The organism is Photobacterium aquae (assembly GCF_001029445.1).
GTDB classification, from domain to species: Bacteria; Pseudomonadota; Gammaproteobacteria; order Enterobacterales; family Vibrionaceae; genus Photobacterium; species Photobacterium aquae.
On record NZ_LDOT01000051.1, the window covers coordinates 1 to 44103 of the forward strand.

34 protein-coding genes and 1 tRNA gene are annotated in these 44103 nt (G+C 51.7%); 19 read left to right on the forward strand and 16 right to left on the reverse strand.

What is annotated here, in order from left to right; all coding sequences use genetic code 11:
* The first annotated feature begins 61 nt into the window (after nucleotides 1-61).
* A tRNA-Asp gene (locus ABT56_RS21835) sits at nucleotides 62-138 on the forward strand.
* Between the two features lie 331 nt (nucleotides 139-469).
* Here the strand turns inward: ABT56_RS21835 and ABT56_RS21840 are convergent.
* The 3 genes from ABT56_RS21840 to ABT56_RS21850 all read right to left on the reverse strand — a co-directional run bounded on the left by ABT56_RS21840 (nucleotide 470) and on the right by ABT56_RS21850 (nucleotide 5218).
* Nucleotides 470-1894, reverse strand: a complete 1425-nt coding sequence (locus ABT56_RS21840; RefSeq protein WP_047881040.1) for an amino acid permease — start codon at nucleotides 1892-1894, stop codon at nucleotides 470-472.
* Between the two features lie 59 nt (nucleotides 1895-1953).
* Entirely contained in the window at nucleotides 1954-3396 is a 1443-nt protein-coding gene (gene gadC, locus ABT56_RS21845) for a glutamine/gamma-aminobutyrate antiporter GadC (RefSeq protein ID WP_047881041.1), read from the reverse strand.
* Between the two features lie 79 nt (nucleotides 3397-3475).
* Nucleotides 3476-5218 carry a pyridoxal phosphate-dependent decarboxylase family protein gene (locus ABT56_RS21850; protein ID WP_047881042.1) on the reverse strand — a complete coding sequence of 581 codons (1743 nt, stop codon included), beginning with the start codon at nucleotides 5216-5218 and terminating at the stop codon, nucleotides 3476-3478.
* A gap of 379 nt (nucleotides 5219-5597) precedes the next feature.
* On the opposite strand from ABT56_RS21850, the gene ABT56_RS21855 reads away from it, so the two are divergent.
* The 3 genes from ABT56_RS21855 to ABT56_RS21865 all read left to right on the forward strand — a co-directional run bounded on the left by ABT56_RS21855 (nucleotide 5598) and on the right by ABT56_RS21865 (nucleotide 7580).
* Entirely contained in the window at nucleotides 5598-5897 is a 300-nt protein-coding gene (locus ABT56_RS21855; protein ID WP_047881043.1) for a hypothetical protein, read from the forward strand.
* A gap of 100 nt (nucleotides 5898-5997) precedes the next feature.
* Entirely contained in the window at nucleotides 5998-7197 is a 1200-nt protein-coding gene (locus tag ABT56_RS21860) for a multidrug effflux MFS transporter (RefSeq protein ID WP_047881044.1), read from the forward strand.
* 41 nt (nucleotides 7198-7238) lie between these two features.
* Nucleotides 7239-7580 carry a DUF2799 domain-containing protein gene (locus tag ABT56_RS21865; protein WP_047881045.1) on the forward strand — a complete coding sequence of 114 codons (342 nt, stop codon included), beginning with the start codon at nucleotides 7239-7241 and terminating at the stop codon, nucleotides 7578-7580.
* 74 nt (nucleotides 7581-7654) lie between these two features.
* On the opposite strand, the gene dapD is transcribed toward ABT56_RS21865, so the two are convergent.
* Complete coding sequence (dapD, locus tag ABT56_RS21870) at nucleotides 7655-8686, reverse strand: 2,3,4,5-tetrahydropyridine-2,6-dicarboxylate N-succinyltransferase (protein ID WP_047881046.1); 1032 nt, start codon at nucleotides 8684-8686, stop codon at nucleotides 7655-7657.
* 341 nt (nucleotides 8687-9027) lie between these two features.
* Nucleotides 9028-9321 carry a YebG family protein gene (locus tag ABT56_RS21875; RefSeq protein WP_047881047.1) on the reverse strand — a complete coding sequence of 98 codons (294 nt, stop codon included), beginning with the start codon at nucleotides 9319-9321 and terminating at the stop codon, nucleotides 9028-9030.
* An 82-nt stretch (nucleotides 9322-9403) separates the two neighbouring features.
* Here ABT56_RS21875 and ABT56_RS21880 point away from each other — a divergent pair, with 82 nt between their 5' ends.
* A complete protein-coding gene (locus ABT56_RS21880) occupies nucleotides 9404-10087 on the forward strand; it encodes a DNA-3-methyladenine glycosylase I (RefSeq protein WP_047881048.1) in 684 nt (227 codons plus the stop codon).
* A gap of 23 nt (nucleotides 10088-10110) precedes the next feature.
* Here the strand turns inward: ABT56_RS21880 and ABT56_RS21885 are convergent, their stop codons facing one another.
* Nucleotides 10111-11001 (reverse strand): LysR substrate-binding domain-containing protein, encoded by an 891-nt coding sequence (locus ABT56_RS21885; RefSeq protein ID WP_047881049.1) that lies wholly within the window; start codon nucleotides 10999-11001, stop codon nucleotides 10111-10113.
* 121 nt (nucleotides 11002-11122) lie between these two features.
* Between ABT56_RS21885 and ABT56_RS21890 the strand changes: the two genes are divergently transcribed.
* From ABT56_RS21890 to recD, 4 genes are all read left to right on the forward strand, one after another.
* Nucleotides 11123-12094 (forward strand): TDT family transporter, encoded by a 972-nt coding sequence (locus tag ABT56_RS21890; RefSeq protein WP_047881050.1) that lies wholly within the window; start codon nucleotides 11123-11125, stop codon nucleotides 12092-12094.
* 152 nt (nucleotides 12095-12246) lie between these two features.
* Nucleotides 12247-15690: an exodeoxyribonuclease V subunit gamma gene (recC, locus tag ABT56_RS21895; RefSeq protein WP_047881051.1), complete on the forward strand. Its 3444-nt coding sequence runs from the start codon at nucleotides 12247-12249 to the stop codon at nucleotides 15688-15690.
* 285 nt (nucleotides 15691-15975) lie between these two features.
* Entirely contained in the window at nucleotides 15976-19602 is a 3627-nt protein-coding gene (gene recB / locus ABT56_RS21900) for an exodeoxyribonuclease V subunit beta (protein ID WP_420835136.1), read from the forward strand.
* Nucleotides 19595-21706, forward strand: a complete 2112-nt coding sequence (gene recD, locus ABT56_RS21905) for an exodeoxyribonuclease V subunit alpha (RefSeq protein ID WP_047881053.1) — start codon at nucleotides 19595-19597, stop codon at nucleotides 21704-21706. Before recB ends, recD begins: the two co-directional genes overlap by 8 nt.
* A gap of 69 nt (nucleotides 21707-21775) precedes the next feature.
* On the opposite strand, the gene argA is transcribed toward recD, so the two are convergent.
* Nucleotides 21776-23110, reverse strand: a complete 1335-nt coding sequence (gene argA, locus ABT56_RS21910) for an amino-acid N-acetyltransferase (protein ID WP_047881054.1) — start codon at nucleotides 23108-23110, stop codon at nucleotides 21776-21778.
* A 211-nt stretch (nucleotides 23111-23321) separates the two neighbouring features.
* Here argA and ABT56_RS21915 point away from each other — a divergent pair, with 211 nt between their 5' ends.
* The 3 genes from ABT56_RS21915 to tcdA all read left to right on the forward strand — a co-directional run bounded on the left by ABT56_RS21915 (nucleotide 23322) and on the right by tcdA (nucleotide 25957).
* Entirely contained in the window at nucleotides 23322-23738 is a 417-nt protein-coding gene (locus ABT56_RS21915; RefSeq protein WP_047881055.1) for a DUF2850 domain-containing protein, read from the forward strand.
* A gap of 245 nt (nucleotides 23739-23983) precedes the next feature.
* Nucleotides 23984-25060 carry a murein transglycosylase A gene (gene mltA, locus ABT56_RS21920; RefSeq protein ID WP_084722466.1) on the forward strand — a complete coding sequence of 359 codons (1077 nt, stop codon included), beginning with the start codon at nucleotides 23984-23986 and terminating at the stop codon, nucleotides 25058-25060.
* 87 nt (nucleotides 25061-25147) lie between these two features.
* On the forward strand, nucleotides 25148-25957 hold the full coding sequence (gene tcdA, locus ABT56_RS21925) for a tRNA cyclic N6-threonylcarbamoyladenosine(37) synthase TcdA (RefSeq protein ID WP_047881072.1): 810 nt from the start codon (nucleotides 25148-25150) through the stop codon (nucleotides 25955-25957).
* 68 nt (nucleotides 25958-26025) lie between these two features.
* Here tcdA and csdE read toward each other — a convergent pair whose 3' ends face one another.
* Nucleotides 26026-26454, reverse strand: a complete 429-nt coding sequence (csdE, locus tag ABT56_RS21930) for a cysteine desulfurase sulfur acceptor subunit CsdE (RefSeq protein ID WP_047881056.1) — start codon at nucleotides 26452-26454, stop codon at nucleotides 26026-26028.
* An 8-nt stretch (nucleotides 26455-26462) separates the two neighbouring features.
* Complete coding sequence (gene csdA, locus ABT56_RS21935) at nucleotides 26463-27683, reverse strand: cysteine desulfurase CsdA (RefSeq protein ID WP_047881057.1); 1221 nt, start codon at nucleotides 27681-27683, stop codon at nucleotides 26463-26465.
* A gap of 377 nt (nucleotides 27684-28060) precedes the next feature.
* Here csdA and ABT56_RS21940 point away from each other — a divergent pair, with 377 nt between their 5' ends.
* The 5 genes from ABT56_RS21940 (at nucleotide 28061) to ABT56_RS21960 (ending at nucleotide 34050) form a co-directional block, all read left to right on the forward strand.
* Nucleotides 28061-28996 carry a transcriptional regulator GcvA gene (locus tag ABT56_RS21940; RefSeq protein WP_047881058.1) on the forward strand — a complete coding sequence of 312 codons (936 nt, stop codon included), beginning with the start codon at nucleotides 28061-28063 and terminating at the stop codon, nucleotides 28994-28996.
* 30 nt (nucleotides 28997-29026) lie between these two features.
* Nucleotides 29027-29695: an alpha/beta family hydrolase gene (locus ABT56_RS21945; RefSeq protein WP_047881059.1), complete on the forward strand. Its 669-nt coding sequence runs from the start codon at nucleotides 29027-29029 to the stop codon at nucleotides 29693-29695.
* Nucleotides 29688-30101: a DUF423 domain-containing protein gene (locus ABT56_RS21950; protein WP_047881060.1), complete on the forward strand. Its 414-nt coding sequence runs from the start codon at nucleotides 29688-29690 to the stop codon at nucleotides 30099-30101. Before ABT56_RS21945 ends, ABT56_RS21950 begins: the two co-directional genes overlap by 8 nt.
* Before the next feature lie 9 nt (nucleotides 30102-30110).
* A complete protein-coding gene (rlmM, locus tag ABT56_RS21955; RefSeq protein ID WP_047881061.1) occupies nucleotides 30111-31193 on the forward strand; it encodes a 23S rRNA (cytidine(2498)-2'-O)-methyltransferase RlmM in 1083 nt (360 codons plus the stop codon).
* Nucleotides 31194-31638: 445 nt separating this feature from the next.
* Nucleotides 31639-34050: a hypothetical protein gene (locus ABT56_RS21960; protein ID WP_047881062.1), complete on the forward strand. Its 2412-nt coding sequence runs from the start codon at nucleotides 31639-31641 to the stop codon at nucleotides 34048-34050.
* Between the two features lie 126 nt (nucleotides 34051-34176).
* Here the strand turns inward: ABT56_RS21960 and xni are convergent, their stop codons facing one another.
* From xni to queF, 5 genes are all read right to left on the reverse strand, one after another.
* A complete protein-coding gene (xni, locus tag ABT56_RS21965) occupies nucleotides 34177-34956 on the reverse strand; it encodes a flap endonuclease Xni (RefSeq protein ID WP_157037947.1) in 780 nt (259 codons plus the stop codon).
* Nucleotides 34957-35082: 126 nt separating this feature from the next.
* Nucleotides 35083-36459, reverse strand: a complete 1377-nt coding sequence (ppnN, locus tag ABT56_RS21970; RefSeq protein WP_047881064.1) for a nucleotide 5'-monophosphate nucleosidase PpnN — start codon at nucleotides 36457-36459, stop codon at nucleotides 35083-35085.
* Between the two features lie 254 nt (nucleotides 36460-36713).
* Entirely contained in the window at nucleotides 36714-38270 is a 1557-nt protein-coding gene (locus ABT56_RS21975; protein WP_047881065.1) for a GGDEF domain-containing protein, read from the reverse strand.
* A gap of 133 nt (nucleotides 38271-38403) precedes the next feature.
* Nucleotides 38404-40680 carry a tetratricopeptide repeat protein gene (locus tag ABT56_RS21980; RefSeq protein WP_047881073.1) on the reverse strand — a complete coding sequence of 759 codons (2277 nt, stop codon included), beginning with the start codon at nucleotides 40678-40680 and terminating at the stop codon, nucleotides 38404-38406.
* A 102-nt stretch (nucleotides 40681-40782) separates the two neighbouring features.
* On the reverse strand, nucleotides 40783-41628 hold the full coding sequence (gene queF, locus ABT56_RS21985) for an NADPH-dependent 7-cyano-7-deazaguanine reductase QueF (protein ID WP_047881066.1): 846 nt from the start codon (nucleotides 41626-41628) through the stop codon (nucleotides 40783-40785).
* A 63-nt stretch (nucleotides 41629-41691) separates the two neighbouring features.
* Between queF and syd the strand changes: the two genes are divergently transcribed.
* Nucleotides 41692-42258: a SecY-interacting protein gene (gene syd / locus ABT56_RS21990; RefSeq protein ID WP_047881067.1), complete on the forward strand. Its 567-nt coding sequence runs from the start codon at nucleotides 41692-41694 to the stop codon at nucleotides 42256-42258.
* A 3-nt stretch (nucleotides 42259-42261) separates the two neighbouring features.
* Nucleotides 42262-43038 carry a Zn-ribbon-containing protein gene (locus tag ABT56_RS21995; protein ID WP_047881068.1) on the forward strand — a complete coding sequence of 259 codons (777 nt, stop codon included), beginning with the start codon at nucleotides 42262-42264 and terminating at the stop codon, nucleotides 43036-43038.
* Between the two features lie 48 nt (nucleotides 43039-43086).
* Here ABT56_RS21995 and ABT56_RS22000 read toward each other — a convergent pair whose 3' ends face one another.
* Together ABT56_RS22000 and ABT56_RS22005 are read right to left on the reverse strand one after the other, a co-directional pair.
* Nucleotides 43087-43362 carry a hypothetical protein gene (locus tag ABT56_RS22000; RefSeq protein WP_047881069.1) on the reverse strand — a complete coding sequence of 92 codons (276 nt, stop codon included), beginning with the start codon at nucleotides 43360-43362 and terminating at the stop codon, nucleotides 43087-43089.
* A gap of 95 nt (nucleotides 43363-43457) precedes the next feature.
* Nucleotides 43458-43688, reverse strand: coding sequence for a DUF2789 domain-containing protein (locus ABT56_RS22005; RefSeq protein WP_047881070.1), 231 nt, complete (start codon nucleotides 43686-43688; stop codon nucleotides 43458-43460).
* Between the last annotated feature and the right edge of the window lie 415 nt (nucleotides 43689-44103).

Here is a 44103-nt window from a genome sequence, read left to right on the forward strand (position 1 = left end):
CCCATGTGAGAGTAGGACATTGCTAAGTTCTCAATTGCGTTAAGCTGAATAGACACGCTGCGGAGCGGTAGTTCAGTTGGTTAGAATACCGGCCTGTCACGCCGGGGGTCGCGGGTTCGAGTCCCGTCCGCTCCGCCACTTCTTCGAAAGCCCCGCTAGAAATAGCGGGGCTTTTTCGTATTTGAATAATTTTGAATGTCCGTCCTTCGGCCGGATAGCCCCAGACTAGGCGTCCCCGACGAAAGACAGGGGCTTTTTTACATCTATAGACTATGTTCGCCTTACAGGCGAATGAGTCCCGCTGGTGCGCCAGCCCGGACTAGGCGTCCCCGCCGTTCCGCCACTTCTTCGAATGCCCCGCTAGAAATAGCGGGGCTTTTTTACGTTTGTGCGTTGCCGATGATGGGTAGGCCTATTTATTGGAGATCTTGCTGGCCTATCGGAAGAGGTTCTAAGTTATTAAATAGTATTATTTTGATAACCAAGATGGTTTACGATTCTGATAAATAAGAATAGGGACAAGTAAGAATATTATGGTTAATGCAATAAGAATTGCGATATATGAAAATGAATTTCCAGTATTAATCTGAGACGGTGGAATAAAACTTAAGCTTAATGCAATAAAACTTGAAATGAACCCAAGCGAACCGACAATCCAAATACCTATATTACCAAAAGGTATTTTATAGGGGCGGTTTACTTCCGGCGACTTATAGCGTAAATATATAGCACTAGAGAATAATAGCATGTACATAATTAAATAGAGTATAGATGCAAGCTGTCCTAATATTTGGAATGTGGATTGGACTGATGGCAAAATAACTAGCATCATTGATAGTATGGTTACAATTACGCCTTGCACATAAAGTATTGGCATCTGTACACCATTACGATTACTTCCTTGTAATATTGTCGGTAGATAACCTTCTTGGCCTACTTGGTATAAACCCGTTGATGGGCCAGCAACGATAACAGTTATTTGACCAAAGACACCAATAGCTATAGCTGCCGTTATAACTTGGCCCATCCATCCAATATGGAAATATTTGAAAATAGAATCGTATGTGATAAATAAGCTTTCAACAAGATTAATTTTATCATGTGGAACAACAGCACTGATAATTAATGTGCCTATAACTAAAAATAATACCGTCATGCCTGATGCAATAGCAATTGCAATAGGGTAGTTTTTGGATGGGTTTTCCATGTTTTGCACATGGACTGCATTTATTTCCATTCCTGAGTAAAAAAGGAAAACACTTGATGCTAATACAAGATTATGAAATTGATGAAAGTCTGGGAGTAAATCATTGCTTGATACTATAAATTCAACACTTCCCTTTGAGAAAATATAACAAATACCGCTAATAAATAAAATCATCAATGGGATAATTGTCCCTATTATACCGGATGCAGCACTTATTCTAGCTGCTGACTTTATTCCTTTTGATGTTGTAAATGTTGAGAACCAATAAATACCCAATACAATAGCGAGTACAAATTCTTTATTTGCAGCAATTTCCTTAGCATGGTTTGTGTCAATGAATGCGATTGATACTGCAATAAAAATTAGCATGGTAGGAAAACAAATAGTTGTTGCTAGCCATTGTAAGTAGATGGCGACAAATCCTATTCTTTTTCCATATGCAGCGCTAATCCAATTAAACACACCTCCTTTTTGTGGCCAGCCTGTCGCTAATTCAGCTGCGACTAATGAGACTGGGATAAGAAAGCAAATAGCAGCAAATAAATAATAAAAAATTGAAGTGAGACCATATTCAGCTTCAGGCGCTAACCCTCTTGTACTTAATACTGTTGTTATATTCATAACGGCAAAAGTAAGTACACTGATTTTTATTATTTTCTGTTTGTTGTTTTTAGCTATTACATTCATACAAACTCACTTAAATATAGTAGGCGAATATATGAAATCGCCTACTATATGTTACCTAATTAATCATTAGTTGTTGTTGCCCAGCTTGGTTTTCGGCATGCATAGATGATGAAAGGTATAATAGTAAAAGCAATTGTACCTACAACAAGAATACCAATATAGGTTGATGGTGAACCAATAGATATTTGTGATGGTGGAATAAAGCTTAGAACAAAAGCTAATATAGAACCAAATAAACCGACCCCTGCAATAATCCATAACCCGAACATTCCACCCGGTAATTTATATGGTCGAGGAGTATCAGGTTCTTTATAACGTAAATAAATAACAGAAAGGAAAAGCATAATATACATGGCTAAATATAGAATAACAGCCAATTGACTGATCATTTGATATGCAGCTTGTACAGACGGCAGTAATGTCATAATAATGACAAGTGCAGTTACAATTGCTCCTTGGCACATAAGTATATTTTTTTGTACGCCATTTTTGTTTGTTTCTTGTAATATAAGCGGTAAATATCCTTTTCGTCCAACTTGTAATATCCCTGCTGATGGACCAGAAATTATAGCGATTATCTGGCCAAGAACACCTAACGAAATTGCAGCAGCAGTCAAGTTACCGAGCCATCCTAGCCCGAAGTGAGCAAATAGTTTATCGTAAGCAACTAACAAGCTTTGAACTAAGTTAATATCATCTTTGGGGATGATTGTTGCAATGGATAAGGTCCCGAAAATAAATATAATAACGGTAAATATGGTGGCGTAAATAATAGCTAGAGGATAGCCTTTTGATGGGTTTTCAACTTCTGTTACGTGTACCGCATTAATTTCCATACCTGCGAAAAACAGAAATATGCTGGCAGCAAGAACCAGATTATTGAAATTGCTAAAGTCAGGTAAAAATCCTTTCATCGAAAGATCAAAATGAATTGGATTACCATTTGCAATATAAATAATAGCTAGAGTAACTAAAATTATCCCAGGGATAATGGTACCAATTAATCCAGCGAGGGAGCTAATTTTTGATGCTGTTTTTAAGCCCTTCAGGCTGATAAATGTTGCAAGCCAATAAACAACCAGTACGACGATACCACTATAGAAACGGTTAGCAGCTAAAGCTTGGTCAAAAGTTTGATCTGGGCCTATGAACGCTAAAGCCACACCGGCAAAAATAAGCACTGTTGGGAACCAAATTGTTGTCGCTAGCCATTGAAGATAAATGGCTAAAAAACCTAACCTATGACCAAAGGCTTTACTTACCCAGTTAAAGACCCCTCCTTTTTGTGGCCAGCCTGTTGCCAATTCTGCTGCGCATAAGGCTACTGGAATGAGAAAAACAACGGCGGCAAAAATATAATAGAAAGCAGCAGTTGTACCGTATTCAGCTTCAGATGATAAACCTCTTAAACTAACCACTGTCGTTATATTCATTATTGCTAATGTAGCAACAGTTAATTTTGTTTTTGATGCGCCTTTATTCGCCAATATACTATCAGACATGTGTCAACCCCATAGATAACAAATCATGGTCATGAAAAACACCGGTGTTAGTCACCGGTGTTTTTGTAAGATGATGGAATTAAATTTCAGATAAAACTTCATCTCTTGCTAGCAGAACACAATCAATCGCATAGCGCATTATTTCTGGAGTAATATGGACATTCATTGGAAATATTTTCAATGCAAAAATATACGCATCAGGGTCACTGTCATTGCCATTATATTCAGCAACTCGGAAACCTGTACTGAAGCTTATATAAGGCGTATATCGACCATTGATTTTCTTACCATCACGGAACCAGTGATACAATTTGTCACCGATAGCTTTTGTTAACATATTATTTTTGACTAGTTGCTCTTTATAAGCAGGGTCAGTAAGCTCTTTTCGGTATTGCTCATCAGCCATTACGCCATCAGGGTATGCACGGAATAATGTCACTAAGCCATGATCTTCTGAGTTTACACATACTGTTTCTGTATGAGAGGCAATAACATTTCGTAGAAAATGTTGATTTTCTAAAATACCGCCGAGGATCGCTTGGAACCCCTCGTAGCCAAAGTATTTCATTGTTGCCCAACCAGCCAGTGAACCTGTTGCAGCTCGAGAGACTTCAAGCGTGTAGTCGAGTGGGTTATATGGTGAACGAGGTTGTAAATAGGCAGAACCTGGGCGTTTTAGTAATGTTTCAAATTCTTCACTATTTTTATAAACAAAACAGCTGCTTGCGTATGGAGACCAGCCTACTTTATGGAAGTCCACCCCAATGGCGTCAGCGTATTGCACGCCAGACAATGCTTTCGCATTAGCTTTTAGTGATGGGATAATTTCTTTGGAGAATTGAAGTGGGTTAGCATCAAAGTCATATTCTTTAAACGTAGCCCAAGCCCAACCAACAACTGAATCACAATACAGTAATGCTTTACCATATTTTTCAGTGTTATTGGGGTATTGGTCTAGCAGCTTGCGGACACCTTCAACTGGATCAAACGCGTTAGCATCTGTTGTGCCCATAGTACAAACGACAGAAGCAACAGGAATATCTTTTTCATGGCAATCTTTAAGAATTTCTTCTAAATGTGCCAAATCCATTGCATTTGTATGAACATCAGTACGAACCTTAATAATATTATCCATACCAAGGCCCATCCAGTCAGTGCTATTGAGCATAGTATAGTGAGCTTGGTGAGAACAAATTACTTTTGCATCAGTACGAACACCTTTTTGACGAGAGTCTTTCAGTACACGACTTAGTGCATATTTTACATGGTAGGTCCAACAGCCAGAACCACCGTATGTATATAGACACCCAGTGTTTTCAGGATTCCATCCAAATAAATTACCTAACATACCTGCACTTTCTAATTCAGCACGGTGTACGTTCCATGAATATTCGCCTTCAAGGATGTTAGGTGAAAATATCTCTGACAAAACTGCAGCAACAATAGATGCTGTGTTTGCCTGTGGAATAACATTACACATTGTTAAAGGGTGGCCCCAATTTGGTAATCCCTCAAACAATGCAACAGTATCATCAATAACTTTGTCAGTAGTGCTCATTTTGCTTGGCATACTGATATGTTTAATATGATCAAAATCTATTGTTAATTTGGGATTTTTGCCTAAGTAAGCGGGACCTTCAGAGTCTGGACGAAGTTGATCTATGGCTTTTACTGCTTTGTCGATTGCAGTAACGAGCGGGTCTGATTCTTCAGTTTGGTAAGCAGGAAAGGCACTGAGCATATCTTTACGATACTTCGCCCAATTGTTTGCATCATTTGTAATGTTATTTTCTTTATCCCAGTTTTGCTCATATGTTTTCATTTCTTAAGTCCTAAAGTGATCATTACACCTAGTCACCAAAGAAATAGTCTATGTTTGATTAAAATCGTAGGCTATTACAATGATAATTTGCAGCATACCTCATAGCGGTAATTTGCTGTCGTTCATTAAAATAACAGTGTTTTCGTTTAAAGAAATGCACCAATGTAATATGTTAATTTGCAATATTGGTTGTTTAAAGAAAATGCACATTGTGTATTTATTGAGTATGTCATGCGCAAAAAGTATTGATTTGGCCGTTTATAATTCAGTGTGTTTCCTTTGGTGATGTTGATAGGAGCTAGAATAGGGGGGCTTGCGTTGCTCTGATTGACTGTGAGAGGCTAAGTGTTACTGAGCGTTTAGGTAAAGGGCCTTTTAGATGACGTATTTTTTTGAACGTACCGAAACGGCGAACACGATTAGCATCGTGCTGCGTCCGCATTCTTTGTATTTGATGTTGGGGATGTTGGCATTTTGGCTGTTCAATGATCTGGTATTGAAGTCCGCCTCGGCAGCCAACATCGTGATCCCGGTCTTTCTTGTTTTTATGGTAGTACGCTTCTTTTCTCTGATCCGAGTTCAAAAAGAGGTGATTATTGCGATGAAGCAAGGTCGGGTGACAACTCAGGGAAGCAAGTTCTCTTTTGCTAACCCGTTCACTTATATTATAAAAAAGTAATTACTTTCCCATAGGGAAAGAATCCATTGTGCGCCCGTCGCTTCTCGCTACCTTGGTCGTTGTGCATAATTAATCACTTGCACAGTATTAAGGGGATAGAATGGGCGCGTTTAACTGGAGGCCACTGCTGCTGGCTTGCTTGATCGTCAGTATTGGCCAGCTGAGCCTTGGGTTGATCTTTCCGTCACTGCCGTGGATCGCCAAGGATCTCTCCTTGTCTACCGGCCAGGTACAATGGCTGGTCTCTGGCTATTTGCTGGGTTTTGGCCCGTCACAGCTTGTTTATGGCCCCCTTTCAGATGTCTTCGGCCGACGACCCGTGTTGCTTTCGGGGCTGCTGATTGCAATGGCCGGGCTGTTGCTTGCGGTAATTTGGGCTGATTCATTTACCTTGTTATTGGCCGGCCGCATGATCCAAGGATTGGGGGCCGGCAGTGTCGCGGTACTGGCAAGGGCGAGCATCAGGGATAGTTACCAGAGCCATGATTTGGTCAAAGCGATGACCTGGGTTGCTATTGTTGCAGCGTTTACGCCAATTATGGCCCCGGTGGTTGGCGGGATGGTCAACCATTATGCCGGATGGCTGGCTGTGTTTTGCGTGTTGTTGGGTTATATCGCGGTGGTGTGGCTGTTGTTGGTGGTCTGTTTCAGGGAGACCTTGCCCGGTCAAGCGCGGCCGCAGTCTGTGGCGGTATTGGTGCGATCCTATGCCGCACTGATTCGTGACCGGCATTTTATCTCTTTTGCCGGTATAGGCTGGATCAATTTTTCCCTGGTCGTGTTATCAATATCGCTGATGCCGTTCATTATGCAGGTTCAGATCGGCATGTCGTCTGAGGAATATGCATGGTGGGCGATGATCCCTGCTGTCGGTTTGTTGTGCGGGGGGCTGTTTTGTCAGCGATTGCGGCCGCTTATTGGTACGCGGACCATGCTCTTCCTCGCTCCGGCCTGTCAGATTTTCGCCGGGTGCCTGTTGATACTGGCTCCGGTCGAACCAGCCTGGATGATTGCCGGGCATTTCTTCCTGGCAATGGCCAATGGCATGGTTTTCCCCTGTGCCCAGTCGTTATTGCTGATCCCTTACAGCCAAAAAGCCGGGACTGTGGCTGCGCTGGCAGGGGCGTGCCAGATGGTATTTGCCTCGTTGTGCAGTAATGGGTTGCTGAAACTTGGTATTCAGTACCCGTGGCATCTTGGTACTGTCATGTTGTTCGGTGCGCTTGGTGGTGTCGTGCTGGTGATTTGTGGGACACGCAGCGAAACGGGACAGCAGGCAGTGGCAGCCCTCAATGGTTAAACCATACTTATCTGTGAATACATATAACAGAGAGGATGGTCATGGCGAGAGGAGCAGTGGCTGGCATACTTGGGCTAGGCGTTTTCATGTTGTCGGCGTGTGTGAGCCAATATGAGCAGCAGTTAACGGGCAGTGGACAGTGGGATCAGCTGGGACATTACCACGGCGAGCAGGGATACCGGCAATGGGATCAGGGGGAACTGCATAAAAAGGGGGCGATGACCGAAACGGACTATGAGGAATACCGGGCTGGGTATTTGCAGGGGCGTTTCGATTACTGTACCGACAAGACAACCGTGGGGACACTGTTTAGCTCGGGCTATCCTGATGATTGCAAGGACGATCGTTCCGCGTCCTATGATCTGGGTGACAGGGGGTACTGATCCCGCCTTTATTGTTGAATGGAAAAAGGCTGCCACTGGGCAGCCTTTTTATTGCCATATCGTACAATGTGGACTTAGTTGTTTTTGTGCAATTCGCTGTTTAGCTCAACGGCGGCCTTGTTGGTCAAACATTCGATGACACCGGTCATTGAGTTACGGCGGAATAGTAGGTCTGGCTTGCCAGCGAGATCACGGGCTTTGGCAAAACCGGCTTCTTGACCGTTGTTGTCAAGCAGACGTACTTTAGAACCGGCAGTCACATACAGGCCTGATTCGATGGTACAGCGGTCGCCCATCGGGAAACCAAGACCGGCATTCGCGCCAAGCAGGCTGTTCTCGCCGATTGATACGACAACCTTGCCGCCGCCAGATAGTGTACCCATGATGGATGCACCGCCGCCGATGTCTGAGCCATTGCCGACCACAACGCCTGCAGAAATACGGCCTTCAACCATGCTCACGCCTGTTGTACCTGCATTGAAGTTGATGAAACCTTCGTGCATAACCGTGGTGCCTTCGCCGACATGCGCGCCAAGGCGAACACGGGAAGTATCAGCAATACGTACGCCAGTCGGTACAATGTAATCCACCATTTTCGGGAATTTGTCGACGCAATCTACCGTCAGGGTTTCACCGTTCAGGCGGGCTTCGATTTGGCGATCAGCCAGTTCAGGCAGGTCGATAGCACCTTGGTTGGTCCAGGCAATGTTGTGCAGCAGACCGAAGATACCGTCCAGCACGAGACCGTGTGGCTTCACCAGGCGGTGGGAGATCAGCTGCAGTTTAAGGAAGCCTTCCGCAACAGATGTTGGCGCTTCGTCGCTGGCCAGAATAACCAATACCAACGGTTGGCTCGAAGCCGCTGCCTTGGTTGCAAATGCGGCGCTGGCTTGCTCGCCGGTCGCTGTGAAGGCCGCGGCAAGATCAGCACACTGAGCTGCAGTGACTTCAATGGCTTGGTTGCCATCTTTGTAATCAACAATAGCAGCAAGGGCGCTAACTAGCTCATCGGAAGGATTCAGAATTGGCGTTGGGAAGAACGCTTCGATGATTTTGCCGTCGCGGTTTTTGGTCGCAGTACCAAGGGCTAGTGAAAAGCTGGCCATTATTGTTCATTCTCCATGTTAAATCATAAAGCGTTGCCTTCAGCGGCAGCGCATATAGAAATATCTAATGAACCCATCATAAAGAGAGTTGCCCGGAGTTTGAAGGGGCAAAGGGAAATAGCGAAGATTATTCTGGAATTGGGACGTTGTGGTAGCAGGGGGGTGGGATTGTTTTGGGCGTGGCGGCAAAATACGGCGCTAAAAAAACCAAAGCATTTTCTACGCTGATTCGAAAACCCAGACTGGGTTTGACGAAGGTTTTGCTCAGGGAGCAAAGAGTAGAAAAAACTTTGGTTGATCGTGTTGCTATCCGTTAGGAGCCCGAGCGGATAGTCTGCTGTTTAAGCGGCTTCTTCGTCTGATGCGTCTGCAACGACTTCAGGTTTTGCTGCTTTTTTCTTAGGGGCTTTTTTCGCGCCCAGTGCTACCAGTACTTCTTCCCGATTTTGGGCAAGGAACATAGATAGCTCTTCTTGCATCGATTCTTCTTCGATTAGATTGCTCTCGTTTAGTAAAACGAACAGCTCGTCAGCCATATCTAGCATTTTGTCGTATGCGTCGGCTTCGGACTTAGAGGTGAAAGTCATCTTTTCTTCTCCGTTGCGCTCAACTACATATTTGACGATAACAGCCATGGTCACCCTCTCCGAAATTGATTAACTGGCTGTTTATACAGTAGTATGGGCGGCAATGTCCAGTGGTTAGCATGGGAATGTGATGACTCGAGAGAAATTTGACCAAATTTATGCCCGAGCGGCGGAACGCAAAGGGGGGAGCCAGTCGCTTGAGGCGATGCTGGCCAATCCGTTGCCGGCTGACGCGCTGGCGCAGGTTGGCGATGACCGTTGGTTGTCCGCCCTGTCACAAAAAGTGTTTCAGTCCGGCATGAGCTGGCAGGTCGTCAGGAATAAATGGCCCAACTTCGAAGAGGTCTTTTTCGGCTTTGATATCGAAAAAATGCTGCTGATCCCCAATGAAATGTGGGAGCGCAAGGCGGCAGATCCCGCGATTATCCGCCATCTCGGCAAGGTGATGACTATTCCGGCCAATGCCCAGATGATCCACGGCGCGACCCGTGAGTTTGGTTCTTTTTCCGAGATGGTGGCCGACTGGCCATCGAATGACATTGTCGGCCTGTGGCGCTACCTGAAAAAGCATGGCCAGCGGTTAGGCGGCAATACCGGCCCGTATACGTTGCGGATCATGGGCAAGGATACCTTCATTCTCAGCCGGGACGTTGAAGCCTACCTACGCCATACCGGGATCATCGACGGTGGCCGAGATACCCAGAAATCACTGGCGGCGGCACAAGCGGCATTTAATGCCTGGCAGCGCGAATCTGGCCGTCCGCTGTGCCAGATCAGCCAGGTGATTGCGTTCAGCGTGGGGGATAATTATTAGGGTGTCCCGTTGACGGCTGGGGTTCAGCGCTCAAGCTGCCATTGTTGGCAGAACGAGACGAACAACTTGAGCAACGGGCTCTGGTATTTTTCCTGATGGAGCAGGAGCCAGTATTGGCGCTGCATGTCGAGCGGCAGCTCAAGGATCACCAGCCGCCCGTCCATCACGGCATGGTCGACGGCCCGGCGTGACAGGCAGGTGATCCCCAGCCCTGCGGCAGCACAGTTGATGATTGCCTCGGTATTGTTGAGCTCGAATGCCTGCCGCCAATGTTCGAGTCGCGGTGCCAGCCTACTTAGGAAGAATTCGCGAGTCCCTGAACCGGGCTCCCGGAGGATCCATTGGCTGTGCTCCAGTTCGGCGAGAGTCAGTGTGTGGTGCTGGGCCAGAGGGTGCTCCGGATGGCAAGCAACGACCATCTCATCGCCGAGCCAGGGAATGACCGTTAGGTTATCGGTTTGGACCTTGCCTTCTACCAAGCCGATGTCGAGTTCGAACTCGGCCAGCATATGACAAATTTGGGCGGTATTGGCGATGAACAGGGATTGGTCGCAGTGGCCTGATTCCTGACGGAAGTCACGGAGCAGAAATGGCGTTACCTGATTGCCGACCGTATCGCTTGATCCTATTTTCAGTTTGCCGGTGATCGGCCCTTCCTGATTGAACAATTGCTCGATATCTTGGCTGCGGGCAAGTAGCTCGTCGGCCAGCGGCAGCAGTCGTTTGCCTTGTTCGTTGATGAGCAAGCGGTTGTTGTTGCGGTCAAACAGCTTGTGGCCGAGTTGTTTTTCCAGCTCTGACAGCGCCATACTGACAGCCGGTTTGGAGAGAAACAGCTTCTCTGCGGCGGCGGTGATGGTGAGTTCCTGGGCGACGGTAACGAAGACTTTCAGCTGGCGTAGGGCAATATTCATACTGTAACTTCAATGTTCAGTAAAATTTAACTTGGCTTTAAATATATTCAAGTATTCTAAATCAAGCAACCCCGTTACACTATCCCGGTATTCAGCAACATGGTTTACCTTGGGAGTCCTCATGATTAAGGCAACAAAGAAAAAAGTATTGGGCGCACCAACCCCGATGGCCGGGTTGGCTCTTGGTATCGCCAGCCTTGGCTGGTGTTGGGAGAACGGCGCTGAGCTGCATGGCTATGGCCAGATTGGCGGTGCCGCCATCGCCAGCGTGCTGCTGTTGGTGTTGCTGGCCAAGTTTCTCTTTCATCCTAAGGCGTTGTGGAACGATTTGAGCCACCCGGTAGTGGGCAGTGTGGTACCGACATTCGCGATGGCGACCATGGTGGTATCGAAGGCGCTGGGCATGTATTTCCCGCTGGCGGGGCAGGTGCTGTGGCTGGTGGCTGTCGTATTGCATTTGGGGTTCCTGACCCTGTTTACCATCCATCGTGTCCGCGAGTTCGAACTGCATCATATGGTGCCTAGCTGGTTTGTTCCGCCTATTGGGATCATTGTTGCTGACGTTGCTTTTCCCGGTGGGGTATTCCGCCCGCTGGCCGAGGGCTTGTTGATGTTCGGCATGGCGGTGTATGCCGTGATGCTGCCGGTGATGATTTACCGCTTGATCTTCAGTCATGAAATTCCGGATGCGGCCAAGCCGACTATTGCGATCCTTGCGGCGCCGGCCAGCCTGTCGCTGGCAGGCTACCTGACCGTCAGCCAAGTGCCATCACCGGTTGTTATCGGTTTGCTTGGTGGGATTGCTGTTCTGATGACGTTTATTATCTACGTGGCTTTCTTCCGCTTGCTGCGTTTGGAATTCTCACCGGGCTATGCAGCCTTCACCTTCCCAATGGTGATCGGCGCGACAGCCTTGTTCAAAACAGCGGCCTGGATGGCGAGCCAGGGCTATGCCCAGCACTATGTCGGACAGGTTGCTGCATTGGCACAGTTTGAACTGGTTGTTGCAACACTGGTTGTTGGCTACGTGGCACTACGCTACTTGGCATTCTACCGCCCAATCTCGACCTTGTTGAAACCAGCGGTGTGCTAAAGGGAATTCTATAAAGGACTCCAATGTAAGATGATCTTTGCCCGGCAGTGATGCTGGGCTTTTTTGTGGGACAAAGCACGGGAATACCGTTTGCAGCGCTTTGGCAGATAGAGGAAAATCGTTGCATTGCCCCTTGTTAGCGAGATACCCGCGTGTTTACCGTCTATCACTCCAATCAACTGGACCTGCTCAAATCCTTGCTGGTCGAGCTTATTCGTCTTGAGCCCTTGGACAACCCGTTCGTGCAGGAGCAGATCCTCGTTCAGAGCCCGGGGATGTCGCAATGGCTGAAGATGGAGCTGGCAAAGTCCTTCGGTGTCGCGGCAAATATCGAGTTTCCGCTGCCGGCGACGTTTATCTGGAAAATGTTTACCAAGGTGCTCAATGATGTGCCTGAGCGAAGTGCCTTCAACAAAGAATCGATGGCCTGGAAACTGATGCAGGTATTGCCGCAGCAGTTGGATCTGCCGGAATTCGAGCCGCTCAAGCGCTATTTGGAAAACGATGACGAAAGCCTGAAGCTTTACCAGCTTGCCGAGAAGATCGCGGATATCTTCGACCAGTACTTGGTATACCGTCCCGAGTGGATCCAGCAATGGGAGGCCGGTGAGGTCGTTGCCGATTTGGAGGGTGAGCATCCTTGGCAGCCTATACTGTGGCAAGCGCTGTATGACCATACCCTGGCTCTGGGCCAGTCGCCGTATCACCGTGCTAACTTGTACGAGCATTTCATCGAAACCCTCGAGAACTACGCGACTACCGGCGTGTTGCCGGCCAATCTTCCCAAGCGACTGTTTGTGTTTGGCATCTCATCGTTGCCGCCGCGCTATCTCGATGCCTTGGCCGCTTTGGGGCAGCATATTGACGTGCATCTGATGTTCACCAACCCTTGCCGCTATTACTGGGGGGATATCCGGGATCGCAAGCATTTGGCCCGTCTTGCCGCCAATAAGCGCATAGCCTTGCGCTCGGTGCAGAGTCAGCTTGATGTGCAGGAGCATATCGAGCAGCTCAAAGACAGTGACGAAACGCATTATGATCTCGATATGCATAACAATGTGGTCGGCAACAGCCTGCTGGCCTCGATGGGAAAACTGGGGCGTGACAACCTTTACTTGTTGTCTGAAATGCAAGTCAATGAAGTCGATGCCGGTTTTGTTGATATCGAACCGGATTCGTTGCTCCATGCCATCCAGGCTGATATCTTGAATTTGGAAGATCGTCAGAACGACGAAATCCTTGATAACAGCTACCACAAGTTCCCGATCCGCAAGGATGACCACTCGCTGTCTATTCATGCCTGCCATAGCCCGATGCGGGAAGTGGAGGTGCTGCATGACAGGCTGCTGGCAATGTTCGAGGCCGAACCAACCCTGAAGCCGCGTGATGTGATCGTCATGGTGGCAGACATTAATGCCTACAGCCCGGCGATTCAGGCCGTGTTCGGCAATGCGCCGGGCCAGCGTTATATCCCGTTCTCTATTTCCGACCGTACCGCCGAGCAGGAAAACCCAATTCTGCTGGCCTTCCTCCGTTTGCTGTCGCTCCCTGAGAGTCGCTGCCATGCATCCGAGATCCTTGAGTTGCTTGAGGTTCCGGCCGTGATGGCCAAGTTTGGCTTTGATGGTGACAGCTTCGAGAAAATAAAGCGCTGGATTGAAGAGGCCGGTGTTCGCTGGGGGCTTGATGGCAAAACCGCGAGCCAGTTTGATTTGCCAGAACAAAGCCAGAATACCTGGCTGTTTGGTATTCAGCGAATGTTGCTTGGTTATGCCATGCCGCATGATGCCGGGCTGTTTGACGGGATATCAGCCTATGAGCAGGTGCAGGGGCTGGATGCAGAGCTGGCGGGCCATCTGGCTGGGTTTATCGACTGCCTTATTGAATACCGGGAAAGTCTGGCGCAGCCGCATTCGGTCCATGAGTGGACCGCGATCCTCAATACCCTGTTGGATGACTTTCTGGCGGTGGAGCTGGAAGGCGAGTTGGTGCTGAAGTCGATCCGTGATCTTCTCCACCGCTTGGACGAGCAGTTGGACGATGCGGGTTTTGCCACCGATATTTCCCCAGCCGTGCTGAACCAATACCTGCAAGACAAGCTATCGGGTGAGCGGGTAAGCCAGCGTTTTCTCGCCGGACAGGTGAACTTCTGTACCCTGATGCCAATGCGCTCGATCCCGTTCCGGGTGGTGTGCCTGCTGGGGATGAACGACGGGGCTTACCCTCGTAACATTGCCCCAGAAGGGTTTGATTTGATGAATGGCCGCACTCGGGCAGGGGATCGCTCGCGCCGGGATGACGACCGTTACCTGTTCCTCGAGGCTATTCAGTCAGCACAGGAAACCTTGTATATCAGCTATGTCGGACGTTCAATTCAGGACAATGCCGAGCGGATGCCAAGTGTACTGGTTAGCGAGCTGGTGGAGTACTGTCAGCAAGGCTATTGCCTTGACGGCGATGAGGCGTTGCCGGTCGACCAGTCAGCTGACTTGCTCAAAGATAAGCTGATCCGTCACCATCCGCTTGTCCCATTCAGCCCGCAGGCATTTAGCGGTGAGCATGCCAGCTTTGCGGCCGAGTGGCTTCCTGCCGCTACCCGCAGTGGCAGTGCCAGCCCTGCATTTCAAATCGCAGCCCTCAATGCAGATCCGCTCAAGGACGGGCAGATAAAACCTCTCGAGCTGGCAGAATTGCAGCGCTTCTGGCGTTTGCCGGTACGCTATTTCTTCAACCGTCGACTCAAGGTGTATTTTGAGCCGCCGATGGGCGTGATGGTTGATGATGAACCATTTGAGCTCAATGGCTTGGAAAGCTACGTGCTGCGTGATGAGCTACTGTCGTTGCTGCTTGATGCTCGTGCGCAGGGACGTGATGAGGAACCGGTGTACCGAGATTTTGCCGCTGAGCAAAAAGCGGTGGGTAACCTGCCAATCGCCGCGTTTGGCGAGCTCGACTTGGAAGTCACACGTCTGGAAACAATGGCGCTGGTTAATTTGATCGCCCCGTTGGCGAGCAAGCCACTTGATGATCATGAGGTTGATATTGCCTTTGAGATCAACGGCGAAACGGTGCAGTTGCAAGGGTGGTTGAAACAGCGTTATCAGTCCGGTTTGTTGCGCTACCGCAGCGGGAAGATCCGTCCGCAGGATATGCTGGCGGCTTGGTTTGATCACCTCTGCCTTGCGGCCGGTGGCAAGGGACTGGAAACGCATGTGATCGGTACTGACCGGCATGTGAAGCTGCTCCAAGTGGAGGCCGGTGATGCGAAAGCATATCTACAAGAGGTTATTGAGTTGTATTTCCAAGGGCTAAACCAGCCGTTGGCGTATTTCCCGAAAACGGCGCAGGCCGGCATCATGGCCTGTATCGATAAGAACGGTAACTGGAGCGACAGTGACGAGAATCGTGAGAAGGCCCTGGCAAAAATGGCAGATGCTTTCAACGGCGGTTACATGTTTACCGGCGAGGGGGTTGATACTTATGTCGCTCGAGTCTGGCCGCAGTGGAGTGACGAACTGGCTCAGGAGATATCGCAACTGGCTGCCCGAGTACTGCAGGGTCCGATTATGGGCTGTGAGGATGTGGAGCAGGAGTAGTGGAAAAAGCCAGAAAGGAAGTAGTGTGGTCGCCAGCAAATCATTGTTAGTTGTAGGGTGTTCGCTGTACGACCACTGGTGCAGAGGTAGACCACGTTTCTGGCGCAGATACTAACGAATGGCCTCGGGGTAAACTGTGAGAAACGTCTCACAATGGTTTGTGGCCAGTGTGTTTTAGGTACGTAATAAGTGCTTGATCACATTGATGATGTGGCCGAAGCCCCTTGCTGCAACTGATGATGCGATGACATCCGATGACGGGTGGATCAACCAACAAAACAATATTTGGAAAGACAATCCATGGATAACGTGAACGTTGCCAATAAATTACAACCGATGGCCTTCCCGTTGTACGGCGCTAGGCTCATCGAAGCCTCGGCTGGTACGGGGAAGACCTTTACCATTGTGAGTTTGTATCTGCGGCTTTTGCTGGGACATGGCAGTGATCAAACGCGCCATGCAAAGCCGTTGGATGTGGACGAAATTCTGGTGGTGACCTTCACTGAAGCCGCAACCGCAGAGCTGAGAGATCGTATCCGCACGGGGATCAAAGATGCTTATGTCTCTTTTTGCCGTGGTAAGAGCACCGGCTCGTACAAGCAGACTGTCGACACGTTGTTACAAGAGATCCCCGATCACCATATCGCCAAGCAAATATTGCTGGATGCCGAGCGGCGTATGGACGAGGCGGCGATTTATACCATTCATGGTTTCTGCCAGCGGATGCTAACCCAGAATGCTTTCGAGTCAGGCAGTCGCTTCAATAATGAGTTCGTGACCGATGAGAGCCAGCTAAAGAGTTTGGTGGTTGCGGATTACTGGCGGCGGAATTTCTACCATTTGCCTTTTGGTCTGGCGAATGAGGTCAGGCAGCTCTGGTCATCGCCGGCGGCATTGCTGCGCGAATTGGGCAGCAGCCTGACCGGGGCGCCGCTGAAGCTTTCGGTGCCGCCAATGTCGGACTCGCTTGATACGCTTCATCAGGAAAATATGCAGCGGATCGACAGCGTCAAGGTCTTGTGGCGAGAACATGAGGCGGATCTTGAAGCTCTGATTGCCAATTCGGGGATCAACAAGCGCAGCTATACCAAAAAGAGCCTGCCAGCATGGTTGGCTCAGGTCAGCGCGTGGGCGGCCAAGCCAACGCAGGACTACTCCCTGCCTGACAAGCTTGACCGCTTTCATCAGCAGACCCTGATCGAGAAAACGGCCAAGGGCGAGCCGCCCGAGCATCCGGTATTTGTTGCGATTGCTGAATTGCTTGATAGCCCTGCGAACTTACATGATCCGCTGCTGGCGCACGCGATTGAGCAGTGTCGGAGTTTGCTGGCACAGGCCAAGGCCCGTAAAGGCTGGTTGTCGTTTGATGATTTGCTGACTCAATTGTCGGCGGCCATTGATAACGATAGCGATGACCTGCTGGCCGGGCGTATCCGGACACAGTATCCGGTGGCGATGATCGATGAATTCCAGGATACCGATCCGCTGCAGTACAGTATTTTTAGTACGATTTACCGTGATCATGCCGATTGCGGCCTGTTCATGATCGGCGACCCCAAGCAGGCGATCTATGCCTTTCGCGGGGCGGATATTTTCACCTATATCCAAGCACGCCGGCAGGTGACCGATCATTACACCCTTGATACCAACTGGCGCTCGACAGCCGAGATGGTCGGGGCGGTCAATGCGGTCTTTGCCCGCCCAGAGAGCCCGTTTATCTATGATCAGGATATCCAGTTCACGGCGGTTAACCATAGTCCGAAAGCCTCGGAACGCCGTTGGCGGCTGGACAACCAAGATCAACCGGCTTTGACATTCTGGCTGCAGGACAGCGATGACGGTAAACCGATAACCAAAGGGAGTTATCAGGAAACCATGGCTGCTGCGACAGCGGCTCAGATCCAGCATATCCTGACCCAGTCACAGCAGCAATCGGCCTATTTTTGTGATGGCGAGCAGCGCCATATGATCGAAGCGGGTGATATCGCGGTGCTGGTGCGTACCGGCAGTGAAGGCAAGCTGGTTAAGAAGGCCTTGGCCGAACAAGGGATAGCCAGTGTGTATTTGTCTAACCGCGATAGCGTGTTTGCGAGTGCCGAAGCCGGGGATATCCAGCGCTTGCTGCAGGCCGTGCTGACGCCTGAAGACGAACGCGCGCTGCGTGCTGCGCTGGCCTCGAGCCTGTTTGCGCTGACGGCGGTGGAGTTGGATGAGCTGAATAACAGCGAGTCGGCATGGGAAGTGGCGATCAACAGCTTTAAGGGATACCGCAAGCTTTGGTTGTCTCGCGGGGTGATGCCGATGCTGCGCACCGTGATGGCCCAGAACAAAATTGCCGAGCGGCTATTGGCTGACGAAGGGGGCGAGCGCAGGCTGACTGATTTGCTGCATATCGGCGAATTATTGCAGGCGGCAAGCCAGACCCTTGATAGTGATTACGGCCTGCTGCGCTGGTTGGCCGAGAATGTGGCTGAGCCGAACGGCAACGCCGATGATCAGATCCTACGCTTGGAGTCCGAGCGCAATCTGGTCCAGATTGTCACCATCCATAAATCAAAAGGTCTGGAATACGATTTGGTCTTTATGCCTTTTGTCTGCAGTTACCGCGAGGTCGACAGCCGGGTCGAGGTGAAATACCACGATCAGGATGACCACTCGACGGTGCTTGATATTGCCAAGCAGGAAAAGGCCATTGCGTTGGCAGAGCAAGAGCGGCTGGCAGAAGACCTGCGCCTTATTTACGTAGCGCTAACTCGAGCGGTATATGGCTGTTTTGTCGGTATGGCTCCGATTCGTAATGGCCGGAGTACCAAAGAGCCAACCGGTTTGCATCGATCAGCCATTGGCCACTTGGTGCAGGATGGCAAAGAGGGAACCGTCGGCGAACTGACATTGGCCTTGGCCAAATTGGCTGACGAGCAGGCATCGGTAGCGGTTGTTGCGCCGCCAGTGTTACCCGAGTCACCTTGGCAGCCGGTAGATGCGGTAATGCCGGAGCTGGCTCCGTCGATGTTTACCGCTTCTCTGGAGCGTAATTGGTGGATGACCAGCTATTCTAGCTTGGTCAAGCAGGGGCATCAGGCCCACCACGATAGCAGTATGGATCTGCCTGGCTTTGATATTGAGTCGGCTGCTGAAGCCGTGGCTGGCAGTGAGGGGGACTTGGAAGCGCTTGAGCCTGCCCGTTCGATCTACACCTTCCCGCGCGGGGCCCGTCCGGGTACATTCCTGCATACGGTTTTTGAAGAAATTGAATTTACTGCGCCGGTCGATGGTGAGGCAACGACGGCGATACTGACCGACTTGCTGCAAAAAGAGCATTACGATTTGGAGTGGCTGCCGGTGTTGCAGCAGCTGATCCATAATGTGCTGCACTGTGAGCTTGATGGCAAGGGCATGCGGCTGGTGGACAAGACCCCCGCCCAGCGTTTGACCGAAATGGAATTCCTGCTGCCGATCGAGTTGCTGCAGTCGTCGATGCTCAACAAGGTGATTGCCAAGCATGATCCCGTCTCGGCAAAAGCGGGTGAGCTGGGCTTTGCCACGGTCAGCGGCATGCTCAAGGGCTTTATTGACCTGGTTTTCGAGCACGAGGGGAAATATTACGTGCTGGATTGGAAATCCAACCATCTCGGTGATGATCCAGCGGTGTACCGTGGCGAGCAATTGGTTGCCGCCATGCGCGATCACCGCTATGACCTGCAGTACCAAATTTATGCATTGGCCTTGCAGCGTTTCTTGCGTAGCCGTATTCCCGATTATGACTATGAGCGCCATTTTGGCGGTGTTTACTATCTGTTCTTGCGTGGAATGGAAGCCAGTGGCGATAGCGGTATTTTCCATGCACGTCCAACGGCCGAGTTATTGGCAAGTCTAGAACAATTGATTGATGGGGATCCGGTTGATGCTTAAGCGACTACAGAGTCTGGTCAAGCAAGGGGGGCTGCGCCAGCTTGATTATCAATTTGCCAAATTTGTTGCCCAGCGCAGTCCGGGTGAGGATGCGCCGTTGGTTGCACTGGTTGCGGCCTTGGCGAGCCATGAGTTGGGTAAGGGGCATGTCTGCCTGAAGCTGGATCGGGTCAGGGCTGATTCGCTGTTTGGCCTGCCTCCATCGTTATCGGTTGCGCTGCTGGATGGCATGAGTGATCCAACACAGTGGTTGGCGCGGTTGCGTCATGTCGCGGTTGTGAGTGATATGTCGGGGGCTGGGCGTCAGGCAAGGCCACAGGCGACACCGCTTATTCTGCAGGATGGGCGGCTGTACCTTCACCGCTATTGGCATTTTGAACAGTTGGTGGCAGGAAAACTTCAGTCAGCCGCGTTGGCCAATGAAGCCTTTTCGGCCGGGGGCGATATCATGCCGGCGGTGCTCGATATGTTGTTCCCACGAACCTATACCTATTTGTATCAGGCTCTCCGCCAGTTGGACAAAGAGCCGCTATCGGCAGAGCAGGCCCAGCAACAGCGCCAGCGTGAGGTGTGTGACAAGCTTGATGTGGTTTATCCCCAAACGCTTGATTGGGGTTGCATCGATAGAGTGTTGACATCAGCAAGCCGGGCGGAGGAGCTGAAAGAGCTTGATACATTGGTACCAGCTGCGGCCTGCCTGAATTGGCAGAAGGTCGCGGCGGCTGTGGCAATCACCCGCCAGTTCGCGGTGATTTCCGGCGGTCCGGGTACCGGTAAGACCACTACGGTAGCTAAGCTCTTGGCGGCGTTGGTGATGCAGGCTGATCACCGTTCTCAGGGTGACGAGGAGGCAATACCGACGATTAAGCTGGTCGCTCCGACCGGTAAGGCGGCGGCACGTCTGACGGAGTCTATTGGCTTGGCGGTGCAGTCGTTGCCGGTCGACCCCCGTATTCGTGCCTTGATCCCGACCCAGTCCAGTACCTTGCATAGATTATTGGGTGCGGTACCCAATCAGGTTGATTTTCGCCACAACAAGGATAACCCGTTGCACTTGGACGTGCTGGTGGTGGACGAGGCGTCGATGGTGGATTTGTCGATGATGGCACGGTTGCTCGATGCCATGCCGCCGCATGCCAAACTGATCTTGCTCGGCGATAAGGATCAGCTCTCCTCGGTTGAGGCGGGGGCGGTATTGGGGGACATCTGTGCGTTCTCCAAGCAAGGCTACAGCGCCGAGCATGCCCAGCAGTTGAGCCGCCTTACGGGCTACCAGCTAGCCGGTGGCAATGATAGTGGTGTGCTAGTTAGTGCTATCGCTGATAGCCTGTGCATGCTCAGAAAGAGCTATCGTTTCCATGCCGAATCGGGTATCGGGCAGTTGGCAAAAGCCATCAATATGGGTGAGCCGGCCTTGGTCGATCAGGTCTGCACGCGAGGGTACAAAGATATCAAGGTTGCCTCTCTCAGTGCCGACAGCTACAAGGATATGATCCACAAGACGGTGACATTCTACCGAGACTACCTAGATGCCATCGAGCACAAGAAGTCACCGAAAGAGGTACTCGATGCGTTTGCGGCGGTACGCTTGCTGTGTGCGTTGCGCGAGGGGGACTTCGGCGTATCGGGGCTGAACCAGCGGATTGAGCGGGAGCTGGGTCAGATCGGCAAGATCAGCCAGACCGAAGATACGTGGTATGTCGGCCGCCCGGTGATGATCACCCGTAACGATCATGGTCTGGGGCTTTATAATGGCGATATCGGCATTGCGATGATGGATGAAACGGTTGATCCGGCCAAACCTCATATGCGGGTGTTTTTTGATATGCCAGACGGCACGATTCGTAGTGTACTGCCAAGCCGCCTCCCTGAACACGAGACGGTCTATGCGATGACGATCCACAAATCTCAGGGCTCGGAATTTGCCGATACGCTAATGGTTCTCCCTGCGGACTTCTCGCCGATCCTGACCCGTGAGCTGGTTTATACCGGGGTGACCCGTGCCAAGGCCCGCCTGTATCTCTATGCGCAGCCAGAGGTGATTCAGCGCTCGGTCAAGCGGCGCACCGAGCGTGCGAGCGGTCTGGCCGATCTCTTGGGCTGATTGGCTTTTTAGGATGAGAAAACACCAGCTTTGCGGCTGGTGTTTTTGTTTTGGCGGTTGCCGACGAGACTATTTGCCGGCTAGGTTGGTCACGAGGATTTTGGAGCGGCGCTGGAAGTTGTAGAGGGCCTGCTTGGCCATCGGCAGATCATCGACACACGATTCGCAGAAGCCTTGCTCGCGGAACCAGTGCAGGCTGCGGGTGGTGAGGACAAAGAGTTTGTCGAGTCCCATCAACCTTGCTTGTTGCTTGACTTGTTTGAGCAAGATCAGGCCCCGCTCGGCATCGCGGTAGTCGGGGTGGATCGCGACGCAGGCCATCTCCGCCATCTTGTCATCAGGGAACGGGTAGAGGGCGGCGCAGCCGATGATTAACCCGTCACGTTCGATAATGGTAAATTGCTCGACTTCCTGCTCGAGCTGCTCGCGAGAGCGGCGGACCAAGATCCCCTCCTGTTCCAAGGGGCGGATAAGCGCGAGGATCCCGCCGATATCGTCAATGGTTGCACGGCGGACCTGTTCAGCGCTTTCCATGACGATTTGGGTGCCGATGCCATCAAAGGAGAATAGTTCTTGGATTAGGGTGCCGTCACCCTGATAACTGATGAGGTGGCTCCTTGGCACTCCTGCCCGGCAGGCGGTGATAGCCCCGCGTAGGAATCGGCCCGTACCGCAGTCATCGAGTTGCTGGTCGATAAGCTGTTGCAAGGCATGTTCGGCGTCAGACGGGTGCATTTCAGAAATGACCTCCCCGGTGCTGTCCAGTACACCTTGGGCGGAGCAAAAACCGATCAGCTTGTCGGCCTTGAGGCGGATAGCAAGCTGGGTGGCTATTTCCTCGGAGGTGAGGTTGAAGCACTCGCCGGTGACGGAGCTGGCCACTGGGCCAAGCAGGACAATGGCCCGTTGATCGAGCTGGCGGTGGATCCCGTCAATATCGATACGGCGGATTTTCCCGCTGTGGGCATAATCGATGCCGTCATCGACCCCGAGCGGCTGGGCGATGATGAAGTTGCCGCTGATGATGTTGATCTGTGCCCCTGCCATCGGGGTATTGCTCAGTCCCATCGAAAAACGGGCGGTAATATCGAGCTGTAACTGGCCGGCTGCCTGCTTGGCGATTTCCAGCGTGCGTTGGTCAGTGATCCTGACGCCTTTGTGGTAAGGGGTCGGGCAGTGGCATTGCTCTGCCAGCGCGGTGATTTGCGGGCGCGCGCCATACACCAGAACGATACGCAGCCCAAGGCTGTTGAGCAGGGCGATATCGTTGACGATATGGGGGAAATTCGGATGGGCGATAGCTTCCCCACCGAGCATGATAACAATGGTTTTACCCACATGGGCATTGAGGTAGGGCGCAGACTGGCGGAACCCCTTGACGAGTGCGGTGCTTCGTAGTTTCACAATCAACATCCTTGTTGTAGATGTCTAATAATTTATATTTTATGCGCTGCGAGTCAATAATAATTCATCGTGGAGGATCCGGGGGAAAACATGACAAACTGCGAATTTTGGACTGAAGATCTCGTTTGTGGCCTTTGGCGGCGGGGGAAGCCCCACAAGAAAGGGGCTTTCCGGTATAGTCCCCCACAGCATTGTAATCAGCATTTTAACTATGGCACGCCAGACGAAAATACGAATACAGCTCGCGATGGCTTTACGTGGGGGCTTGGCCTCCTTGGTCGTCATTACCTTTGTCATTGCCGCCTACAGCTGCAGCCAACCTAAGACATCAGGGCTCGCACGATCGGATATTTACGGTGTGTGGGTGGAGCAAGATGTCGCCCCCTATGCCGCCGACAGCTTTGAACTACGACCCGCCGGGGTTTTTGTTGGTGGCCGTCAGGTCAGCACGGATTACACCTGGAACGGTCGCGAGCTGGAATATCGCTATGGCAATGAGTTATACCGTTATCATTTGATTGATCAGCAGTTGATTCGTGAGCAGCCAGTTCACTATGTGTCGTCGTTTACCCGTCAGGCCGTGGTAGCGAATCACAGTCTCGTGGTAGGGGCCGTCGCTGGTGGTTGATTGGTCGCTGCTTGAGTGCCCCCCCTTATTTAATGCCTGGTATTTATTATATTCAGTGCTGATAGCATAAAATGCATACTGGCAATGCAGTTAGATTTGCTAACGGCTTGGCCTCCAGACAATCTGCTGACATACTGATTATCCATGCCGTTACAATAGCGGCCAGCTTGAGAGGTAGCGAGAAATGCGCTGGACGCATCTCGGCTTGAGCTGCTTTATAACCCATTATTTTTATAGGATTTTCAGTGTTACGAAAAGCAACGATTGCGCTTTTGGTATTGGGGTTGGCTGGCTGTGCCAGACCGACAGATCGCGGCCAGCAGTACCTTGATGGGGAATTTGATCAGGTTCTCAATCCGGTTTCGACCGTTTCTTCGGACAAGCCTCGTGATTATCATGAGTTCAAGCAGCAGATGGAGCTGGTGCTAGAGCGTTCCCCTTCGATGGCAGCTACTTACCAGTCGCTTTACCGTCAGGTTGAAAACTGGGCCGAGAATAGCGGTGATCCTGCTACGCTGGGTAATTACGGCATCGATCTGGCTCAAATGGGCGGCGGCGACGGTTACGGAAACGTGATGTTTACCGGGTATTTTTCGCCAGTTATCGAACTGCGCCACCAACCTGATGCCACTTACCGTTACCCTGTTTACGCGATGCCTAAGTGTGGTACCTCGTGCCCAAATCGAACGGCGATTTATGCCGGTGCTCTTGATGGACAGGGGCTGGAGCTTGGTTATAGCGCATCAATGCTCGATATCTTCATGATGGAAGTACAGGGCAGCGGCTTTGTCCATTTCGAGGACAATGACCAGCTTCAGTATTTTGCCTACAACGGCAAGAATGGCCATCCGTACGTCAGTATCGGCAAGGTGCTTATCGAGCGTGGCGAGGTGCCGCGCGAGAAAATGTCACTCAAAGCAATTTCCGAGTGGGCTGCCAAGCAAGATGACGCGACCGTGCGTGAATTGCTCGAGCAGAACCCGTCGTTTGTTTTCTTTAAGCCGAGCTCGACCTTGGATGTGATGGGCAGTGCCGGGATCCCGTTGCAGGCCCATGCTGCAGTGGCCGCAGACCGAAAGTACCTGCCGATGGGGTCGGTGCTGTTGGCCGAGGTGCCGCAGTTGGATCGCGAGGGAAAATGGAACGGCAAGCATGTTCTTAAATTGCTGATGGCGCTGGATACCGGTGGTGCAGTGAAGAAAAACCACCTTGACCTCTACCACGGTATGGGGCACGAGGCTGGTATTGATGCGGGTCATTACAAGCACTTCGGCCGGGTTTGGAAGCTGGGTTTGCACGGCTCCCTACCTGCAATGCCTTAGCCTGACACCACTGGACAATTTCCCAAAGAGTGCGTATAAATCGCACTCTTTCTTTATTCAATGTTTGACTCAGAGCGCGGAAAGCCCATGCGAGAATTAGAGACCCCAGCATCAGACAACTACAACCAGCGTTTTGGCGGCACCCGCCGTCTGTACGGCAACAGTGAAGTGGAGGTTCTGCGTGCTGCGCATGTGTGCGTGATCGGGATTGGCGGCGTGGGTTCATGGGCGGCGGAAGCGTTGGCCCGTTCGGGGATCGGCGAACTAACCCTGATTGATATGGATGATGTCTGCGTGACCAACATCAACCGTCAGATCCATGCAATGAGCGGCACTGTCGGCCAGAGCAAAATTGAAGTGATGGCTGAGCGGATCAAGCTGATTAACCCCGAGTGTCAGGTTAATTTGATCGATGACTTTATTACCCCGGAAAATATCCCGCAGTATATCGACAGCCGTTATGACTATATTTTAGATGCTATCGACAGCATGAAGCCGAAAGCGGCGTTGCTGGCGTACTGCAAGAGCAACAAGCTCAAGGTGATCACCACCGGTGGGGCGGGAGGCCAAATGGATCCGACCCAAATTCAGATCACCGACCTGACCAAGACGATTCAGGACCCGTTGGCCAAGAAGCTGCGCGATACCCTGCGCCGTCACCATAATTTCCCTAAGAACCCGAAGCGCAAGTTCGGTATTGATTGCGTGTTTTCGACCGAGCAGCTCAAGTACCCGCAGGCCGACGGCAGCGTGTGCAATGCCAAGGCGTCGGCGGAAGGGCCGAAGCGAATGGATTGTGCCAGCGGTTTCGGCGCGGCGACGATGGTGACCGCGACCTTCGGTTTTGTCGCTGTGTCGCGTATTTTGCAAAAGCTGATTGAAAAGCACCTGCGCTAATACGTCGATGTCTTTGATAAAAAAAGCGAGAACCAATGGTTCTCGCTTTTTTTTGATCAGCTTGCCGCTTAGGCTGCGGCGATAACTTTGATTTGCTCGACAATGGCCTTGAGTCCGTTGCCACGCGATGGGCTGAGGTGGGCTAGCAGCCCGAGGCTGTCAAAGTAGCCGTCGATGTCGAACTCGCGGATTTGTGCCGCGCTCTTGCCGTCATAGGCCGCAAGGACCAAGGTGATCAGGCCGCGGACGATTCGGGCATCCGAATCGGCAGCGAAGCGGAATACCTCGCCTTCTTGCTGGTGGGCCAGCCAGACTTGGCTTTCGCAGCCGCTGACCTTGAGCTGGTCTTGCTTGTATTGCTCCGGTAGTGCAGGTAGTTGCTTGCCGAGCTGGATCACCGTGCGGTAGCGGTCTTCCCAGCCATTGGCTGCTTGCATTTGGGCAATGATCTGCTCAGTGGTGATGGTTGTGCCAAAAGGGTGGCTAGGCAAAGTCATGGTGGCTCCTAGAGCAGGCTGCAGGCTTTGTGCAGGGCTGCAATAAATTGATCGATATCTTGCTCGGTATTGTACAGGGCAATGGACACCCGCAGGGTTCCGCTGACACCCAGCGCATCCATCATCGGATGGGCACAGTGGTGGCCGGCTCGCAGTGCGACGCCCTGCTGGTCGAGCAAGGTGGCGATATCCTGGTGGTGGACACCGTCGACGACAAAAGAGAAAAGGCTGGTATCGGGCTGCAGGCCGAGGATGCGTAGGTCATCAATCGCGCTGATACCGTCAATCGCACGTTGGCGCAGGGCATGGATATGTTGCTCGGCCGCGGTGCGGTCTTGTTCCTCAAGCCAGCGGATAGCTGCCGCCATGGCGAGGCTGCCCGCGACATTGGGTGTACCGGCTTCGAACTTGCCCGGCAGTTGGGAATAGGTCGTACCGTCGAACGAGACTTTTTCAACCATTTTGCCACCGCCATGCCAAGGCGGCATGGTTTCAAGCAATGCCCGCTTGCCATAAAGCGCCCCGATACCGGTAGGGGCAAAGATTTTATGGCCGGAGAACACGTAGAAGTCGGCATCGAGCGCCTGAACATCGACTGGCTCGTGCGCCACGGCCTGGGCACCGTCGATGACGGCAATCGCGCCGGCACGGTGGGCTGCCTCGATGATCGCTTCGATGGGGTGGCGGGTGCCGGTGACGTTACTGACATGGGCCACCGCGACGATCTTGGTGCGCGGGCCGAGCAGCTCGGCAAAGGCGGTCATATCCAATGTGCAGTCGGGTAGCATCGGGATTTTTAAGACCTTAGCCCCGGTTTGCTCGGCGACCATTTGCCACGGCACGATATTGGCATGGTGCTCCATTTCGCTGACCAGGATCTCATCGCCTGGTTGCAAAGTGCTGCGGGCATAGGATTGGGCGATAAGGTTGAGGGCTTCTGTCGCCCCTCGGGTCCAGATCACCTCTTTGCTGTCACTGGCATTGATGAATGCACGGACAACCTCGCGTGCCTGCTCGAACTGGGTCGTGGCCGATGCCGTTAAACTGTGGCTGCCGCGATGGACATTGGCGTTCTGGCTACTGTAGTAGTGGCGGATGGTATCGATGACTGCATGCGGTTTCTGGGTGGTCGCCGCGCTGTCGAGATAAACCAGCGGTTGGCCGTTACTTTGTTGGTCCAAGGCAGGAAATTGCTGGCGGATCGCATTGATATCAAAGTGGGCAGTCATGATGGGTCACATTGCTGTTGAACAAGGGGGGAGATCATGCTGTGAAAATCCGGCTAGGGCAAGTATTTCTCCCGCTAGATATCAGTATGGTGGTTTAGCGGATAAAAAAAAGCACCGCGACAAAGCGCAGTGCCAAGCATGATTTTGACAGACAGGTCAAAAATACAGGAAGTAAAATTGGTAGATTGACTACCTATCCGGCACAACCCGGATAATATGCAAACACAACATCGCAACTAAGTGTGGGGGCCATTTGCCTGAGGGCAGAAAAACTTGGTCCAGCTCACCGTTGCGGGGCAAATCATAGGGTTTATGTAGCACTAGAACAATCGACATTTTATAATCTTTACTATAAAAAAAACTAATGAAGGAAAAGTATGTCTAGACGTCTCCCTCCGCTTAATTCTCTCAAGGTGTTTGAAGCGGCCGCCAGACACCTCAGCTTCACCCGTGCAGCCGAGGAGTTATTTGTCACACAAGCTGCTGTAAGCCACCAGATCAAAGCTCTTGAGGAGTTTTTGGGGTTGAAGTTGTTTCGTCGCAGAAACCGTTCTTTGCTGCTTACCGAGGAGGGGCAAAGTTACTTTTTGGATATCAAAGACATCTTTTCAGCCATCTCTGATGCGACCGACAAGGTTTTGGAACGAGGCGCGAAAGGGGCGTTAACCATTAGTTTACCTCCTAGTTTTGCTATTCAGTGGCTGGTACCAAGGCTGGCCGATTTCAACGAGCAGCACCCTGATATCGACGTCAGGATCAAGGCGGTGGATCTGGACGAGGGCTCGCTGACCGAAGATGTGGATGTCGCTATTTATTATGGCCGTGGTAATTGGCCGGGGTTGCGTGCCGATAAGCTCTATCAGGAATTCTTGCTGCCGGTCTGTTCGCCGATGCTGCTCAATGGCACCAAGCCTCTGCGCACCCTTGATGATCTCAAGTTCCATACCCTGCTTCACGATACCTCCCGCAAGGAGTGGAAGAACTATGTTCGCCACCACGGTATTGAAGGCACTAATGTCAATCAGGGGCCGATTTTCAGTCATTCGACGATGGTGCTGCAGGCGGCTGCGCACGGTCAGGGTATTGCATTGGGTAACAACGTACTGGCCCAGCCTGAGCTTGAGGCCGGTCGCTTGGTGTGCCCGTTCGACGAAGTGCTGATGAGCAAGAATGCCTTTTATATTGTCTGCCAAGAGCGTCAGGCCGATACCGGGCGGATCCAGATTTTCCGTGATTGGGTGCTGGCCAAAGCGGCCAGAGAGCAGGAAGACATGCCTGATGTGGAAGGGCAGGATGCGGCCCCGATGGTCTAATGCGGGCGGTGAGTATGAGGGGGAGAGCTGATGTCTGAATATCTGATTGATTTGCCGGAAAGTGGAGACTACTGCGCGACATTTTTGTTTGCCCACGGGGCGGGGGCGGGTATGGAGCATGCCTTTATGGCGGCAATGGCCGGCCATCTTGCGGCCCGCGGGATCCGGGTGGTCCGGTTTGATTTTCCTTATATGGTCAAGCGCCGGGAGGATGGCAAGAAGCGCCCGCCTGACCGCCAGCCGAAATTGCTGCTCGACTTTCAGCGCCATATTGCCGCTTTCGCCGGAGAAGGGCGCCTGGTGATTGGCGGCAAGTCGATGGGCGGGCGAATGGCAAGCCTGATGGCCAGCGATGAGGCTGATGCGGCGCCCGATGTGGTGAACTGCCGTGAGCAGATTGCCGGGGTCGCCTGCCTGGGGTTCCCGCTCCATCCGCCCGGCAAGCCGGAGAACTTCCGTGGTGATCATCTGCAACAGGCGTGCGTGCCTACCCTGATCCTGCAGGGGGAGCGTGATACGTTCGGCACCCGGCCTGAAGTGGAAGGCTGGCATTTTTCCTCTGCCGTCGAGGTGGCTTTCCTGCCTGACGGGGATCACGGCTTTAAGCCGCGCAAGGCATCGGGGTATACCGAGGCCGGAAATATCGAGGCTGCCGCTGAGCGGCTGGCATCTTTTATCAAGGAGTGTTGCGATGGCTAGTTCACAGACGGTATTGCCGCCGGCTAGTCGCTTAACCGGGCGTATTTTGTTGGTGTTTTCCGCCTTGAGCGGGGCGGTGACTGTCGGGCTGGGGGCGTTTGCTGCTCATGGCCTCAAGGGAAGCCTCTCTCCTTATTTGCTCGGGGTTTTTGAAACTGGGGTCCAGTATCAGGCCTGGCATAGCTTGGCGATGCTGGCTTGCGTAATATTGTCACGCATTCTTGGATCAAAACAGGTATTATACGCAGCCTTATTTTTTGCCGTCGGGATTGTGTTCTTCAGCGGCAGCCTGTATGCCTTGGCGCTGACCGGGATCAAGTGGTTTGGTCCTATTACCCCGATGGGGGGCGTCTGTTTTATTATTGGCTGGGTGGTATTAGCAATAGCTGCCTGGCGATCATCTTGAGGATAGAAAGTGAATCACGTTCTATTTTACTGTCGTCCCGGTTTCGAGAAGGAATGTGCCGGAGAAGTTCAAGACAAAGCCAACGCATTGGAGTTGTTTGGCTTTCCGCGCGTCAAGAGCAACACTGGTTATGTGCTGTTTGAATTCTACCAGCAGGGTGATGCGGATACTTTTATCCAGAAGCAGCCTTATTCAGAGCTGATCTTTGCCCGCCAGATGATGGCGGTGAACCCGTTGCTGGAAAACTTGCCATCGGATGATCGTATTTCCCCGATCTTGGATGCGGTGGTTGATTTTCCTCGTTGTGGTGATCTGCGCGTGGAAACGCCGGATACCAACGAAGCCAAAGAGCTGTTGAAGTTCTGCCGTAAGTTCACAGTGCCATTGCGTCAGGCGATGCGTGGCAAAGGGATTCTTTATAATAAAGACAACCCGAAAAAGCCGGTTTTGCATTTGTGTTTTATTGCACCGGGTTGCTGTTATGTCGGTTACTCCTATAGCCACAACAATTCCCAGTTTTTCATGGGGATCCCGCGCCTGAAGTTCCCTGCTGACGCGCCGAGCCGTTCGACGCTCAAGCTGGAGGAGGCTTTCCATGTCTTTATCCCGCGCGAAGAGTGGGATGAGCGTTTGGCGTCAGGCATGTGGGGCGTTGATCTGGGCGCTTGCCCGGGTGGTTGGACTTACCAGTTGGTGAAGCGTTCGATGTTCGTCCACGCGATCGACAACGGCCAGATGGCACAGAGCCTGATGGATACCGGTCAGGTGAAACACCACGAGGTAGACGGCTTCAAGTTCGAGCCGCCGCGCAAGAATGTCACTTGGATTGTGTGTGATATGGTTGAAAAGCCAGCTCGCGTTGCTCACCTGATGGGTGACTGGCTGATCAAGGCATGGGCCAAAGAGGCGATTTTCAACCTCAAGCTGCCGATGAAAGGCCGCTATGACGAAGTGCTGCAGGATATCGAGAACCTGAAACTGTACCTGATCCAGAACGGGGTGAAGTTCAAGTTGCAGGCCAAGCACCTTTACCATGACCGTGAGGAAATTACGGTTCATATCCAGCGTTTGGATAACCGCTCGCCACACTAAGTGTGACTGCACCATAATATGAATATAAAAAGGTCGCCAAGGCGGCCTTTTTTATTTTCAGCCCTAAACCACCTACTTCATTAGGTAGTCATTTACCTTGCAAAGTTATGCGCCATTGTCTGTGCCACGGTAATAATGTGCACTCGCTTCCAGTTATGTTTCGGTGGAGTTATTGTGGTTTTAATTTGTGAATAAGCATCACATTACCTTGCCCCTCTCTTTTTTGATTCTCAAATAACATGCATTAATATGCTCTCACTCAATAGTTAAGAGCTTGAATATCCTGCGCTATATGTAGCGTGGGTGGGTATTTATTGCCTTTTTTCCTGCTGAGGCGCATCTGCATGGCATGCGTGAATATATTATTTGAAGTTATATCCGACTATATCGATAGGGCCGCTTGTTATATTGAAATAAGCGGGGGGTTAAAAGGAATCCAATCGCAATGAAAATTAAAAATAAAGTGAGCAAGCTTTCGCTGTTGGCGGTGTCAATCATGGCATCAGGCATGGCCAATGCTAGCCAGAGCCAGCCTGAATACATTGAGATCATGAATGATACCGCGCGTAAGATTGAAGCGCGTTTGGCTGAGTTGAACCAGTTTGCTGTGTCGCCAGATTACCTGTACACCATTGACCAAGTAGATTTCCCTGCGTCACACGTACCGGCTTTCAGCAACGGTAAGTACTTGTCTATCAATGGCATTGTCTATCCTGTGACGACGGATAATACGGTATCGGCACCGATGCGCCATTGGTCGGACGAAAGTGCGATGCGCAACCTGTTCAGCTTCTTGGGTGATGAGTGGGAGTTGAGCTGGTACCAAGGCGGTATCACTATCGTGAATAAGAAATTTGGTAATTACGATTATGGCAACGGTTGTTTGCTTGAGTATTACCCGATGGCAGATCATATTCCGGGTGAATACATCAATAAAGATTACGGCCTAGTGCGTGAACTAGAAACGTGTTTCGACAATTCAATGGGTGAGCGCCCAGTCTATGAAGCCGAGCGTGTGAACCCTCACCACTTTGCGGTGCATGCACAATATGCCAACTTCATTGCTTTGGAAGATTACAAGAACCAGCTGATTGCCGCACACTCACCACGTTCTGAGTATGGAAAAATCGCCAACCCGGTAATTGGTTTTTACGATCAGAAGACAGGGCAAACCGATAAAATTACCGCGATCAGCAAAGGTCGTCCGTACACCACGATTAACGATATCCGTCGTCATGGCGAACAATTATATGTATCGGCAGTAACGGCACACAACCGTGTTGATATTTTCGATATTGAAACGAAAGAATACCAATATTCTCTGGGTATTAACCTAGAGGGTGCGGCGAAAATTGCGGTATCGGATCAATACGTATTGGTGAGCGGCAAGAAAGGTATTGCGGTTTACCACAATGTGACGGCTGAAAAACACGAAATTAAAGATGTGAAGCCGTTTGCTTATTTGGCAAATAACGGTGCGCACAGCCTAGAGCTGCTGGGTAACAAACTGCTGGCAGCATCAAGCACCGGTTATGCGGTTTATGATTTGGCTTCACTGTCTGAAGGTCAAATGCAAAAAGCCATGGTGGAAGCACCGGTAGGCTTTGCCACGATTGATGTGAAAGGCAACCAGCTGATCGCAAAACAAAGCCAGCGCGTGGCGATGTATGACATCGATAAATTCATCGCTGACGGTTACCGTTTCAAAGAAGCGGCACAAGCGGTGTACCAAGTGGACGGTCAGCACCTGAGCGCGAAAGATTTGCTACTGACAGATCACGGCTTCGTGACCTTGACTGACTCTGTGACGACCCATGTACATACCATCAATGCGGTGACGTTCACGCCAAACGTGTCTGTACCTGAAGCGGCATTGACCTTCTCGGCACTGCCTGCAGAAGCGACCGTGACCTCTGTGCTGCAAGACGGTGAAGGTGCCAGCGTACTTTCTCTGGTGGCGAACACCCGCTCTATGCTGAACGTACGTCTGCTAGATCGTGATACAGTGGAAATCACCAACTTCACGGAAGTGGACATGGCCAATGTGGCGTTGGATATCACGGCGCAAAACCAGTACAACTGGGCACGTTTGGGCCAGCTTGATCGCCTGCCTGCTCATACGCGTATTGTGCTACCAATCACTGCACTGAATGCCGACAAGCGTTTTAACACGGTAGATGGCAGCGGCGTGTACGACTACAGCGGCATGCTAGAAACCATGCAAGGCGTGAGCGGTGCCTATGGCCACGAAGGGACACAAAACATCTTCACATCACGCTTTAGCACTACCACGGAGCATCCGTTGTTGGACAAGCTAGCAGCGATCACGGCAAACTGGGACATCGAGTTCACTGACCGTACCATCTTCGATACACAAGAAGTGGAGTGGGATGCCAACAGCGCGAAGCGTCACATGGAACTGCTGACGAACATGGCTTACATCATGTCGAGCGATGCCTTCAAGCAGAAGCTGATGAACTACAAAGCAACGTATGGCCATGACATGCAGGTTGGCAATGTTGTGTTTAACACCGAACGCGCTTATACCAACTTTTTGTCCGTGACATTGGGTGAAAACGGTTTCACGAACTTCCGTAAAGCGGAAGATTTCCAGAATCCGTATGGCATCGTTGGCCGTCGTGGCACCATGTTTGGCCTGTCAGATGAAGAGTTGGATCGTATTGACCGTGGTGATCTAAACCGTTTTGCCCATTATATGGCTGAGCAGATCTCACGTAACTACTTCTTTGACTGTACGCCAACACCGTGTACGTGGAAAGAGCAGCATCTGGCTAAGCTGATCATGGATGTGATGACAGAGCTGACAGATGCCGGTGATCTGCCTTACCACCAGTAAGCGCGTCATCACCGCATAAAACAAAGCATAGCGAGTTGTTCCCTCGCACAAAAAAGCCACTCTTCGGAGTGGCTTTTTTCGTTACGGGAGACGCGGTATCTCCGTGCTCTTTCCAGTATGTGTCGATCAGGCTTCTGTGGGCTGATAGCGAATGTCTTGCAGGTTGAAGCCCAGTGTCAGGTCGGTTTTTAGGCTGGCGACCTGTTTGCAGGCAATAGCGCTGTCACGGTGTGCCTCGATTTTCTTTTGCCATTTAGCAGGCAGATCGTCGGCGGCCAGAATCACTTCCAAAGAAGGATAGAGGCTCAGCAGTTCGGCGGCCGCTTTCGGGCCGATACCCGGCACCCCCGGGATCTTGCTGGAGTTGATCCCCGCCAGTCCCCAGTAATCGGTCAGTTGTTCGGGTTTTACCCCAAATTCTTTTTCAATGAACGGGCTGTCGAGCCAGCGCTCTTGGAAGTAATCACGAATACGCAAAGTCGGCTGGAGCAACTGGCAGTAGCCTTTATCGGTCGAAATAATGGTGACCTGCTCGCCGCGTGAAGCGACTTTGAGGGCCAGTGTCGCCACTAAATCATCCGCTTCATCGCCGTCGGACAGCAGGGAATCAATGCCCATGTCCATAAAGGCATCTTGAATAATCTCCATCCCCGCGTGCAGCGCATCCGGCATCGGCTTGCGGCCTTCTTTGTAGTTTGGCAGCAGTTCGGCTCGCCAGCCGCGATCGTCACCGTGGTGATCGAACACCGCCACAATGTGGGTCGGTTGGCTGAGGTTGATGATCTTGTGTAGGGCTTGGCAGCAGACTTTGGCGGTGTTGGCTATATCGGCATCGTTGTGCTGTGCCGCATGGACCCGGCGGATCAGGTTGAGGGCATCAATAATGACAAGGTGGATTGAAGACATAGCGTTAACCGTATAGCGAGTAAAAAAATAAAGGGCATGCATATCAAGCGTTTCATATCACTTGAGATGCGGCCCTTTATTGTACGCATACTTAGCGGGAAGTAACACCGCCGATATCAGTCGCGCTTATTTTCCGTTGGTCTGATGATTTGTGATGATTTCGTAGCAGGGCTCGTACGTTGAGCCTGGTAATTTCATTCGCTGCTGGTCGACAAATTGCTTGAGCAGCTTGTCCATCCGTTTCATCAATGCACTATCGCCGTTGATTTGGAAACGCCCCCTGCGTTCTATTTCGCGGATGCCTTCTTCCTTCACGTTGCCCGCGACGATGCCTGAGAACGCACGGCGTAGGTTAGCGGCCAAATGCTCTGGGCGTTGCTTCATGTGCAGGTCAAGGCTGGCCATTGATTCATGGGTGGGTTCGAACGGCAGTTGGAACTCCGGCGGAATGTTGAGTGACCAGTTGAAGCTGTAGGCGTCGCCCGTAGCGAGGCGGTGCTCCTTGACCATCGGCATCGCCGATTTCATCACCCGGGCGACTTTTGCCGGATCATCGATGATGATCTGGTAGTGGCGGGTGGCGGCTTCGCCAAGGGTATCGCGGATGAAGCTGTCGAGGGTACGGAAATACGGTTCGCTTTCCTTCGGCCCGGTGAGCACCAGTGGCATGGGTTGTTCGGCATTGGCTGGTTCCATTAGGATCCCGAGAATATACAGAAGCTCCTCGGCCGTACCGGCCCCGCCCGGGAAGATGATGATCCCGTGACCGAGGCGGACAAATGCCTCGAGGCGCTTTTCGATATCAGGCAGGATCACCAGCTCGTTGACGATAGGGTTGGGGGGCTCGGCGGCGATAATAGAGGGTTCGGTCAGGCCGATAAAACGGTTGTTGCGGTAACGTTGCTTGGCGTGGCCGATGGCCGCCCCCTTCATTGGCCCTTCCATTGCTCCCGGGCCACAGCCGGTACAGACGTTGAGCTCGCGCAGCCCGAGTTCGTTGCCGACCTCGCGGGTGTACTGGTATTCGACAGGGTTGATGGAGTGCCCGCCCCAGCAGACCACGATGTTTGGATCTTCACCTGAGCGAACGGTTTTGGCATTGCGCAATACGCTGAACACAAAGTTGGTGATGTGGGGGGAACTAGTCAGGTTGATGTCTTTGCGTTGTTGGACGTGCATATTGACGTAGACGATATCACGCAGCACCGCGAACATGTGTTCTTGGATCCCACGGATAATTTTCCCATCGACAAAGGCATGCTCTGGCGGGTTCATCAGCTCAAGTTTGATCCCGCGCTCGCGGCGCATTACGTTGACATCGAAGCTCTTGTGCTGTTCTAGCAGTTCTTTGGAGTTATCGGTGTGGCTGCCCGAATTGAGCACGGCGAGCGAGCAGTTGCGGTATAGCCGATAGATTTCGCTGCTGGCGGTGGCCTTGAGTAGATCGACCTCATGTTGAGACAGCAGATCCATAGCCCCGACAGGACTGATATGTGTGATCATGGTTACCTCCCTGGTCATGACAAGGCGGCAGTAGCCACAAGTCTATTCAGCGTAGGAAGAAAGGCGGGCCCTGCCGGAAGAAAGCAGAAGGTAGGTATTGGGTACATTCTGTTTCTGTGCGATCAGCCAGAGCTCGATGGTGGATGGTTTGGTTGAGATATGATCGATAAGTGGCTGATATAAATACAACCATACACAGAATTGGTGATTTTTTCCAGTTCCGGGCTCGCAGAATCGCAGCCCGGTACGGTCGGTTAGGAGATCCAGATAAGGCGGCTGTTGCCTGCGCTGCGGGCACTGAGCAGTGCCTTTTCAGTACGTTCGATGATATCGGATGGGGTGTCGTTGGCATCGAATAGGGTGGCACCGATAGAGGCCGTGATCGTAACGTTCTTGTCACGGAACCTGAACGGTAACTGGCTGATGGATTCACGTATCACCCCTAGTCGCTTGTTACGCTCGTCTTCATTGACATCGGGCATGACCAACATAAAGGCATCGTCGCTGAAGCGGGCAACGACGTCGGTATCGGCGATTTGCTGGCGCAGGGTCTTGGCGATGATTTTGAGAATTTTGTCCCCGGCGACATGGCCAAATTTTTCGTTGATGGATTTGAATCCATCAATATCGACCAACGCGACGCACAATGGGTGCTGGTAGCGTAGCCAGCGGCGGTACTCATGTTCGAGGCGCTCGTTGATGGCGGCACGGTTATAGACTCGGGTCAGGTTGTCGAGGAACATCCTGTGTTCTTGGTCAGTGAGTCGCTGGCGGTAGTCCTGTGTCTGGTCGTAAAGATTGGTAAGCTTGGTGCCATTGTAGCTGAGCTGTTCAAGCAGGGCTTTTTCTCTTTTTTCCAATGCTTTATTACGCTCAGACAAAATAACGAGCTCTTTGGTCAGGGTGGTGAGTTCACTGCGCCAGCCATCAAGGTTCTGGTTTTCAGCCAGGCCCTGTCGGATAGAGTTTGCCAATTCGGCCAGCTCGCGGGTCATTTCGCAGCGGTGCTCGTAGATCATGTTGCTCTGTTCGGCGCTTTGCTGGGTTGTTTTGTGCAGCGTACTGATATCACCGCTGACTTTGTCGAGAAATTGCTGTGAGCTGCGGCGTTCCTGACGGGTTCCTTCGAGAACGAGACGAAGGACATCAAGGGACAGCTCGGTCAGCTCGGTCGGCTGAACGCCAACTAACAGCTGATTGCGGATTGTCAGCAGTTTGCTGCCTGCATCGCCGTCGAAGTCAAGCTCGGTGATCAGGTGTTGTAATTCGCTGGCCAGTTTGAGCTGGAGATCGTGAGCTGCCTCAGATGGACCGTTACTTGGCCCGAAGTGGGCCGCTAGCTTGAGGGCTCGATCGTAGAGTGCGATAAGCCTGACGGCTTGCTGGTGGGTTTGCGACAAGGTGGTATTGGGTTGCGACAGCAGGTTGCGCAGATCGCGCTTGAGCTGGGGCGGCAACCCGTGCACACGGCGCAGCACCTCGCCACTGTGATGGATCTGTTGGCTCAGGAAGGCGTTTTCCTGCTCGGCAAAGTTAGCCATGCGCGAAACCAGCCGCTCGATTACCGCGATACGCGGTAGCAGCTTGCTGATATCTTTGTGTTGCTCAAGTTCCAGGCGTAAAGAGTCCAGCCGGTCGTCCAGCTCACTATCTATACCCCGGCAAGCAACGGCCAGACGGCTGATCAGCCTTTTCAGAATAATGAGCTCTCGGCGGGATTTGAGTGTTTCGTCCCGGTAGCTCAGTTGGGCTTGGTCCAGTCGGAGTTTTAGTTGACTGAGCTCCGAAGCCACTGCGTTGATATCTGTCACGTGTACATCAATGTCCCAAAGGGGCAAACTCTTTCGAAATCAGGTTGTTATTTTGTAATTTGAATAAACATGCTAGCAAAAACCCAATCGTAATGCATGTTTATTGTTATTTTGCTCTATAAATTTAGTCTACCTAGGCATTTGTGTCAGAAGCGTGATCGTTGCTCCAGTTAATTTCCTTTGCTGACGAGCTCTGCACTTTGATCAGGCCATTATCGATGGCTTGGGTGCAGGCGCGGCGGAAGTTGTCGCTGGCAAAGCTGGCGGCTGGCGCTGCATCGATCGCGCTGAGATGCACCCACTGGCTGCCACTCTCCTGTTTGCTGAGATCTCGGGCGGTATTGGTGGCCATCAATAGGATGTCGAGCAATTCATGGTCGTTGATCGCGGTATAGGCACGGGGCAGGAATGGGTATTCAGCCATGCCGATCCGGACTCGGTTATCAATTTTACGCTGGCCGATGAAGCGATCTATGAGCTGTTGGAGAGAGTGCGCCAGTTCTTCTGGGGCCGAGTCGAGCCGCGAGTTCGGCTCGATGTAGAGGAACATGGCATCGGAGAAATGGTAGAGCCGTGCGGGCTCGCAGACTTGTTGGTTGAGGTACTCGCCAAAAGCCCGCTCGAGGTCGAGTCCTTGCTGGTAACCGTGGGTCAGGTAAATATGCTTGAGGAACGGGACTTCAAACAGGGCGAAGCGCAAGCGGTCGCTCAATGGTTCATTGATGATTTCGCCAAGGTGCCACTGCTCGAAGTTGGCACTGCTCTGTTGCAGCGATGACGGCAGTTTGGCGGTCAGCATCCGCAAGTTGCGCAGCCCACTGCGTGGGTGGGTGTAGAAATCGGTTCTCAGTCGGTGGAGGCGAGCCTGCAGCTGCTTGGCAGTACGGTTGCGGCTAAGCAGAACCATACCGCCAACGGTAAGAACACAGAACAGGAAGATGGTGACATTTTTCTGTTTGTACAGTGCTTTTTCGCTCTCGAACTGTTCGCGTTCGAGCTCCTCTAGGTGAAGAGAACGTTCCAGCATCCGTTGCTGTTGCTTGAATACCTCGACGTTGCTCCTAACCTGTGCTTGCTCTTTGCTGCTGAACAATTGCTCGTAGCGCCGCTGACTAAGGAGGGCGTTGTAGTAGTCTTTTTGTTGCTCGAATGCGAGGGATAGCAAGTGTTCGCCGTCGAGTTGCAGGTCGAGATCCCCGATTCGGCTGGCGGTCATCAGCCCTGATTGGAGGATCGGTACGGCTTTGTCTAGGTTGCCCTCGGCAAGCTCGAGCTGGCCTTGGAGCAGGCTGGCTTCGGCCAGAATCGCTTCGTTTCCGCTTTGATTGGCAAGTAGGCGGGTGTGCTGGAGATACTGCTCCGCTTTCGGGTAATTATAGAGCTGGAGGTAGACCCGGGCGATACTTAGCCGTAACTGAGCTGAGCGGAATTTATGCTGGAGCTGGTTTTCCTGGTCCAGAGCATTGAAGTAGTGAACCAGCGCCAAATTATAGCGGCCTTGCTGTTCGTAGATATCGGCGATCAGCGCTAAGGTCTGGGCCAGAGGCAGGGTCCGGCGGTAACGTTCGAAGAACTCACCGGCCTGAGTAGCGTGCTCGAGCGCTTTGTCGAATACCTTGCGCTGCTCGAACAGTGAGGCGAGGGCGAAATTGGCAATGGCAGTCTGGGCTTTGTCGTCATTGTCGACAGCCATCCAGTAACTGCTCAATAGTCGGTCGAGCGCCATGTCGAAATGACCATGCTTGAGATAATGCTCGCCCAGCACCCGCTGGTAGTGGATCAGTTCTTTGGTATCGTCAAGGTTGACCAGATAGCGCTTGGCGCGAATGAACAGCTTCTCGGCACTGCTCTCTTCGCCGATACTGGATTTGATCACCGCCCGCTGCATGAGGGTTTGGTATTGCAGCCGCTGGATCTGGCTTGCCATCATCAGGTTTTTGCCTGCTGAAATTTGCTGTTCGACTTTGTCGAGTAGTTCGAGAGCATGGGCACTATTTTTGAGGTTATCCCAATAAATTGCCGCATGGACAAGACGGCTCTCCAATTGGCTAAACAGCAGGTTTTCCTTGGTGGCCAGTTGTTCGGCGAGTTTGATTGTCGCCAGTGATTTCTTGGTCTGGCCGAGTTGAGATTCGGCCTTGGCCTTGATTTGCAGTGCATTAACTGTGCTTAGCGGGGTGCGGATCGAATGGTCGGTCTCGTCGGTGATGTGGACCCGCGAGGTTTCCTTGGGGGCACTCAGGCGGCGCTGGTCAAGGTAGCGTTCGGTAATATCAAGAGACTGTTCAGGGCTGGTAGAAAGCAGCTCATCGGCTTCGGCCAATAGCGGTGTGGCAAATATTTTGGCCTGTGCGCTACAGGCAGTGGTAAGGAACAAGGCTACGCAGGCTAGCCGACGGAATGAAGACATACGACAAAAGACCCCGATAAACATGGCGATCAATATTAATGGCTTGGAGGGGCAAGTCCAGCAAACTATGCGAATTTGCCGGACTTATTGCCGAATTACGGCTTATTGTCGAGCCATACGGCTGTTGTTGCTCGGTGTTTTGCCCATATTGGTGCGGTATGGGTTGATATCCAGTCCGCCACGGCGAGTATAACGGGCGTAGACAGTCAGCAGTTCAGGCTGGCAGTACTTCATGATATCGGTGAAGATTCGTTCTACGCATTGCTCGTGAAACTCGTTGTGGTTGCGGAACGAAACAATGTAGCGCAATAGCTTTTCGCGGTTGATCTGCTTTCCGGTATAGGAAATACGCACGCTACCCCAGTCGGGCTGACTGGTGATCAGGCAGTTGGACTTGAGCAAGTTACTGTTTAGTTCTTCCGTCACGATCTCGCCATCGGCCGCGCCTTCCAGGTGATCTGGGTTGAAGGCATAGTCGCTGATTTCGATATCCTGCTCATCGATGCAGGTACCGCTGAACGCAACAACTTCTTCGTTGGTAAAATCTGACAGTGGTTGGATAGTGACGTCTACGTCAGCTCCCGCGCACTGGCTGAGATCTTTTTGAAGTTGGTCGGCAACTTGCTGCCAGTTGTCGAATCGGGTTTGGTTGAAGCTGTTGAGGTAGAGCTTGAAGGATTTTGATTCAATCAGATTCGGGCTGTTAGCCGGAAGACGAACTTCGCCAATAGCGACCTGCGGTAGCCCCTTGCCGTTGAGCCAGGACAGTTCGTAGAGGGTCCAGATGTCATAGCCGGTAAATGGCAGGCTGTCGCCTAGAGCCAGGTCATCACGATTCAGGCTCCGGGGTACCGGCTGAAGTAGCGATGGGTCATACTGATCTTTATACTCGGTCGTTTTCCCTAGGGTTAAACCGGCTAATTCTTTTGCGTCTTTATATTTGCTCATACTGTCCTGGACACACTTGGATTAGAATAGCCAAAGTTTACTTAATCTTTTGAGAGGTTGCGAATGAATCATCCCGTTGCGGTGGCGTTATTTGAGTTTTCTTCCCGCTATTTGCAGGCATGGTGTGATGCCGGTCAAGGTTTTCCTCGTTCTGCTGAATTAGTCGGGTTGGCTTCACCGTGCGTGGAGGGAGATGATGGTGATGAGGTGAGCTGGCAGCCCGTTGTTCGACAGCCTGTCGGGGATCTTTCCGCCGTCGAAAAAGGCATCGAGTTGCGCCTGCATGAAGATATCGTTGCGTTCTATTCTTCCCAGTTTGCCGGGGATATGGCCGGCCGCTTTGCGACGCCTGGCGGCTACATTGAGCTGGAATTGCTTCAAGCGTTTAATGATGGGGACGTGGAGCGGCTACAGGAGAATATTCTGGGCCATCTGGTAACCCAGCGCCGGCTCAAGCTCAAACCGACGGTCTTTATTGCCGCATTGGCATCGGAGAGCGAGGTGGTATCGGTATGCAACCTGTCTGGCCAAGTTATTCTGGAGACGTTGGGCAAGGAGCAGCGCGAGGTATTGGCGGCTGATCTGGAGAGTTTCTTGGCCAAACTTGAACCTGTGGTTAAGGCTGGGTGATAGATGTACGTTGTTGAGTTGCAATTCGAGTGTTTCGACAACACGACGGTATCTGCGGTGGACGCGGCGATCAATGGTCTGATTGATGCTCTGCGTTACAACGGTCAAGTGCTTGGCCGCGAGTTTCCTATCGTGATGGATGACGGGGTGTTCAAGGTCAGGGCGGTGTGCCCTGAGCAGGACAGCTTGCATCCGGACTTCCATAGCCCGCAGGTATCAGCCTGCCTGAAACAGTTGAGCCAGGCCAGCCTGCTTAACCCGAAGGTCAAAATGCTGGGGCGTGATTTGAATTCAGAAGCGGCGGCTGAGGATTTCTCGCCGAGCTGGCAGGTACTGTACACCACCTATGTTCATACTTGCTCGCCATTGCGTTGTGGCGATACCTTGATGCCGATCCCGCTGTATCGGCTTGCCGAGTCGACGTTTAATGGCGATCACAAGGCGGTGGTCAAATGGCAGACCGAATGGCAGGCGTGTGATGAGATCCAGATGGCGGGTGGCTGTCAGGCTGAGCATGCCGCGCTGCATGAAATCCGCGATGCAGACAGTGACCTGTTCCGCAGAGGTTGGGATCTTCGAGGCCGAATTGAGTATATCTCGAAGATACCTACTTATTACTACCAGTACCGGGTTGGCGGGGAAAGTTTGGAGAGTGAGCTCAACCGGCCATGCCCTAAGTGCGGCGGGGAGTGGCGCTTGGACTCTCCCCTTCATGGTATTTTCCACTTCAAATGCGATAGCTGCCGGGTTGTTTCCAATTTATCGTGGGATTTCCAGTAAGCCGTAAGGTGGTGCTATTGGCCGATGCCTCATCTGCTAGATTGGGGGTTATCGAGCCTGTTCGAGTTTTTCGAGACGGCCGGTTAAATCGGCGACCAGTTGTTCAAGTTTGCTGATCCGTTCTTCGGCCGAGAGTTGGGGGGCGGATTTTTCAATTTTGGGTACCCGTGCACTGCTTTTCCAGCTCTGCAGGGCCTTAATGATAACGGGCATCGGTAGGGGCTCAGGCAACCGTGCTTTGATCAGGGCCACTGATGGCTCTTTGCCTTCGGCAATCAATGATTCGATGGCATTTGACAACGCCTGGCTGATAGGTGATGGCATCCTGTATCCTTCTTATTTGGGTTTGCCCTATTGTTGCTCAAACGCTACGGAATGCCTATCCCTCGGCTCCCTTTCCGTGGGGGCTGTAATAATGGTTATTTGCGAAGTAATGCATCAAGTTGGTCAATCACCTCGCACCAATCGGCATCTTGCTCTTGCGACTCCTTGATAAACCGTTTTTGTGCCGGCTGCCAGAAATGCGCTTCCGATAGCTTTTCGTGCTGGGCTAGCTGATGTTCGGCTAAGAAAGTTTCAATAAATTCCTTGGAGCTGTTCATACCGAGTTGGCTGAAGAGTGATGATAGGTTGTGATTGAACGTTTCCATCGTTTGCTCCTTGGCCTGCGTGGTGATGACGGTTTTGTTCCTCAAAACTGGCAAGGAGCCAGCAATTTCGTTGCCTTATAGTTAGCGTAGCCGCTTTTCAGTTGGTGGTGTATTGTCTTTTTTCTCGTAACTTTGTGCGAGATCTCTTACAAGAGCGTGGGAGATTATGAATTATAAGATAGGCATATGACGGCCAGTGTTTGCTTAACTTCTTGATTAAATGAATTTTGTTTCACTTTATTTTAAATTGTGAAAACTTGCGCAAAATGCCAAATGCTCAATAAGGCTGTTTAATAGGGGTGAAAAACGTATTCTATACGTGTCGGAAGGAACTGACGGAACGGAACAGGAAAGCCCCAAGGATTCGGGGAGTCTCAGGATGAGACCGGTGTACTAGGATGGTATATCGAACATG

Bases quoted from the DNA above. Each gene is read 5' to 3' on its own strand.
- ABT56_RS21840 (WP_047881040.1), bottom strand. From the start codon at position 1,894: ATGAATGTAATAGCTAAAAACAACAAACAGAAAATAATAAAAATCAGT.
- gadC (WP_047881041.1), bottom strand. From the start codon at position 3,396: ATGTCTGATAGTATATTGGCGAATAAAGGCGCATCAAAAACAAAATTA.
- ABT56_RS21850 (WP_047881042.1), bottom strand. From the start codon at position 5,218: ATGAAAACATATGAGCAAAACTGGGATAAAGAAAATAACATTACAAAT.
- ABT56_RS21855 (WP_047881043.1), top strand. From the start codon at position 5,598: ATGACGTATTTTTTTGAACGTACCGAAACGGCGAACACGATTAGCATC.
- ABT56_RS21860 (WP_047881044.1), top strand. From the start codon at position 5,998: ATGGGCGCGTTTAACTGGAGGCCACTGCTGCTGGCTTGCTTGATCGTC.
- ABT56_RS21865 (WP_047881045.1), top strand. From the start codon at position 7,239: ATGGCGAGAGGAGCAGTGGCTGGCATACTTGGGCTAGGCGTTTTCATG.
- dapD (WP_047881046.1), bottom strand. From the start codon at position 8,686: ATGGCCAGCTTTTCACTAGCCCTTGGTACTGCGACCAAAAACCGCGAC.
- ABT56_RS21875 (WP_047881047.1), bottom strand. From the start codon at position 9,321: ATGGCTGTTATCGTCAAATATGTAGTTGAGCGCAACGGAGAAGAAAAG.
- ABT56_RS21880 (WP_047881048.1), top strand. From the start codon at position 9,404: ATGACTCGAGAGAAATTTGACCAAATTTATGCCCGAGCGGCGGAACGC.
- ABT56_RS21885 (WP_047881049.1), bottom strand. From the start codon at position 11,001: ATGAATATTGCCCTACGCCAGCTGAAAGTCTTCGTTACCGTCGCCCAG.
- ABT56_RS21890 (WP_047881050.1), top strand. From the start codon at position 11,123: ATGATTAAGGCAACAAAGAAAAAAGTATTGGGCGCACCAACCCCGATG.
- recD (WP_047881053.1), top strand. From the start codon at position 19,595: ATGCTTAAGCGACTACAGAGTCTGGTCAAGCAAGGGGGGCTGCGCCAG.
- ABT56_RS21915 (WP_047881055.1), top strand. From the start codon at position 23,322: ATGGCACGCCAGACGAAAATACGAATACAGCTCGCGATGGCTTTACGT.
- tcdA (WP_047881072.1), top strand. From the start codon at position 25,148: ATGCGAGAATTAGAGACCCCAGCATCAGACAACTACAACCAGCGTTTT.
- csdE (WP_047881056.1), bottom strand. From the start codon at position 26,454: ATGACTTTGCCTAGCCACCCTTTTGGCACAACCATCACCACTGAGCAG.
- csdA (WP_047881057.1), bottom strand. From the start codon at position 27,683: ATGACTGCCCACTTTGATATCAATGCGATCCGCCAGCAATTTCCTGCC.
- ABT56_RS21940 (WP_047881058.1), top strand. From the start codon at position 28,061: ATGTCTAGACGTCTCCCTCCGCTTAATTCTCTCAAGGTGTTTGAAGCG.
- ABT56_RS21945 (WP_047881059.1), top strand. From the start codon at position 29,027: ATGTCTGAATATCTGATTGATTTGCCGGAAAGTGGAGACTACTGCGCG.
- ABT56_RS21950 (WP_047881060.1), top strand. From the start codon at position 29,688: ATGGCTAGTTCACAGACGGTATTGCCGCCGGCTAGTCGCTTAACCGGG.
- ABT56_RS21960 (WP_047881062.1), top strand. From the start codon at position 31,639: ATGAAAATTAAAAATAAAGTGAGCAAGCTTTCGCTGTTGGCGGTGTCA.
- xni (WP_157037947.1), bottom strand. From the start codon at position 34,956: ATGTCTTCAATCCACCTTGTCATTATTGATGCCCTCAACCTGATCCGC.
- ppnN (WP_047881064.1), bottom strand. From the start codon at position 36,459: ATGATCACACATATCAGTCCTGTCGGGGCTATGGATCTGCTGTCTCAA.
- ABT56_RS21980 (WP_047881073.1), bottom strand. From the start codon at position 40,680: ATGTCTTCATTCCGTCGGCTAGCCTGCGTAGCCTTGTTCCTTACCACT.
- queF (WP_047881066.1), bottom strand. From the start codon at position 41,628: ATGAGCAAATATAAAGACGCAAAAGAATTAGCCGGTTTAACCCTAGGG.
- syd (WP_047881067.1), top strand. From the start codon at position 41,692: ATGAATCATCCCGTTGCGGTGGCGTTATTTGAGTTTTCTTCCCGCTAT.
- ABT56_RS21995 (WP_047881068.1), top strand. From the start codon at position 42,262: ATGTACGTTGTTGAGTTGCAATTCGAGTGTTTCGACAACACGACGGTA.
- ABT56_RS22000 (WP_047881069.1), bottom strand. From the start codon at position 43,362: ATGCCATCACCTATCAGCCAGGCGTTGTCAAATGCCATCGAATCATTG.
- ABT56_RS22005 (WP_047881070.1), bottom strand. From the start codon at position 43,688: ATGGAAACGTTCAATCACAACCTATCATCACTCTTCAGCCAACTCGGT.